A 57671-nucleotide genomic window follows, 5' to 3' on the forward strand; every position below is an offset into this window, starting at 1 on the left:
GTTTGGTCTCTTGTAAAGAAGCCTTTATCGATTCATTCAAGACCTCTGGATCATCCTTGCCCCAGCGATCCAGCATTTCCATGTGGCCCTGGATAATGGCCACTGGCGTCCGCAGTTCATGGGAGACATCTTCCACGAACTGTTGTTGCTGGTCCATGTAGCGTTGCGTCGTGTCTAACATGTCGTTAAACAGGCCGCCCAAGTCACTGAGTTCATCTTGATGATGCATTTCCGGCACCCGGCGATCCGTCTTGGGATCCTCACGCATGGCGTGAATCGTGTCCCGAATGGCCTCGACCGGCCGTAACAGGAAGGTCGCCAGGCTATAGCTCAGCACGGCGGCGGCCAAGACCGCCATCATGCCGAGGACCAGATCAATCTGTAATAACTTGACCTGGGTGGCACGATAGTCGCGGAGATTGTCCGTGACCTGCACGTAACCTAAAATCGTATCGCCCTGCTTGGCCCGAATTGGCGCGATGCCGACCAGGTTCTTGCGGCCGTTGATTTTTCTAGTCGAAATGCGCTGCTTCTTGGACTTCTGAAATGCCAAGGGACTCTGGCGTGTCGCAAACAACGGGTGCCCTTTTTGGTCATAGACCGTGACGGTTTGACTGTCGCGCGCCAGGCTAGTAAGTACCGCGTTGTTGTACGGGCCCGTGGGCTTTTTGGTCTCTGACAAGACCGTCCGTGGTCGCAGTAGTTGATTGACCTGAGCGCCCGTCAATGGTTGCTTTTGGGTATTGAGCTTTTCGACCACCACGTTCATCGTATCTGCGACGTGGGTCTTTTCTTGACGCATCAACACCGTCATGAAGCTGTTAAAGATCAGCAGGACGATGACCGCGAAAATGACCAACACGCCAAAAGCCGTTGACAAGGCCCATTCCCATTTTAACGAGAACCGAAACCCGGGCTTCTTAGCTTGATCATCATCTGCCACCGTGGCCGCTACTGGCGGCTCAGGGACCGCTGGTTTTTCAGGAACTTTAGGTTCTTCTGGCGATTTCACGAACGCATCACGTACCCTGTCCCCCGAACCGTCTGGATGTAACTCTTCTGGCCGGCGACATCAATTTTGTTCCGCAAGTAACGGACGTATACATCGACCACGTTGGTCTCAACCTCAGACTCGTAGCCCCAAACCTTGGTCAACAGGACGTCTCTGGCCAAGACCACGTTGATATTTTCCATCAACGCCAGGAGTAATTCGTATTCCCGCTTGGTCAGGTTGATCACCTCGTCGCCACGGCGGACGATGCGATTTTCCTTTTCAATCGTCAAGTCTTTAAACTTCACGGTCGTTTGCTTGGTGTTCTTCTGTTCGCCTTCCAGGTGAATCCGCCGCAGCAGGGCCCGGACCCGTGCCAACAATTCTTCAATCGCAAATGGCTTGACGATGTAATCGTCGGCCCCGTGGTCTAACCCGGAGACCCGATCAATCACGGAATCGCGCGCCGTCATCATGATGATCGGCGTACTCTTCACTTCACGCACCCGCCGGGCCACTTCGATTCCATTCAATTCAGGTAACATCAGATCCAATAAGATGACATCAAAATCTTGGGATAAGGCAGCTTCCAAGCCGGTCCGTCCGTTAAATTGGACGTTGGTCTCATAACCTTCATGCTTTAGTTCTAGTTCGACAAAGCGGGCAAGGTTTTTTTCATCTTCAATAATTAAAATTCGACTCATTACACTTTAACTCCTCTGGCTATTTCACGGCGGCACCACCAGTTAAAGCCTCACTGGCAGTGGCCGTCCGATATTCATTTCAACATTTAATTTTATCATATTTCCTCTTACTTGTATGCAAATCAGCGTGGCTTCTCACATTTAGTTTAATCTTAAGCACCTAAACCGGCAAAAAATCCTTCACTTGTAAAATTCAACCGGTTGCATTCGATAGTTAAGTTAGCTTTTGAAAACGGTTATGTCGTTTGCTTCACATTGTTAAATAGCTTATGATGACAATGAATAGGCGGCACAGTGCCACTTATCAGTCATCTTGATTAAATCTTAATAATTTTTGTGCAAAATTTCACTTGAAAGTGACAACTTTTGCAGTATACTGAGTCTTGTAGATAAAAAGAAAGAGGGATTGTTTTCATGAAAGCAGCAGTTATTCGCGATTCAGTTGATGGTTACGTAGATATTAAGGATGTTACCCTGCGTCCCATTACGCACGGTGAAGCCTTGGTAAAGATGGAATATTGTGGTCTCTGTCACACCGATTTACACGTCGCTGCCGGTGACTTCGGTAAGCAACCCGGCCGGATCATTGGTCATGAAGGTGTCGGTAAAGTTATCCAAGTTGCCGATGATGTTAAGAACCTGAAGATTGGCGACCGCGTTTCTATCGCTTGGTTCTTCAAGGGCTGTGGCCACTGTGAATACTGCTTGACTGGTCGGGAAACCCTTTGCCGCAACGTCAAGAACTCTGGCTTCACGGTTGATGGCGCGATGGCCGAAGAATGCATCGTGGACGCCAACTACGCCGTTAAGGTACCAGATGGCTTGGATCCAGTTGAAGCCACTTCCTTAACTTGTGCCGGTGTGACCATGTACAAGGCCCTGAAGGTCGGCGAAACCAAGCCTGGTCAATGGGTTGAAGTCGTTGGTGCCGGTGGTTTAGGTAACTTGGCTATCCAATACGCCCACAACGTCTTCGGTGCCCACGTGGTTGCCGTTGATGGGAACCCTGACAAGTTGGCCGCTGCTAAGGCTAACGGTGCTGAATTGCTGATCAACCGGCATGACGGTGACGTTGCTGAACAGATCCAAGAAAAAGTTGGCGGCGTGGACAATGCCCAAGTCACGGCTGTGAACAAGGATGCCTTCACGCAATCCGTCAACGCCTTGAAGCCAGATGGCAAATTGGTTGCCGTGGCCTTACCACAAGGTGACATGGAATTAAACATTGCTAAGACGGTCTTGGATGGTATCTCCGTTCGCGGATCCTTAGTTGGGACGCGGCAAGACTTAGCCGAAACCTTCCAATTTGGTGCTGAAGGCAAGGTTCACCCAATCGTGCAAACCCGTCGTCTTGACGAAGTTAATGATATCATTGATGAAATGAAGAACAACCAAATCGTTGGCCGGATGGTTGTTGACTTTACTAAATAAGCCACTGATTTGATCTAGGGGTTGTCGTTCGCTCAGGCGGACGGCAACCTCTTTTTTGTCTTGCTCAGATGGACTTGGGTTGTTCACTGCTACTCAGTCTGAGCTGCTCGGCTACTGTAGCAACACCACCTAAACCAGCCGTTTAACCCACTGACTGCGACTGACCTGACAGTTGCCATCCACTTAATTAGCGTTGACTGACCGACGAAACTCTTCTAGTTAGAGACCCCCCATCTGGCAATCGGAACTACCAGCTCTGAAGCCAACCTCTAGCGAAATTTTCTTCAGTAACGCTGACGCTATTGATTGTCTTCACAGTATCACAAGCCTAATCACCTTCAGCGCCTCCCAACCTCACCAAAGCCTAAAACGACCGGTACAACAGCCGCAACGCCGCCAGATCTGGTGCCGTCAGGTATTCTTGTTCCTGGTCCATGGCCGTCATCACCGATTTCGGATTGTCACTGTGCGCTAAGCCGACCGCATGGCCGATTTCGTGGACCGCAACTGACAGACGGATGCGTAATTCCGGATGCGCCAAATTCAAGCCCGCCTGCGCGTGATTGACCGTGGGCATTTGCCAGCCGGGGCGACGAATGATGTGGGGGCCACCCTTTCCCAGCTCAGCCACCGCCGAATGTTTCAGTGCCGAGTCTCGATAGGTAAAGAAGCGTACCGTGTTGTGGTGATCGGTCGCTGATCCCGGAAGCAGTCGCACGATACCTGTTTGATTAAAAATGGCCACGGCTTGTTCAAACACTTGGCGAAATTCCCGGGCTTCTGCATTTGCAAAATAATAGTGATACGTCGGTTGCAAGGGATGCGCCCGGGCCACGGCGTCAATGGGCGTTTGCGCGTGAGGACTGTCGATCCACATAGCCAAATGATTGACCCAGCGATCTTGGCGTAACGCCACCGTCGCCAACGATTGCCCCCACCCACCGACCACTAACCCAATGCCCAACACGACCAGCAGCCACCAGTGATGCCATCTTTTCACGTTAACCGTCCCCTTTCTGATTGCCAAGGAATAGTTTACCTGATAGCACCTAAGTAAGCGATTAATCTGCAAAAGATTGGTCAAAACTCACCGGCAATTCTCCGAAAATTGCCTCACGCGTATAGATTGCGCAAAGTTTTAATATCCGCAGCCGAAAGATGCGTCTTGCCCTGATCAATGGGGTACATGACCGAGTGGCGACTCTCACTGTGATCGAGGCCCAAGGCGTGTCCCACCTCATGAATCGCCACGGAAACTTGGCGACTCTGGGCATAGGTCAAATTAAGCCCGGCCTGAGCGTGATTGGCAGTATAGCCTTGAAATCCGGTGACCGTTTCAATCTCGGGTCCCCCTTTGCCCAGTTCTAAATACGCCGCCTGTTTCTTCGGCATGGTCATCCGATAGGCAAAAATCGTCAGGCCGTTTTGCCGTTCCGTGGCATCGCCCGCGACCAGATTGACGATCCCCGTCTCATTGTAGACGGCAATGGCCTGCTCAAACGTCGACTCCAGGTCATTGGGCACGCTGCCGGCAAAGTGATAGTAATAAGTTTTCTTTAGCGTTCGCGGCTTGACGATAGACTCAACGGGGGTCGCGGTATCTTTATCCTGACGCCCCATCAATGGCAATTGCGTCTCCCATTCATGCGTTGCTTGGGCGGCCATCGTCTGTGACATTGCAACTATTCTAGGTAGCGTCCCTTGCAGACTTGGTAGCAAAAACCAGCCACCAATGAGAACCACCAGTAAGAGACCCAATCGTTTACGCATGCTCTCGGCTCCTATTCCAAATGATTACTGTTAGTCTACCGGGAATTCACAAGCTTTACCACAAAATCCGCAAATTTGGGGGTAATCCCAAGACTTTCTTAATATTTGATCGTCGATAAATGAAATCTCTAATCTTAATTTCACCGTAAAAGCCTGATATAAAGGAATTTATAACACGTTCAGCGGAAACCTTATCATAATTAATTGGTCCAACCAATTTTTCAAGACTTGCAGGCCACTTTGTGAAATTTTCAAATCTGACCGCGCCTTTTTCGTAAAAAAAGACGTCCGATCCGCTTGAAATAGCCGACCAGACGTATCGTTTTTTTTGCTTAAATTTTACCCTTACCACTTACCCTGTTGCTGGACTAACGTCACTGGCACCCGGTCGTCGATCTCACCGTGCGCGGTACTCCCAGCCAGTTGCCGGGAGCCACTGACTGCAGCGACCAGCTCGAAGCCGTCCACTAGCAGTGCGATACTGAGAACCAGTACCAATACGTCACGCCTCAAAGATTTCATCTGCGTCCCTTCCCCTTTTGTTCACAGAAAAGTATACCGCAGTTGCACCGGCGACGATGCCCCTAGCCTCGGGTAAGTTAAGTCAGCAACGTGTTTAGTCCGCTGACGACCCTAAAACTTGCGTCAAGATGGTCTGCAAGACCCCATCTTGTTCGTTGTCCCACTGGGTCACGCCCGTTGCCACGGCTTGAATCTGCGGGTCAGCGTTTTGCATGGCCAGCCCCTGGGCCGCATACTGAAGCAAGGGCACGTCGTTAGCGCCGTCGCCAAAGGCCATAATGTTCGCCGCTGAGAGGCCCAAACGCTGCGCTAGCCACTGAATGGCGGGAAGCTTGCCTACGTTAGCGGCAACCACGTCGATTACGCCATAGCCGCTGTCATGCGCATGCAAGCGACCGTCAAAGTACGTGTTCAGCTGTTCGACCATTTGGGCCGCTTGATCCGGCAGTGTGGAAATACTGATCTTTTTAATCTTATCTGTCACAGTCCGTAAGCTCATGACCTGTTGCAAATTATCATAATAGGCACTGGCGGCATCCAACAGCTGCTGTGGCGCCCCACTCTCCGTGTATGACCCTTGCGCCCCGGTCAAAATCACATAGGCGTGCCGCAAAAAGTCCTGTTGCCGATCGACCGTGACGAACTGGGTCACAGCTGCCGGCGATAAGCTACCGTCAAAAATCAATTGGTCTTGTTGGTAAATAGACGCGCCATTTTCTGCGACCAAGACCAAATTGTCCGCCAACGCATCCGCAAACAACTCGCGCAAGTGGGCATATTCATTTCCAGAAGCCAACACCAACGTCACGCCCCGTGCTTGCAGCTGACGCAGCACTTGCTTGAACAACGGCCGATTATAACTCTGATCATTGTGAAGCAACGACCCATTCAAATCAGTCGCAATTAATTTAATCGTCACGAGATCACCTCTCCTATTCGTGTAGTCTTATTATACGTGAAATTTGTTAAAGTTCTGTGTTTTAAAATCGCTAACTGGCTAAAATGCCTCTGACCACTAAGCGATACTGCCACGGGAAGCTGGCGCAGTCTACAAGTAGCGTTTGCGCTTAGGCAAATGGCATTAACAACCATCAAATCAACCAGTGCTGCGGCCAACCACCACCGTAGTTGAGCGTTCGCCCGTGGGTATGGTCAGCCAGCCATCCAATCTAGCGAACGGCCGACGCCAGCAACCAGTGTCGTGGTCACCAACGGCCGCAAAAAAACTCCCAGAAGCCGCGGACTTCGTGGGAGTTTCATTTGACTAATTAAAATTAGTTGTTTGCGTTCTTAACCGCAACGACCTGACGGCCATCGTAGAAACCACAACTTGGGCAAACCATGTGGGCCTTACGCAACTCACCACAGTTAGGGCAAGGAGTTAAGTTCAGGGAAGCCAACTTGATGTGACCCCGACGCATACGCTTTTTCGTCTTAGACGTTTTCCGTGCTGGTACAGCCAAAGAAAACACCTCCTTTAAATAAATTATATCCACTAGTGAAAAAATTTTTAAGGCTTACAAAGGCGATTATTGATCATCCTGATCAGGGAAGAAATCCTTTAACTTTGCAAGACGTGGATCAACTGATTGATTTTCCTTCTCCACCTTTTCCAGGTCAGCCTCGGCAACGACTTCCCAGTCATTACCAGTCGGCATCTTTTCGCCCTGTTCTTCGGCTTTCGAAAGAATGTGCATCGGAATTTGTAAAATAATGTTGTCACCGACGGCCTTATCGAAATCGATTTGGTCATCTTTGACCACCATCACAACGTCGGTCTTCTCAAACCGTTGCGTCGCGGCGGCGTCAGCAACATAAAATTCCGTCATTTTGAAATCTACGGGTAAGTCTACCGGCGCTAATGACCGACTAGACGGGACCGTTAAGTCCGCTGTTACCTGTGCATCGACCACAACGTCACCGTCCACCACGGAAACCATTCCCTGGGCATGAACGGGGCTTAAATCCAAGACGTCATCGCCGTAGCGTTCCATTAAGTCAGCCTTCAAATCCAACGTTTCGTCGAACGAAAGTGGCTCATTTCGGTAATTCTTGCGGAGCTCGGTCAACGACCATTTCATCGCAATCCCTCCAATGCAACGTGATAAATTATACCTGTCAAAAAATGTGATGTCAAGGTAATTTCCTTGATAGTCATTCAGAATCGTCTTTTTTTACCGGAATTCGGCCGTAATCCTGGTCGATACCCGTCAAAAGTGTGCGAATGGCGCCGGCTCGGTCGTCCAATTCGCCGGGACCCTTTTGCCAATCCCGGTCGGCCCGACTGACCAGCGGCAGGGCCACCTGCTTTTTGATCTGATGCAAATACGCCTGTCCGGCCGCCGAATACCCCAACACACGCAGGTATTGCGGCCCCGCCAACATCTCTGCTGGTTTGGCCTGCAACAAGATGCCCGCAGCTTGGCGCTGAATCCGGGTGTACGTATACCGCTTGGTCTTAGCCGCATGCATGAATGTGGCAAACGTCGAACTGGCCAAGGCCGCGCGCTTGAGGCGATACTCCACGCCTTCCGTAATCTGATACAGTTGGCGTAAATCGGTGACATCGCTGCTGACCAGCTGATAACGCAACCACGGCCAAAAATCCGGCCAACTGGTCAGTGGCGTCTGCTGCAAGCGTGTCAGGGTACTGGTCGGCACCACTGGTTCGATGGCAGCCCAATCCCCCGCCAAGGCGGCCGAACGAATGGCCGTGGCACTGGCAAAGGCCGTGTCCGCCGTAATCGTCGCGTCATTGTGCTGACTGCCCCGCCGCGCCAAGGGCAACAGCGTCAGCGGTCGGCCCGCCCGTTGATTGGCCAAGGCATAAAAGAAGCCCAGGATATCGTTGGCGGCATTCAACGTGATGCCCGTTTGCTCGCGCAGATAACCCTGAAAGAGCGACGCGTACGTCTGGTCAAAGCGTTTGAAGGTCGCCGGATTCGTGGGTAAATGCGCCATTAAGCGCTGATAGTCCATGTCCGGGTGTTCGGTCCCAAACGCCAACCAATGGCACTGTAGGGCCGCTAAGAGCCGGACACCGCCCGCTGCAAACAAATGCGCCGGCTGCAAGGCACTCGCCGTGGGCAACTCGACGACCAGGTCGACCCCACCGGCTAAGGCAGCCGCAGTCCGTTGCCATTTATCCATCAGGGCTGGTTCGCCCCGCTGGACCCAGTTGCCACTCATGGCGGCGACGACCACATCGGCGCCCGTTCGTTGGCGCGCCTGATCAATCTGGTAGGCGTGCCCATTATGAAACGGATTATATTCCGCGATGATGCCGACTGCCTGTAACGTCATGTCTACGCCTCCCGTGTCACCTCAAAGAACCACCGAGTCGTGTCGGGTGCAACCTCATGTTCACCAAAGTCGGCGCTGACGCGTTTTACGGTCAACCCCGCGGCGGCCAAGGCCCGTTGGTAATCTGCCAACGGATAGGTCCGTTCATGATGCAACTCCGTCACCTTGCGATACTCGCCCGTTTCTTCATTCTTCGTGAAGAAGGTCAAGTCATGTTCAGCGGCATGGGCCTCGTCTTCGATCCCATAACTGGTCCAGACGAACGCCCGGGTCTCATCCACATAATTGTACATGTACCCGGGGTAAACGTCATCCGTTTGGTGCGGCGTGATGACGTCAAACAAGAACTGACCGCCCACCGCCAAGTGATCGTGCACCTGAGCAAAGGCCTGGGTCACCTGATCCAAGTCACTCAGGTAGCAAAATGAATCCGCAAAACACGTCACGGTTTGGTATTGCCCAATGGCACTGAGATCCAACATGTTGCCCGCCATCAACGGCATGGTCACATCGGCTTCTTCAGCGTGCTTGGCGGCTAACGCCAGCATCTCTTCACTTAGATCCAAGCCACTGACCTGATAGCCGTGCTGGGCCAACAAGACGCCTAAGCGGCCACTCCCACACGCCAGGTCCAGTAGCTCCCCACTGGTTGGGGCCACCCGGTTAGCGACAAAATCCAGCCATTGGTCATACATGGCTGGATCAAAAAGTTCGTCGTAAAGCTCTGCAAAGGATTGATAGATCATGCTTCAACCCATTGGCCCAGATCAATCTCTGGGGCGTCTGACCAGAGCTTTTCTAAGTTGTAATGGCTGCGTTGGTCCTTTTGGAAGACGTGAACGACCACGTCACCCAAGTCGATCAGGATCCATTCAGCGCTATTCTTACCTTCGACGTCGCGAATGGCCACGTCGTTAACGTTCATTTGGTCAACGATCTCATCAGCAATGGCTTGGACTTGCCGGTTCGAGTTGGCTTCCATGATCAAGAAGTAGTCGGCCATTAAGCTGACCTTGGTCATGTCTAAAGCCACCATGCCTTCTGCACGCTTGTTTTCTGCAGCCTTCACTGCGATTTCTAAAACTGCTTTGCTTTCCATAGTTTCCCCTCTCAAATAGTCGGATATTGTGGCACCCACGCGTTGTAGGTGTCGATCGACTTAGGATAGACTGGCTTGCCATTTTCGACCAAATACTGCAGCGTGTGCTTGGCTTGAAACGCCACGCTTTTCGCCAGGTCCGTTTTCGCCAATTGCCGCGCCTCATCGACTCCCGGGAAGTCCCGTTGCGGTTCGATGTAGTCGGCCATGTAAACGATTTGTTCCAAGGGCGACATGTAAACCGCCCCGGTCGTGTGGTGACGCACGGCATTCAAGATATCTTCATCGTAAATGCCCAGCTCATGCTTGATCAATTCAGCCCCCACGACCCCATGCCAAATAGCGTTGCCGTAGTCCAACAACACGGGATCCAAGTGGTACTGCTTGATGGCCGCGATGAAGTCCTCGTCCGGCCGTTGCTTGGCGTAATCGTGAACCAAACCGGCAATGCTGGCCTTTTCCAGGTCGACAGCATTACGCTTGGCCAATGCGATGGCCGTTTGTTCCACGCGTTGCACGTGCTTAAACCGTTTGGGCTTCAACTGTTGACTAATTTTGGCCAACAGTTCCGCGCGCGTCCCAGCAAAAATATTTTCAGTGTAGGTTAGTTCAGTCACGATATAATAGATGCTCCTTAATGTAGAGATCGACCATGGTCGGGACCAGGTAACGCACGGATTGCCCCCGGCGCACCTGTTCTCTGATCATCGTTGAACTGATCCCGATTTGCGGGACGTCGACCCACAAGACGGGGTACGGCGACTCGCGATTAAATCCCTGACGACAAACGCCGACGAACTGGACCAATTTGACCAGCTCATCGATGCGGTACCACTTCGGCAAGTAAGCGACCATGTCGCCACCAATAATGAAGTAGTACTGGTTTTCCGGATGGGCCTGCGTCAGCTGTAACATGGTGTCATAGCTGTAGCTGCGACCGCCCCGTTGCACTTCCGTGAGTTCCAAGTCGAACCGCGGATTGTCCTTGATGGCCGCCTTGACCATCGCCACGCGGTCCTTGGCGGGAATCGTCAACTTGCGATCCACGTGCGGCGGCTCGGCATCCGGCATGAATAAGACCTTATCCAACCCCAACTGGGTCGCCACTTGATCCGCAATGACCAAATGTCCCAAATGCGGTGGATTAAACGTCCCACCCAGGATACCAATTCGCCGTTTCTTAGCGGTCGCCGCTAATTGGGTCGCCACTTGTGTACTCGTTCGTTCTAGGATCTTCACCACGACTGCCAGACCTCCCTACATGTTTTCCACGATTGGTGAAATCTTTTGGTTTTCTGCCTCGGTAGCGACCCGGTATAAGACCAAGACGCGCCCGATAGTTTGAACCACCTGAATGTCGGTGTTGTCTTCGATAAAGGCCTTGGTTTCGTCAACGGAAACGTCGGCGCTTTGTTGCAGATTGATTTTGATCAATTCCCGATTTTCTAAAGCACCGGTCAGTTGATCCAACCAGGTCTGGGTCAGCCCATTTTTACCCACGGAAAAGAGTGGGCGCATGGCATGGGCGTGGGCCCGTAAATAACGTTTTTGTTTTCCTCGTAGCAAGTTGTTGTCCTCCAATTTTTAAATCATTGCTCGGCGAATCAAGACACCGACACCCGCGGGCGCCCAGCCAGTCACATTGACCCCGGCTGGCACGGTGATCCACCCCAGGCCTTCAAAGACCAGGTCACTCTTGACCGTCGTCTTAAATTCGTGAGCCACGAGCGGCGGGAAGTCATCCTTCGTGTCGGCATGCGGTGGTGTCAACAGCTGGCCCAATTGCCGCGCGTAAAAGTCGTCAGCGTTTTCCAGCTTGGTGCGGTGAATGTAGAGATTGTTTTCAAAGTAAGCCGTGAACCCGTTCTTCGGTCCCTTGGTGTAGTCAAACCGCGCAATCCCGCCCAAAAACAAGGTTTGTTGATCATTGAGTTGGTAATTCTTGGGTTTGATTGGCTTTTGCGGCGTCACAATCTTGAGGTCCTTGCCGTCCAGGTAGTGCGCCATTTGTTGGTTTTGAATGATCCCGGGCGTATCGACCAACACGTGGTCATCGTCCAGTGGCAGTTCAATCTTATCCAACGTGGTCCCAGGGAACCGTGACGTGGTAATCAGGTCTTGCACCCCGGTATTTTGTCGAATCACCTGGTTGATCAGCGTGGACTTCCCCACGTTGGTGACCCCGACCACGTACACGTCCCGGTCGCCCCGGTACTTATCGATCAATTGTAACAGGCCATCCACAGATTGGTTGGTCTTGGCGCTCAGCAGCGTCACGTCGATTGGCCGTAGCCCCTCTTCGTTGGCGCGTTGGCGCAGCCAGTCCCGTAACTTACTGCGCTTCAGTGAGCGCGGCAAGAGGTCTTCTTTGTTGCCGACCAGCAGGACTGGATTATCGCCGACAAAGCGGTGCAGTCCCGGGATCACACTACCGTTAAAGTCGAAGATGTCCACCACGTACACGATCAAGGCGTTGGCGTCTTGAATCTGCGTCAACAGGCGTAAGAAGTCATCATCGGTCAAGCCGACGGGCACGATTTCGTTGTAGTGCCGCAGCCGGAAACACCGTTGGCAATAGACTTCTTCTTTTTCGATACCCTTGTCGAGCGCGGATTGCGGGGTGTACCCCGGTGCCGTCTTATCCGTGGTTTGCACGACCGCTCCACAGCCAATGCAGTGAAGTGGCTCGCCATCAATGACGACCGGTTCAATGTGTTTTTCGTTCATTAAGATCCTCCTGCCAAGTTAATTCGGGATAGTTGTGCCGCAAGCGCCACATGACTACCTTTTCCAATAACCGATTGCCCTTCGTGATCCAGGCATCTGAGCTTAAAATGGGTTTGACTAAGACGCTTCTGACACCGCTATGATGCGCAGCCCAGACGTCCGTCAACAGTTGATCACCCACCATGACAACCTCGTCGCGGCGTAAATGCCAACGACGCAAGGCCCGATTCAATCCCCAAGCCAATGGTTTGAGCGCCCGGTGAATGTAGGGTAGGTTAAATGGTGCCACAGCGCGGTCAACCCGAGCGCGACTGTTGTTAGACACCACAATCACCTGAATCCCTGCCAGCTCCAACAAATTGAGCCAATGATGCAATTCTGGCGTGCCGTCTGGGTTATTCCACGCAATCAGCGTATTATCCAGATCGGTCATGACCGCCTTGATGCCGTTGGCCCGCAAATCTGTTGGCGTCAAATCGTATATGTTCGTAACCATCCACGTGGGTTTGAATCCAGAAACCATGCGGGTGACTGCCCCCCTTCGTTCGTTTGCCAGTATTGGCATGTCTAGCTTTTTATTATACGCAATTTTGGCCGATTTTACCACCATCAGCCGTCGAGAATCCCCAACTGTTTTCTGGTGGCGTTACCATTGTCTGTGCTGTCTGCCTTGCCGGTTGTCAACTTGCCTACGTCAGCCAAAAATTAGTTGATAAATCAGCTGCTACACAGGGTTAGACCAACTATTACTGGCAAGCACTCCAGTAGCCGGGAGCCCGTCAAATAGAGGTTCAACCGCCGAAAAGCGTGTTCCCAGTTCCCTATTGGTGCACGGGAGGCGACCGGCTTCTACAATAAAGCGGCCATCAACCAATACCAACGCCATGAGCCGCATAGTGACGATGGTTCTAAACATTTTTTAGGTTCAATCCTTAGTTTCTAAATAAAAAAGACCCCGCCGCAGCGAAGTCCCTTTCAAATTGACTGAATTAAGCAGCCAAAGCTTCCTTAGCTTGGTCAGCCAAGGCCTTGAATGCAGCAGCGTCGTTCACTGCTAAATCAGCTAACATCTTCCGGTTAACGTCGATGTTGGCTAACTTCAAACCGTGCATCAACTTGCTGTAGCTCAGACCGTTCATCCGGGCTGCGGCGTTGATCCGGGCAATCCAAAGCTTCCGGAAGTTACGCTTAGTGGCTTTCCGGTCACGGAAGGCGTATTGACGGCCCTTCATGACTTGGTCCTTAGCAACCTTAAATAAACGGTGCTTTGAACCACGGTAACCCTTAGCTAACTTTAAAACCTTCTTGCGACGTGCGCGTGTAACAGTACCGCCTTTAACTCGTGGCATAATCTTTTCCTCCTAAATCAATTCAAACATTATGTCGACATTTCGTCGACCCGAAAAATTTCCGACTAGCTTACTTTTGTAATAAAGAATGGTAAGTCTTAATAGTCGTTTCGTTCATCATCCGGGTACCACGAAGGTTCCGGCGTTGCTTCTTGGTCTTACCGTGGAAACGGTGAGACGTGTATGCGTTGGCACTCTTGATACCGCCCTTGGCAGTCACTTTGAAACGCTTAGCTGCGGCGCGGTTAGTCTTCATCTTTGGCATAATACGAAATTTCCTCCTTAAATCGGCAGCTAAAGCTACCCAATCAATTCTTACTTAGTCTCAGCGATAGGCGCCAGCATTAAGAACATGCTCCGTCCATCCATCTTAGGCCGTTGTTCAACCGTAGCGACTTCAGAAGTTTCCTGAGCCATCCGGTTGAGCACCTCGCGACCAATGTCTTTATGCGTAATTGCCCGACCCTTAAACCGGATTGAGACCCGGACTTTTTCACCCTTGGCCAAGAACTTCTTAGCGTTCTTCAGCTTGGTGTTAAAGTCGTTGGTATCAATGGTAGGACTGAGCCGTACTTCTTTGACACTGACCACTTTTTGCTTCTTCCGTGCTTCACGTTGCTTCTTTTGCAACTCAAAACGGTATTTCCCGTAGTCCATGATGCGGGCTACTGGTGGTTTAGCTTTCGGTGCAACCAGAACTAAATCGAGGTTAGCGTCTTCAGCGATCTGTAAAGCTTCACGCTTGGACTTAATACCCAATTGTTCACCGTCGCCGGCAATCAATCGAACTTCGCGTGCGCGAATCCCCTCGTTGACAATCGTGTCGTTTGCTATGGTAATCCACCTCCAAAATAATCTCGAGAACTGCAGAAATCTCACTCAATAAAAAAATGCGGGAACCTTTGATCAAAAATCAAACAGCTCCCGCATGAAATCCAATCCAAAGATCGAACTAACGTGCCTATCTAGCCCGGCAGCGTTAGCCACGGGGCGAGAAGCGGAAGCCTCTGCTTAATTTCTCAACTTAACCATCATACCAGCTAGTCCAGCACATGTCAACAGTATTTCGTCATTAAAATGTTTGGCTACCAGCAAGCTGACTGGTTCGTCGCAACACGGACAGACGAGAAACCGTCTCAGCACAGGTACCACCGGGTCAAGACAACAAAAGGGCCGAGGCAAGACCCCGACCACCTTTGCATCAACACTCTTCTATTCTCTGGTTACTCGCCAGAAGCCTGATTTAGTCTTCACGACTGTATGAGGCGATGTCGGCTAAGATTTCCTTAACAAAGGCATCACTGCTCATGGATTGGCTATCGTCTTCCCCGTACTTGCGGACGGAGACCGTGCCGTTAGCCATTTCGTCTTCACCCACGACCAACGTGTATGGAATCTTGTGGGTTTGGGCATCCCGAATCAGGTAACCCATCTTTTCACCACGCTTGTCGACGTTGACCCGTACGTCAGCGGCCTTTAATTCAGCGGCTAACTTGTCAGCGTAGGCACCGTGCTTTTCTTCAGAAACCGGAATGATGGTAACTTGCTTAGGTGCCAACCAAGTTGGGAAGGCGCCCTTGTAGATTTCAGTCAGGTAAGCGGTGAATCGTTCCATCGTGGAAACCAACCCACGGTGAATCATGACTGGACGGTGTTCTTCACCATCGGCACCGATGTAGTGCAAGTCAAACCGTTCTGGCAACATGAAGTCCAATTGAATGGTGGATAACGTTTCTTCGTTCCCCAGGGCCGTCTTGGTTTGGACGTCCAACTTAGGACCGTAGAAAGCGGCTTCCCCTTCGGCTTCGACGTAAGGCAAGCCCAGGTCATCCATGGCACCCTTCAACATCGTTTGGGCGTTGTTCCACATTTCATCATCGTCAAAGTACTTTTCCGTGTTCTTAGGATCACGGTAGCTCAGACGGAACGTGTAGTCCTTGATATCAAAGTCACGGTAAACCTTGACCATCAAGTCCAAGATGCTCTTGAATTCGTCTTGGATTTGTTCTGGAGCCACGAAGGTGTGACCATCGTTCAGCGTCATTTCCCGAACCCGTTGCAGACCGCTCAGGGCACCGGACTTTTCGTAACGGTGCATCATCCCTAATTCGGCAATTCGCAATGGCAATTCGCGGTAAGAACGGATGTGGTGGTTGTAGATTTGAATGTGGCTTGGGCAGTTCATTGGCCGCAATTCAAGTTGTTCGCCATCCCCCATGTCCATTGGTGGGAACATGTCTTCACGGTAGTGGGCCCAGTGACCGGATTGCTTGTACAGGTCCAGGTTGGCCAGCACTGGCGTGTAAACGTGTTGGTAGCCGTTGGCAACTTCTTTATCGATGATGTAACGTTCGATGGTCCGCCGAATCGTGGCCCCGTTTGGCATCCAGTAAGGCAAGCCGGCGCCGACCTTAGGATCCACGAAGAACAGGTCTAATTGGTTCCCGATAACCCGGTGGTCACGTTCACGAGCTTCTTGGCGCTTAGCCAAATCAGCGTCCAGGTCAGCTTGCTTGTAAAAGGCCGTCCCGTAAATCCGTTGGAGCATTGGGTTAGAGGACTTACCTTGCCAGTAAGCACCGGCAACAGACAGCAACTTAAACTTCTTCACGTCACCGGTGTTGGCCAATTGGGCACCGTCACTTAAGACTTGGTAATCGCCAATCTTCAAGAAGGAAACCGCATCCCCGTCAACCGCGTTGATCAGCTCCGTGCTGTAAGGATCATCCTTGACCAAGGCCAAAGCGTCGGCCTTCGGTAAGCTGGTCCGTTCGATAGCTAATTTATCACTCACTAATTTTTCAACGATCACGCTCAAGGCGTCTAATTCATCAACGCTGACTTGTTGGTCGTCCTTGTCGGTATCCACGAAGAACCCGTCTTCATCGGCACTGACTTCACCCAAGCGGATAGCTGGAAATTGCTTCTTCAAGGCGATCCGCAGTAAAGCAGCGGTCGTGTTCCGCAGAACGCTCAAGCCTTCAGCGCTATCCTTGGTGACGATTTCGATGGCCCCATCGCCGGCTAATGGCGTTAAGTAGTCGACCAATTTGCCGTCTAACTTAGCGGCCACAGCCTTCTTAGCCAAGCTGATTGAAATCGACTTGGCCACGTCAGCGGGCGTCGTACCTGCTGGAAAGTCCTTGGACTTACCATCAGGGAATTGAATTGAAATATCTGCCATAATGATGATCTCCCTTATAGAAATTTGGGTAAACGACGCAAAAAGTCCCCAGCACCTAAGAAGGTACTGGGGACGTCAATAACGTGGTTCCACCCGATATTTTTCACGAGACTGGTCCCGTGAACTCTAGTCGTTGATAACGGGACGGACCGGCCGAAAATTTCCTCTCGACAGCTGATAGAAAGTGGTAATGTTTGCGGTCGCTAAGTCGGCTTCCAAGCTAGGCCAACTCTTCCTGTGAACGATCCCGTAAACACCATGTCTTTCGTCATAGCTCTTTTGGTTTCACAGACTATTAAACACTTGCCGGCAGCGATTGTCAAGGATTTCTCTTAAGATTTAGTGGCTGCTCAGCGGGATTTTTAGTCAAGTTTTGCCAGGTTTTCAAACCAACCGGAAGACCGCCCCTCAGGCTGAAGCCGTTCCCCAGAGCAGGCGGAACTCTGGCTGACGCAGGCGCCTGGTCTCACCAATCTTAGTCGTCGGGACACCGTCATTACGGCAATCAGCACGCTAATTTTAGGTTCAACCTTCAGATGATGCTCGCCCCGCGACGCATCAAGGCCGGATAATGTGCCTACTGCGGACGCCGGTTCACCCCAACCATCGTGATTTCCCGGGCCAAGAAGCGAATGCGTTGCATCAGCCGCTGGGCCTTCAACGGTTCGTCATCCCCCCGCGTGGAGATTCGCAGGTGTTCTTTTTCCAGCTGTTCCATGGAGAAGTTGGAGCTAAAGAACGTTGGCAGTTCTTCTTGCATCCGGTATTCCAGGATTACGCCTAACACGTCGTCACGCACCCACGCGGACATGGCATCGGCCCCGATATCATCGATCATGAGGACCGGCGACTTCTTCAAGGCGGCCAGCTTTCCCGCCACTCCATTTTGCGCGATGGCGTTTTTCATTTCCACGGCAAAGCTGGGAAAGTGAACTAACGTGGTGGAGAACCCATCAGCGGCTAATTGGTTGGCGACGGCGGCCAGCAGGTAGGTCTTACCGACACCAAAGCTCCCCGCCAAATACAGGGCCTGGTGACGCCGTTTAGGACTGGCTTCGTAAGCATCGACGAAATCTAGCGCGGCCATTAAGGCTTCGGCGCGGTCCGGATCTTGGTCAAAATTTTTCAAATCAGCCTCGCGAATGCTCTTGGGCATGGCGATAGACTTCACCCGTTGACGCAATTGTTGCTGGGCCTGTTTTTCCTGCGTTTCCTTGGTCGGCACGTAGGCCACGTCAATCAGGTGGTTGGAAACGATCAGCTGGGGTTCATAGCCCGTTGCAAAGGTCGTCCCCCCGTTGGCCAATTTTTCGCGTTCACTGACGAATTCGTACAGCTTGGCGGCCGAGCGCGTCAAGACGTCGTCGGCCAACTCATCACGGTGCGCCTGATAAAAGGCCGTTACTGCGGGATCATCGTAGACCTTAGCCATCAACTGCCGGTAATTATCGTTCAAATGCCGCTGATTCATTAACTGTTGCATGGTTTTACTCAAGTCTTCCATCGGTTATGCCTCCTTCCCATCGTTACTGTGTGCTTGGAGCTTGGCGATCCGCGCCTGCAACTGCTTTTGTTGCTGCTCGGATAGCTTGGCTTGTGTCGCGGACGGCTTGGCAGCGGGCTTTTTGGCCCAATCCGGCAGCGTCTCCTTGACGGTCGATTGCCGGCGACGAGATTGCCGCGGCTGTTGGGCCGCCTGTTGCCGTTCACGAATCTTCTTGATGGCCAACTGCGGCGTCGTTACTTTGCTCTTGCTCCAGTCGTTTGCAATCGTATCCATCAAGTTTTTGTTCAACGTCGGCCGTTCTTCATCAACCAACACATGATAGATCATGAGATTCAAGACGGCATCGGGAAACAACTGACGACTGACCAGGTCGCGGACGATTCGCTGTTCGCCATCCGTCACGAACCCGCCGTTCTTTTGTTTGATGCCTTGCAAAAATAAGGCGGGCACGGACTTGCTGGCCACGGTAATCAACGTTTGCTCGGCCGAACTCAGCCGCTCACCAGTGGGCTGGGTCGTCGTTGGGGATGTGGCCGCTGGCTGACCCCGGTGTTGCCGCGAGAAGTCTTGGGCAATCACGCGTTTGAACTGCTCAGGGTCAAATTGATTGGTCGCCAGATCCGTGGCATCCCCCACGTATCTGGCCATGGTCACCTCATCCAGGTTATAGGTGGCGTGCTCCGTCAAAAGCAATTGCCGGTAGCTACGCAACGCCTTGGTGTCGATGAAGGAATGTTCCAAGATTTCCCCCAGCAATTTGAAGTCAAAATCCTCGTGGGACGTCGGCGTCAATGCCGGCGCGGCGTCGTCATTGGGGAGGTCTTCGCGTGTGGCCGTAATGGCGGCCGGTAAGCGGTTGAGTTCCTGACCATCCACGTGAAAGACGTCGAGAAAGTTCTTGGTAATGTCTTGTTCATCTGACGCAGTTTCCGGTTTCACGGTATTGACGGCCACCAGCGTCCGGTAGGCCTCTTCGCCGATTACACCGAGCAGCTGCACGCTCAGTAAATCATCGCGGAAAAAATCCGCCGGAGCTAAGGGCGCCTGTAATTCGTAAACAAAACTGGTCAGCTCCCCTGACGTTTTGACCTTGGTCGTCAGCAAGCCGGTCGCTTCCAGCCGCAAGCGCGCCTCGTAGAAATGTGCCAGGTCCATCCCCAGCAACCCCAACAAGGTGGCATGGCGCTGGTACTCCCCGCGTTTGGGAAGCCAAAAAAGGGCCGAGTACAGCCCCGCGGCACTCGGTCCCACAATCGGCTGGTAAAGCTGGGTCAACGTTTGCCAACTCTGATCGGTCAAGCGATCCGCTAACCGCACCAAAAAGCCCGTTCGTGGTTTTAATTGGTGCCAGGAATTTTCCATGCTTTACTTCGCCTCACTTTGTCCCTGGTCTGATTCATGCTTTTTTTCTTTTTGTTTGTCTTTGGCCAGCATATCCTTCAACTCGTTGAAGAAGACACCGGTATCCTTGAATTGCCGATAAACGCTGGCAAAGCGAATGTAGGCGATTTCGTCGACGTCGACCAGACGATTCATGACGTATTCCCCAATCAACTGACTGGAGATCTCATTGACGCCTAACGCGCGAATCTTGTTTTCCACTTCGTCGACGATATTGGTCATGACATCCATGCCCACTGGGCGTTTTTCAGCGGAACGAATGATGCCTCGCAGGATCTTCTCCCGATTGAACTCTTCTCGCGTCCCATTTTTCTTGATCACTAGCAGCGGCGTAACTTCAACCCGCTCAAACGTCGTGAACCGAAAACCGCAGTTCTCGCACTCACGACGGCGGCGAATCACGCGCCCGTCGTCGGTGGGTCGACTATCAACGACCCGCGATCCATTATGATGACAGTGTGGACACTGCATTATTGTTCACCTCGTTTTAAATGGTTACTGTTGCCAAACTTATTGGCGTCAAGCCATTTTACCACTTGTTGGCGTGTTTGGGCAATCGTTCCCCCGTTATCAATAACCACGGTGGCCTGCGCGATTTTCTTAGCAAGCGGCCACTGCCGATCCATTCGCGCCTGTGCATCCGCCGCCGAAAGCCCGTCGCGCGCCATTAACCGCTGCTTTTGCGTTGGCACATCGGTCGCTACGACCATGACGTGATCGACCAGATGAATCAGGTAACCCACCTCAAAAAAAGTTGGCGCGTCGATCATGACGACCGGCACTTGTTGGGCCTTGGCTGCCGCTAATTCTCGGCGGATCTGCGCTTGAATCAACGGTGTCGTAATGGCTTCCAGCTTCTTCAATTCGGCCGGTTGGGTGAAGACCCACTGGCCCAATTTTTTCCGGTCCAAGCCCGCCTCCGTCACGAAGTCCGTCCCAAAGGTCTGTGCAATCTGCTGCAGGCCCGGCGTTTTGGGCGCAACGACTTGCCGGGCAATGATGTCGGCATCAATCACGGGAATGCCTGCCGCGCGCAGCCACGCGCTCACGGTCGATTTTCCCGTCGCAATGCCCCCGGTCAATCCCCATACCTCAGTCATCTGTCAACGCCTCCAATGCGTCTAGCGGCACCGGCTGACACCGCGGGCAATAGTGCGTCCCTCGCTGGGCCACCTTGATTTTCACGATTTCGGTCCCACAACGCTCACAGGGTTCCCCCTCGCGGCCATAGACGTGCAGGTGGTTTTGAAATTGCCCTGCTTCGCCAAAGGCCGTGGAAAACGAGTGCACGGTGGTCCCGTGACCCTGAATGGCCAGGCCGATTTCCGTAATAATACTTTGCCGTAGCGTCTCTAACTGGTCATCAGACAGCTCGTCGGCCGGCGTTAAGGGATTGATCTTCGACAGCCACAGCACCTCATCGGCATAAATGTTGCCCAACCCCGCGATTTTCGACTGATCGAGCAAGAAGGGCTTGACCACCTTGCGTGACTTGTGAAAGATCTGTTGCATATACGCCAGCGTCAGCGTGGCTTCGGTGGGTTCCGGTCCCAATTTGCCCAATGATGGCAAGGCCGTGCCTTCCGTGCCCGTTGGCACCAGACGCATGCGGCCGAACTTACGGGTGTCCGTGTAGCGCAGGTCGCGCCCATCGGTCAGATGAAAGACCACATGGGTGTGCTTGGTAATAGGACTGCCGGTCGGTTGCACGTCGTATTTGCCTTCCATCCGCAAATGCGAGACCATCGTCAGCTCGCCACTAAAGCGAAATAACAGGTACTTGCCCCGCCGGTCGATACGCTCGATCTGCCGGCCAATCAACTCCGCGGTAAATACCTCGGCTTCCGGCGTGACCATTTTTCCATAATAGACGTCAACGTGGTCGATCGTGGCGCCTTGAACCAGGCGGGTCAATCCCCGTCGAACCGTTTCAACTTCAGGTAATTCTGGCATCGCTTATCGTCTCCCTTACCGCTATTTCGCGTCGTACCAGGTCGGACCGTAGTGGCTTTCCACCTTCAGCGGAATCTCCAGCTTAACGGCTGAATCCATCACGCTAGGCACCAACTTGGCCAACGTGTCAATCTCTTCGGCAGGGGCCTCAAAGATCAGTTCATCGTGGACCTGCATCAACATCGTGGCCTGCAGATCCTTGATGGCATCTTCCATCTGGATCATGGCAATCTTAATAATGTCGGCGGCACTCCCTTGAATTGGCGTGTTCATGGCCGTCCGTTCAGCAAATGACCGCTGATTGAAGTTGCGCGAGTTGATGTCTGGCAAATACCGCCGCCGATGGGCAATCGTCTCCACGTACCCCTGTTCCTTGGCCTGTTGAACCATCCGATCCATGTAGGCCTTGACGCCAGGATATTCCTCAAAATAAGTGTCGATGAAAGCCTTGGCTTGTTTACGGGTAATACCAATGTTTTGGGACAGGCCAAAGTCACTGATGCCGTAGACGATGCCAAAGTTGACCGCCTTGGCTTGGCGCCGAATGTTCGGGGTCACCTCTTCGTCGGGCCCCATCTTAAAGATTCGCCGGGCCGTGGCCGCGTGAATGTCTTCACCCTCGCGGAAGGCCTCTTGCATGTTGGCGTCATGACTCATGTGCGCGAGGACCCGCAATTCAATTTGCGAATAGTCAGACGAGAAGATCTGCCACCCCGGATGACGCGGCACGAAGGCCTTCCGAATGGCTCTGCCCTCTTCGTTACGCACCGGAATATTTTGCAGGTTCGGGTCGACCGACGACAACCGGCCCGTTTGCGTCAACGTCTGCAGGTAACGCGTGTGCACCTTGTGATCGTCGGGATGAATCACCTTCAACAGGCCCTCAACGTAGGTCGACTGAATCTTGGCAATCTTGCGATATTTCAAAATGTTTTCGGCAATCGGCGCCTCGGCCGCCAGCTTTTCCAGCACGCCGACCGCCGTGGAATACCCGGTCTTGGTCTTCTTGATGACCGGCAAGCCCATCTTTTCAAACAAGATGTGCCCCAATTGCTTGGGCGAACCAATGTTAAATTCCTCGCCGGCTTCGTTGTAAATGGTCTGCTCGATCTCGGCCAGCTGTTCGGTGAACTTACTGCCCATGGCCTCGAGTTCACTGGCTTCTACCGTGATCCCAGCGATCTCCATCCGGGCCAACACGAACGCCATTGGCAATTCGATGTCACGGTACAATTGCGTTTGTTCATTATCGGCCAGTTCCTTGACTAATTGCGGCCGCAGCTGTTCAATGGCCCGCGCCTTGCGTGCCAGATGCGAGAAGAAGTCCACGTCGTCGGCTGGAATGGCTTCCTTGGCGCCCTTGCCGTAAACGTCTTCGTCAGTGGCGACCTGGTGATAGCCGTGTTCCATGGCCACCCGTCCCAGGTCATTGCTGTTGTCATAGGTGTTCAACAAATAGGACACGATCAACAGGTCACAGTCAACCCCCGCTAACGTGATGCCTAAGCGATTCAAGGCCACGTAAGTCCGTTTGGCGTCAAAGACCTGTTTGGCCACGTCAGCGGACTCTAACAACCCTTTTAACGGGGCCTGCTGTAAGAGGCTGGCGTCGCGGCTGACCCACCAATGATCCTCGTGACCGATTACGAAGCCATCGAAGTCGGCCAGATGGTAGTTGTCCCCCAACATTTCCAAGTAGAATTCACAGCCATCCGCAAAGGCCGGCAGCGTCTGAAGATTGTCGGCCTTCAAGACCGTAAAGTCCACGTCTTTTAGACCGGGGGTGGCAGTTGGTGCCTCACCATCAATGCGCATTTTGCTCAAGAATTGGTTGAAGTTCATGCGTTGGTAGAATTCGACTAATTTTTCCTGGTCGTCTCCCTGATACGTCAGGTCGCTTACCTGCTTGGTCACTGGCGCATCCCGAAGAATCGTCGCCAATTTTTTCGACAGGAGCGCCTCGTCGTGGTCCGCGACCAAATGTTCCTTGAGCTTCTTCGCGGTGATCTCGTCGATGTGGTCGTACAGGTTTTCAATACTGCCGTACTTGCCAATCAAATCCACGGCGCGCTTGGGACCCACGCCAGTTACGCCAGGGTAATTATCCGAATTATCCCCCTGCAACCCCTTGATATCAATGATCTGACTCGGCGTCACGCCCATCTTTTCCTTCACGTAGGCCGGCGTGTAGTGCTCAATATCCGTAACCCCGCGTTTAGAAATGGACACCGTGGTGTGGTCATCGGCCAGTTGCGTCAGGTCCCGGTCCCCGGTCACGATGGTCGTGGTAAAGCCGTTTTCCTCAGCCTGTTTGGCCAAGGTCCCGATGATGTCATCTGCCTCATAGTTGGGCAGTTCATAGGTCTGAATGCCCCGTGCCGCTAAGAGTTCCTTGACATACGGGAATTGCTCGGACAGTTCCGGCGCCGTCTTGGCCCGGCCGCCCTTGTAGTCGTCATACATTTTCGTCCGAAATGTCGTCTTGCCCGCATCAAAGGCCACCAAGGCGTGGGTGGGCTTGACCTTGTCCAACATGATCTCTAGCATCGTGTTGAAGCCGTAAATGGCGTTCGTGTGCAGCCCCTCGCTGTTGGTGAACTTACCCAACGCCGTGTACAACGCGAAGAAGGCCTTAAACGTGACACTGTTTCCGTCAATCAATAATAATCGTTTTTCCGCCATGTTACGCTCCTTTCGAGCCGCGGTCAGCCGGGCTCGAGTATTCTAAGTCTATTTTACCAAAAAACCAGGTAAACCCGAAAAGAAATCTCTGAAAAGCATGGAAGCACTTGCTGCTCGGTCCCATAGTCCGTGCTGGCTGCCTACCGTTCGCCAACCTGTCAGCGTCAGTCAGAGATGGGCACCCTTTAGCAACTGGAAGTGTCAGGCTTCATAGTCAACCACCAAGCCACTTCTCGAGCTGGCCGCATTTACCAATCACTGCTTATCGCAGGAGCCCGATCTCAGTGATTTTTTTAGGCATTAAGACGCTGTCGTTTTAGCTATGTCTCGACTTCCGGTGACACAAAAAGCCTGGGCGCTTTCGTCCCAGGCTTTCCTGCGCAACCTTTAGTCGTTGTTGCCACCAAAGATTCCGAAAATTTGTAAGAGTTGCAAGAATAAGTTAACGAAGTCCAAGTACAGTTGTAAGGCCCCGTTGACGGCCAACCCAGTCGTGGAGACTTGGTCACCGTATTGCAGATACATCTTCTGCATCCGTTGCGTATCCCAGGCTGTCAGTGCTGAGAAGATAATGACTGCGGCGAAGGATAAGATCAAGGACGCCAATGGCATCCGCAAGAACATGTTCACGATCATCGCCACGATTAACCCGATCAAGGCCCCCGTAGCTTGGGTCCCAATCTTAGTCAGGTCCTTCTTGGTGAAAGCTCCGATACCGGCCATCGTCACGAAGACTGCTGCACTGGAAACAAAGGCCGCGGCCATCGTGTTGATGCTAAAGACCATAGCGTAAGTCGAAATGACCCCACCGGTGATCACCGCGTAAACAAACAACCCGACTAAAGCGACGGTTGGTCGTTTCATCGATTGTCCACTAATGACGAACGGTAAAATAAACCAGACGATAATAGGTAACCAAAGACCGGCACCGTGTAAGCCCTGGGCTTGACTTGCCATTGGGATCATCAAGTACGCCGTCACTGCAGAGACCAACACGGCCGCAGCCATCCAGCCAAACATTTTAGTCATAAAGCTGTTGAGGCCGACCTCAGTGTTTACTGTCGTCCGGGGTTGCTGATCATAGTTGTTCATTGAAACGCTCCTTCTTTTTCAAATCAATTCCTGCCTTAGCCATCACAATTGATGAACCAGCCACAGGGTTATTAGAGTATATTTTACCAAATCTAATAGTAAACACAAGTAATGTGTTCAGAACTGGAAAAGAATTGTCGCGTAATGGCCACGTTACTTAGCCGCAGATTGACCGGCACCCCCTTCGTTATCGGCCTCGCCACTTGCCCACACCTTATTGGCGTAAACGGCGTTAAATAATAGGGCAATCTGCAAGGCCACCTGGGAAAGGTTGGCGCCCAGCGTCCCGACGTTAGTGGCTCCCGTGAGAATCTGGAAGGTCAGGATACTCCAGTACAAGACGTTGACCACGTTGACCACGATCCACAGGGACCAATTTTCCTTGAACTTCATGATATAGAGCAGTTGGGCAATCAAGCTCACCACGAAGTTGACCGAATCAAAGTATGGCAATTGACCGTGCAACAGGGACAAGACCAACCAGCCAAGGGCCCAAGCGACAAAGGCCGCCGCAAAGATCCAGTTTCTGGTCGTTTTCTTAAAGGACCGGGTCGCTTCGTCATGTCCCCACATGTACCAGCCGATGGGTTGGGAAATAACATAAATAATATCCATTGCAAAAGACCCGTAGGCATGGCTGATCCAGGCCACATACGTCATGGCGACACATTGAATGAACCCAAAAATAAACGAGATCTTACGTCCCTTCATCCCGTAGACCAGGCACAAGACCCCGCCGACACCGGACACCATCCCAATCACACTGTCGGGCACGATCACATAGACCACGACCTGCAGCAAAATCAAGATCGACACGTAAATAACCTCAAACTTCTTCCAATTGGTGAATAACTGGTTATACCACCAATTGTGTTGTGTTCCAACTTCCACTAGCACTCGCTCCCCTGAAAAAAATTAAGGACGATACGCGTCCTTAATTTACTAGAATACAGATTCTCCAGAAAAGTGCAACTCATATCTAACGAATGGGTTAAGTGCGTTAAATGCCCGTTGTAACAGTGATTCAGCCGGATAGTCATTTCGACAAAAATCCGTTTACCCGATTAGTGGTCCAGACCAATCAATTGATCAAAAAGGGCACCGATCAGCGACGATTCGCCCACCGGTGCCCATAAATTTAGTTATTTTTCAGTGATAAATGACTTAATAATTCTTCGTAAGCCCGTTCGTACTTTTGCACGTCGCCGGCACCCATGAAGACCACGACCGCGTCATGGAAATCCAATAATGGGGACATATTATCAACCGTCAAAATGTCGCCACCCTTAGCGATTTTTGCGGCTAAGTCCTTACTGGAGACTGCCCCGGCAGTTTCCCGTGCGGAGCTGAAGATGTTGGTCAAGAAGACCCGGTCGGCCAGGTTCAAACTCTTGGCGAAGTCGTCCATCAACGCAATCGTCCGGCTAAACGTATGTGGCTGGAAGACCGCAATGATTTCCTTGTCCGGGTACTTTTGCCGAGCAGCGTCCAAGGTGGCCTTGATTTCGGATGGATGGTGGGCGTAGTCGTCAATGATGGTCATGTCGGCCAGCTTACGTTCCGTAAACCGCCGCTTAACGCCCTTGAAGTTGGCCAGTTCACGCTTGATTTCGTCCATGCTGACCTTTTCAAAGTAGGAAACGGCAATGACAGCCAGGCTGTTCAAGACGTTGTGTTCACCATACAGGTGGATTTCAAAGTTGCCTAAGAATTCATCACCATGGTAAACATCAAAGTTGGAGCCGGTCGTCGAGCGTTTGATATTTTTAGCTTGGAAATCGTCGCGGTCCTTGGTGCCGTAGTAGTAAACCGGCACGTCGGTCTTGAGCTTACGCAACTCAGGGTCATCCCCCCAAGCAAAGATACCCTTCTTGACCTGGTTGGCCCAGGTTTCAAAGGCGCTGTAAACATCATCGATGCCCGTGTAGTAGTCAGGGTGATCGAAGTCGATGTTGGTCATGATGGCGTAGTCTGGCTTAGTGGCCAGGAAGTGGCGCCGGTACTCATCGGCTTCGTAGACGAAGAAGCGGGCATTAGGCGTCCCCTTCCCCGTTCCATCACCAATCAGATAAGACGTTGGTGCTACCCCACTCAACACGTGGGATAACAGGCCGGTCGTACTGGTCTTCCCGTGCGCACCAGCCACCCCAATACTCGTGTAGCCTTCAATCAGGTGACCTAAGAATTCATGGTAACGGTAAACGGGCAGACCCATTTCCCGGGCCTTCTTGATTTCTGGGTGTTCATCCGTAAAGGAGTTCCCCGCAATGACCGTCAAGCCCTCGTGAATATTGGCTTCATCAAAGGCCATGACGTCGATCCCGGCTTTTTCCAGTCCCCGTTGTGTGAACGTGTACTGGGTGATATCTGAACCTTGAACCTTAAAACCCTTATCGTGCAAAATCAGGGCCAGGGCACTCATCCCTGATCCTTTAATTCCAACAAAGTGGTAAACCGTTGCGTTATCCATTAAATGATCCTCTTTTCTACTCTTTCGGTCAGGCCACTACTCCCCCAAACCGTCTGAGTGACTCTTTTCTTATTCTAGCATATCCCCCACCCGCTTAAAAGAAATCACGGGGAGAAAGGCAGTGAGGCCTCCTCAACCTAGGATGAAAATGGTGCACCCTGGTCATGAGGCTCTGGCAAGTCCTTACCCAAGTCATCGGGCGTCAAGTAGACCTCCCGGGGTTTGGACCCGTGCTGCGGTGACACATAATGGTGCTGTTCTAAGTCGTCGATCAGGTTGGCAGCGCGGTTGTAGCCAATCGAGAAGACCCGTTGGAGCTTGGACGTCGAAACCGTCTTTTCCTGGGAAATGTATGCCAGGACCTTCGGCAACAGCTCGTCTTGATTCTCCTCGGCTGTTTCCCGTTGTAAGAGTCCCTTGGGTGAAAAGGCATACTGCGGCTTGCCTTGTGTCCGCACGAAGTCGGTGACGCCATCGACTTCAGATTCGACGAAGGCCCCTTGCAGCCGCATTGGTTGACTGGCCCCGTTGCCCAGGTACAGCATGTCCCCACGACCCAACAGGTTTTCGGCCCCAGCCGTGTCCAAAATGGTCCGCGAATCGATCTGGCTGGAGACCATGAAGGCGATTCGCGTCGGGATGTTGTTCTTAATGGTCCCGGTCACGATGTCGACACTTGGCCGTTGTGTGGCCACTAACAAATGGATCCCAGCGGCCCGTGCCTTTTGCGTGATGCGGACGATGTAATCTTGTACCTCGCTGGCAGCCATCATCATCAGATCGGCTAATTCGTCAATGATGATTACGATGTATGGCATCTTCAGCCCGGGTTCGTCATTGGCGTCGGCCCGGTCGTTAAATTGTTCAATGTTGCGGACACCCGCCGCGGCGAGCTTTTCGTAACGCTCGTCCATTTCCGTGACAACCCACTTGAGGGCTGCCGCGGCGGCCTTTGGATCAGAGATCACGGGCGACAACAGGTGAGGCAACCCATCGTAAGGCGCCATTTCCACGGCCTTCGGGTCAATCAGCAGGAGCTTGACCTGTTGCGGCGTGGCCTTGTACAAGATCGACAATAGCAGTGAGTTAATGAACACACTCTTCCCGGAACCCGTAGCCCCGGCGATTAAACCGTGCGGCATCTTGCGCAAGTCCGTGACCTGAGGTTGGCCAAAGAGGTCGACCCCTAAGGCCACCGTCAACGGTGATTCGCTCTTCTTGAAGGCCGCCGAGTTCAGGATTTCCGAGAGCATGACGGGGCGTGATTTCAGGTTGGGAATTTCAATACCGACCGTCGTCTTCCCGGGAATCGGTGCCTCGATCCGAATGTCCTTGGCTGCCAGGGCAAGCTTCAAGTCATCGTTTAGATTCGTAATCTTATTGACCTTGACCCCCAGCGCCAAACTGATTTGGAACTGCGTCACGGTCGGCCCCACCGTCCAGTCCGTGACGTGGGCATCGACGTGAAAGGCACTCAACGTAGCATCGAGCACCTCGGCTTGGTGTTCGATCCACTCGTCCAAGGCCGCTTCATCCGGCACGACCGGTTTCGGCAACAACGCCAGATCTGGGAAATGATAACCGCGCGCCGGCGTCGTGTCGGCCGGTTCCGCGGGCGCCGTCGGTCGGTCAAACAAGGCCAGGTTGCGTTGGTCGTTCCCCTCTTCTTGCATGATGTCGCCTAAGGAATGTCCCAGGCCGCGACTCGGCTTGGCCTTAGGCTTCGGTGTTGGCTTGGCAGCCGCCGATTGTGGTGCGGCAGTCGACGAAGCAGCCGGCCCAGTGGTATTTGTGGCTGCCGTTGCCCGATCCAGTAATTGGTTGACCTCGGCTGGGCGTCGACTGGCTGCAGCTGAAGACGGCGCGCTCACTGAAGGGGTAACCGCAGATGTTGACTCGGCAGTTGCCGGTGATTCAGGTGCCGTGACTTCTGCAGGTTCTGTTGCTTTTTCCGTGGGTTCATTGGTTTCGGTTGTCCCATTGGTTTCAGCTGATTCTTTGGTAGCGGTTGATTCAGCCTCGTCAGGTGTATCGCTCGTTTCCGCAACTTCGGCTGTCTCAGTAGGTTCACCGGTTGCGGTCGTCGGTTTGCGTGTGTCAGCAGGCGTTTCACTAGCCACCGGTTGGGTCGGTTGAATGACCACCGTTTCACCGGGTTGCGCCGACTTGGCGGCTGGCGTAGCGGACGTTTCACTGGCAGCCGAGCGTGCCGGTACTGGATTATCGACTGGCAAATAAGCTCCGCTATCCGTCGGTGTTTGCGCCTGCGGTTCTGGATAAAAGACCTCCGTTGGGCCCACGACCGCTTGCTTGCTTGGGGCAGCGGCTGGCGTTTCATCCCCAGCGGGTGCTGACGCTACAGTAGTCGCCGCAGTGGTAGTGGTTACAGACGACGCGGTACCTTCATTAGCCGGAGCCGCCGAAGTGGCGATTGCGGCCGCTGAATCGGCGGTGTCGTCCGCTACAGATGCTGCGGAGGCCGGTTGTTCAGGTGTTGGTTCTGCTTCTTGCGGTTCTGCTTCTTGCGGTTCTGCTTCTTGCGGTTCTGTGTCCGTTGCCGCAGGCGTTGCCACTGCGTCCGTGGTAGTCGCCGGAGCCGCCGATTCGTCGGGCAAAAAGACTTCCGTTGGCGCCGGTTCAGGCTGGTCTTTTAGGGAGTCCTGTGCGGCTAAAGCGGCTTCATCCGCCGCCGTTCCCAATAACAGGAAGCTGTCATTTGACTTCCGTAACTTAACGACCAGTCTTTGATAGCGCTGCCGAATCACGGACGGTTGCCACACCCGTTGCCGTTGCTTGGGTACCGGGGTGACCGCAAACGGCCGGTAATTGGCACTGGCTGCGGCTGCGGCCTGTTCCGGCGTTTTCGCCGCCGTGGCGGGCGTTGATGCCGCAGACTGACGCCGTTGGGTGTGGTGCAAGACCTCTCGGGCTGCGCTTTGAGCCGCCGATTCGCGCTTTTCTTCCCGCTCCTGGCGAATCCGCAGGCGATCGTTACGTTCTTTACGGAGCTTGACCTGTCGTTGTGACCGGTCATCCGTGGTATCTTCCATTTGATCAGGGGTCGGTTTTACCGGAAATTTGCGATAAAATGCCGGTCCATCATAGTGCTCCATGTGTTTCTTCCTCCTTGACGAGCGCACCCGTCGACTTTCACGACTCTTGGGAGGAGACGCCGCCAACTTGACGGCCACTTAACTCATTCCCTGAATCTCTCTTTTTATTATTTTTTAATTCCAGACGCTACTTGCCATCCGTTCTGGTGACAATCTATTGCCAAATTGGCAGTCTCCCCTATTGTACACAAAAAAGCAGGCAACCGACAAGGGTTCACCTGCTTTGTAATAATCTTCTTAATTTTTGAAAATACTTTGACCGCGTTCGAAGTCAAACGGTTCACCGACCGTGTAGTCGTCCGGCAAGATCAAGGCGCCTGGTTTCTGCGGGGCATTGGCAAGCTTGAGCTCACGACCAGAACAGATCATCCCGTTGCTGGCAACGCCGCGGAGTTCACCGGGCCAGATGATCAGACCGTTGGGCATCATGGCCCCAACTTTGGCCACGACCACCTTGATGTCCGCCTGCATGTTCGGTGACCCACTCACGATTTGCAGAGACTCGTCGTTATCCACGACGGTCTCCGTCACCAGCAAGTGATCGGAGTCAGGGTGCGGCTTGGCCGATTTCACGTAGCCCACCACGAAGCGCGAACTGGTCTCTGCGACCAATTCACCAGCAAAGCCAGCGTCCTCCAAGGCGGTATTCAATGCCGCCACATCATCAGCCGACAAATCGACCTGGCCGTTGCCACTGATCTCTGGCAAGATGTCAGAGACTTTCAAGAAGTTGTAGCCTAAGGTCTTTTCCGTCGCTGCATCATAGATCCGCGCGATATTGTCCCGTACCGTGTGGGCTTGGGTCGCCGAATCCTGCGCAACAACAACAATCAAAGTATCCCCTAATTCTTTAGGGTTGTAACTAGCAATTAACATGTCTGAATCCTTTCCAACGGGTTTAGTTGGCGTTGGTCGTCAAAGAATTGATGAATTCTTCTACCTCTGCTTTAGTCTTACGATCCTTGTTCACTAACCGACCAATTTCTTGGCCATCGGCATAAGCAATGAAACTAGGAATGCCGAAAACGTTCAGCTCTACCGCCAGGTCGATGTTTTCATCCCGGTCGACGGCAATAAAGGTGTAGTCAGGATATTCTGCTTCGATCTCTGGCATTGCGGGCTTGATAAAGGCGCAATCTGGGCACCAGGTCGCTGAGAAGAATAACATGGTTTTGCCTTCTTTAACAACGTCCTTTAAATCCGCAGCAGACATCTTGGGTAATTGTTCCATGAATGAGCACTCCTTTTTCAGTTAGTTTTAAAAGTTAACATCAACCATTATAGCATGACTGGCTAAATATACACGGTTTTTGTTTGTAAACCGGCCACAGTGAGTTTACCGGCCCGTTGGTGCGGGCAAAGCGCGCCAATTTACCCACTAATCAAGAAATTTGCGAAAAATCTGCCTTTTTACGGGAACTTCCGCGCAATCATTGCTATACTAGGGGCAAGAAGTGATGGGAAGCATGCCCACAGAAATTAGGAGGCGGTAGCATGGCTGCTAAGAACGGACAATTGTATCAACTAAGTCTCACCGGGGTACTCGGGGGCTTAATGGGCGTTTTCATCACGCGCTTTTTCGGCGCTAACCGGCTCAACCCAGACGATATTTTGGAACAGGTCAAACGCCAATTCCGGCAAGAATCTCCTATCGAGGGTGCCTGGATTGAAAAGCACGCGGTCCCGTTTCAAAAGTTTGCGGTCAAGTCACGCGTCTACTACGGCGGCATTACCCGCTATGAAGACGACCAGCTGGTGCAATACCAGTTCGTGGCCGATGCCGAAACCGGCAGTGTCTTAGATATTCACCGACTTTAACCTTAATCAGAATAACTTGTTGCGTTAGTCCCTCAGGGCTGGCGCTTTTTTTCTGGCCGAAGAGATGCGTAAATCGGTTTATCGTTCGTGTTTATCGTTTTACGTTATCATAAAAATAAAAATATCGCCGATGTCCCTACCAAATTATTAACATTCATGCTATACTTTTTAAAATTTGATATTGATTAAGGGGTGCTCGTTTTGCAAAATGTCTATTTTAATCACGATGGTAACGTCGACGACTTGGTCTCACTGTTATTACTGCTCCAAACGCCCGATATCCATTTGACCGGAGTCGGTGTGGTGGGTGCGGATTCATACGCCGAGCCTGCCGCGGCGGCCTCACGCAAGATCATCGACCTGTTTGGCGACCCACAGCAACCGCTCAGTGTGGCTGTATCTGATTCCCGGCCCGTGCATCAATTCCCGCAAAACTGGCGGCTGTCGGCCTATTCGTTTGACAACTTCCCAGTGCTAAACGAACGTGGCCACGTCACGACCCCGCAAGCTAGCGCCCCGGCCCACCTGGACCTGATTGACAAGCTGCAAGCCACCCCCGGCAAAACGACCCTGGTGATGACCGGCCCGCTGACAGACCTCGCCCGGGCACTGGCCATCGACCCCACCATCACTGATAAGATCGACAAGCTCTACTGGATGGGCGGCACCATGAACAACCAAGGTAACGTCGGCGAACCCGACCAAGACGGCACCATGGAATGGAACGCCTTTTGGGACCCCGAAGCCGTCAAGACCGTCTGGGACAGTCCCCTAGACATCGTCATGATTGGCCTAGAAAGTACCGACCAAATTCCACTGACCGCCGAGCGCCGCCAGCATTGGGCCAGCCTTCGCAAATACCCCGCCATGGAACTGATTGGCTACGGCTATTCGTTGGTCATGGCCTTCGAAGCCGATTCCACCTACTACCTCTGGGACGTCTTGACCACCCTGACCAGTCGCTACCCGGAAATCGTCACTAGCAAGGTCGTTCACGGCGACGTTCTGACCACTGGCCACGGCGCCGGGCGAACATTTCTGACACCGAACGGTCGCCCCATCACTCTAGTGACGCAGGTCGACCAGGCCCAATTCGACGCCCATTTTGATGCGTTGGCCAAGTCGGCGACCCGTAATTTTTGACCTTCAGTTACCAACTGAAGGTTGAAAGGCGAAAATCAACTGAAGCTATTGTTACCATGCGACTTATGACGCCAAAAAATAGTCGTTTACAGCCTCACAATGCAAACTGGCCGCCTTACCGTTCGCCAAATATGGGTTGGAACGCTGGGGCGGACGGGTCGAGCCGAAAGTCGCGTCTCAAAGACGCCAGTTCCCTAAGCGGCAAGAGCCACGCCGCTTAGGGAACTCCCACGGCTGAACCCATATTTGGCGAACTCTCGGCTACTGTGGCGCACGTTAGTAACAGTTGTCTTAACCCCAGATAGTAGTTACATTGACGACTAGTCTTTCATTAACACAGTACCGTCAACCTTGCCGGAGGCAGCCAGGGATGGCCCCATCCGGGTCGGCGGTGTTGGCTGAGGTTTTTTCTCAGCCTACAGCGCGGGACGACTCGAGAGACTGGCGGACTTTGCCAGGCTTTCAAGCGAACCGGAAGACCACTACTCAGTCTGGAGGTGTTCCCCAGAGCAGGCGGAACCCTGACTGACGTAGGCACCCGGTTTCACCAATTTCAGGTGTCAGAACACCGTCATTACGGTAATTAGCGTGTTAATTTCACTTTCAACCTTCAATTACCAACCAAACCTACAACAAAAGGGACTATGACATTTCGCCACAGCCCCTTTTGTGTCGGTGCAATTATTCTGCGATTTTTTTCAAACTCTGCGCCTGGTTGTGAATATCCGTCCGGACGATCAACACGTCACAGATGGCATTGGCCACGACGTAACTCGCCGTCGACCCCATCAACATGCGCTCCACCACGTTGACCCCGGTGGCGCCTAGCATGATCAGATCGGCCTGATATTCCTCGGGCAATGTTTTTGCCAAGTCAACCTTCGCGTGACCGTAGAAGACAGCGGTAACCACCTGTTCGACGCCCGCATCTTGGGCCCGCCGCCGGTATTTATCGACCGTCGCTTCCAATTTTTGCCGCGATTCGTCCATCACCCGTTGGTCAACGTAGCCGAAGCCCACCTGGGTATCGCTGCCCAGACCGACGTAATCGCCGCCACTCATGACGGTAACGATGATCAGCTCAGCCTGGTTACGCACGGCCACCGCAATGGCTTTGTCCAATGCCCGGCGTGCCTGCCGCGACCCATCGACGCCGACTAAAATATGCTTATATTCTGCGGCCATCATTCTCACTCCTTCGCCGATCAGCCTACTTGGTCAATTCATAAATGGCCTGACCGTAAATCGCCATGGCCTTCAACAAGTCGGCTGCCGGTTGAAATTCATCGGCCTGGTGCATGGTGTCGGCCGTGCCGGGGAACAAGGCCCCAAAGGCGACCCCACGCTTCATCAACCGACCGTAAGTTCCACCACCCACAACTTCGGGTTGGGCGGTCATGTCGCCAGTCTGTTGCCGGTAAACGTCCATCAACGTGGCTACGATTGGGTCGCTTGGGTCAACGTAATGGGGCACCATTTCGCGACCCTGCTTGATGGTCGCCGCCATGTTAGCTGTCGCCTTGGTCAGTCCGGCTTCAATGTCGGCCGCTCCTGTCCCAGTTGGGTACCGGAAGTTGGTGTTGATCAACGCCCCTTGGTCGGCCTTAAACGTTTGCACACCCACGTTCATAGTCAAATCACCCATCACTTTATCCGTGAAGGCAATACCTAACTTGTGCGCGCGTGAATCATCGTGCAATTCGTTGGCTAGCAGGCTCAAGAAATCGGCCGCATCGCCTCCGAAATTATAGTCGTTCAAGAAACTGGCCAGATAAGTCCCCGCGTTGATGCCGTTTTTGGGTTCCATCCCGTGAGCCGCTTTACCGATCACTTCGAAGTGCAAGCCTTGCGCGTCAACCGTCGTTTCCCCGGTAACGGGCACTTGGTCTAAGAATTGTTTGAACGCCGCAACCAATTGGTCATTGTCGGCACCTGTCACCGTAGCTTCGGCGTCACGCGGTACCATGTTTTCTCGCAGACCGGATTCAAAGTCGACTAAGGTCAATTCCCCGCCGTTGGTCCCGGCAAAATTGGTCGTGAAGGTCACGTTACCTTTTTCACCGTTGATCAGGGGGAACTCAGCATCCGGTGAGAAGCCCAGCGTTGGTGCTGGTTCCAAGTCGAGGTAATGGTTCATCCCCGTCCAGTCGCTTTCTTCGTCGGTCCCAATAATGAAGCGGATCTTGATCTTAGGGTCGATGCCTTGGTCTTTCAACATCTTTAACCCATAGTAAGCTGCCAAGGCAGGCCCCTTATCATCTGAGGTCCCCCGGCCGTACAAGTTACCGTCTTTTTCCGTCAGGGTAAAGGGATCCGTGTGCCACCCCTTGCCTGCTGGCATCACGTCGGCGTGCCCCAGGATTGCCAGCGTGTCTTCACCCGAACCGTATTCGACGTAGCCGGCTAAATTATCCAGATTCTTGGTTTTAAAACCGTCGCGTTCCGCCAAGCCTAAAAATGCGATCAAAGCCTTAGCTGGACCTGGTCCCAAGGGATACTCATCGGTGGCCTGTGAATCATCACGAGAACTGTCGATACCGACCAAGGTGGTCAGATCAGCGATATAGTCCTCCCGGTAGTGTTCAGATAGCTTTTGCCAATCAATTGCCATGATTGGACCTCCTTCATTTATTCGGACCTCACGTCCGGTCTATGGTCACGCGTTTGTCATCGCCCGCGGTTCTCCGCGTCAAAAGCGTTTTCAAACTAACCTTAGCATAATTCTAGCATATCGCCCGCCAAATGTAAGCCGATTTCACTGGCAAAATCACAATTCACCTGAGACGGCCGGGTTTTCCAGTGGCGTGCTATACTGAAAGAGAAAATGAGGAGGCTTTTTTCATGGAAACCTTAACGGATAAAATTCTCACGAGCACCATCCGCCAGCGGCCGGCCGATAGCTACAAGGGCACTTATGGTCGCGTCACACTGATTGGCGGCAACCGCAACTTCGGTGGCGCCATTCTGATGGCCAGTGCCGCTGCCGTGTACGCCGGTGCCGGGCTGGTCACCACCATCACCGACGCCAGCAATCAGGGAAGCCTGCACGCCCGCCTACCCGAAGCCATGTTTGCCGATATCGCCGACGTAAGTCAGACCCAGGCGTTGGTCCAAGGCACCGATGTCGTGGTCATTGGTCCCGGCTTGGGGACGGACGAGGCCGCCCTACAAGTTCTGACAAACGTCTTGCGGACGGTCACGCCCAACCAAACACTGGTGATCGACGGCTCCGCCATCACGTTGGTGGCAAAATACCAGTTAGCCTTACCCCAGGCTCACTTAATCTTTACGCCACATCAGATGGAATGGCAACGACTCAGTGGCATCGTAATTGCCGAGCAAACGCCGACGGCCAATCGCCAGGCCGTGGACCGATTGCACGCCACCGTGGTGGTCAAATCCCACCGTACCGAGATCTACACAGCTACGCAGACCTACGTCAATCCATTAGGGACGCCCGCCCAAGCCACCGGTGGCATGGGCGACACGCTGGCGGGAATGATTGGCGGGTTCACCGCACAATTCACCCCGCAAGAGCAAGCCGTGTGCGCCGCCGTCTACACCCACAGCGCCATTGCCGAAGAATTGGCCCAGACCCAGTACGTGGTCTTGCCTAGCCAAATCGCCGCTGACCTGCCACGGTTCATGAAGGCACATGAGGGCACACAAGCTTAAACCAATGGTTACCACCTAACCCATGACGTCAAAAATAGTCATTCTCAGCCTCACAATAAGAACTGGCCGCCTACCGTTCGCCAAATATGGGTTGGAACGCTGGGGCGGACGGGTCGAGCCAAAAGGCGGTCTCGACGCCTCGCTTTGAGCCGAAGAACACGTCTCAAAGACGCCAGTTGTCTAAGCGGCATGAACCGTGCCACTAAGACAACTCCCACGGCTGAACCCATATTTGGCGAACTCTCGGCTACGGTAGTGCGTGCCAGCAACAGTTGCCTTAACCCCAGGTAGTAGCTAAACTGACGGAGGTAGCCAGGGTGGAACCAGCGGAATGACTTGAGAGACTGGTGAGCTTTGCCGGGCTCTCAAGCGAACCGGAAAACCGCTTCTCAGGCGGGAGATGTTCTCCAGAACAGACGGAACCCTTGGCTAACGCAGGCACCTGTTTTACCAATTTTAGGTGTCAGAACACCGCTGTTACGGCAATCAACGCGTTAATTTTAGATTCAGCCCTCAGATAGTAACCAAAAAATCCCTTGATGAACCGCCAACACAGCGGCTCATCAAGGGATTTGTCAGTTACTCTGTTTTCAAGTCGAGTGGTCCGTTCAACGCATCAATTTCGTTGGCGAATAGCCCCCTGTAGGTGCCTACCGCTAGATCGACTGGCAAGGCCACGGGGCCGAACTGGGTACGCACCACTGGCTCATTAGCATGGGCCAGGTTGCTTAACGCACTGACACCAGCCGCCACATCGGTGGTCGTTAATGCCACCGTCACAGTCTGGTGGACCGTATCCACTTGGCTGGTCACATCTTGAAAGGCCACGTTTGCCGACAGGTCTGGCACCGTCGTTCCCGCCAGGACGATCTGCAGGGTGCTCCGCCAATTTTGCCGGGCGACGTCCGCTAAGAATCGTTCGTCGTCGCTGGCCAGGACCAGGCCGACCGCTTCTTTCGGCAGATTGGCCAATGCCTTGAGCGACCGCTGCTGATCCAAGGAATTCAAGAGGCTCCCCAAACTCCGCTGACTGGTCGGCTCCAGGTTCAACACGAAGCCGACGGGTTTATTAAAGAGCAAATATTGGGGTTGGCGACCCGTGACGGTCAAGCCGTCCACCCGCACCTGTTGGTCACTGGTGACGTCGGTCCGCGGCGAATCCACGACTTGGTCATCGACTGTGACCCGTCCTTGGCGTAACAACCGGAAAATCTGTCCAGGTGTCCCCTGCCGATGGGCCGTTAAATAACGTTCGATGTTCATCACAAGTTCCTCCTAACGAATGTGCAACCGGCGCCGAATCCCGGCGACCCGTGGCCCTAAGATGGCATCGGCTAAGCGCGTCCGCAACACGACGTAGACGTAAAAATATCCAGCCACGATGACCGCAACCATCACGATCAAGAAGTTGACCACCCGGCCTTGACTACCGCTGAAGGCACCAATCCAGGCCACCAAGCGAGCCAGCGCGTAGGTCCCCAATGAGACCAATAGGATGCCGTTGGTCTTCTTGGCGATGTGGGCAAAGTTGATACCAAATTGTTGATCCAGCGAATGGATGATCAAATAACAGGTCACGGTAAACCCGATGCCCGTGGCAATCAGCGGTCCAAAGGCCCCGAGGAAGTAAACCAGTGGCCATTGCACCACAAACTTCACTACGGTCCCGACCAAGAAGTAGCGGACCGCCCGCTTATTTTGCGAAATCCCTTGCATCAACGCCGAGACCACTGTGTACAGGCCCAGTAAGATCGACAGGTACGACGAAAAGGCCAGAATCGAGGCGGCCAAGGCGGCGTGTGACCGGCCGTAAAAGACCAGGTTCAGTGGACTGGCAATGGCGGCCATCCCCAAGGCACTGGGAATCATGACGAATTCAAACATCAAGAACGCGTTGGATAATTGTGCTGAGATCTCTTGTTTATTGCCCCGCGTGTAGGACTCGGACAGTAACGGCACCACCGTGACGGCCAACGCCGACGACAGGGAAATCGTAATCATAATTAATTTGTTCGCATTGACCCCGAATAACGCGAATAAGTCGTTCAGGTGCGCATCGGTATAGGTCCCTGCCAAATGCATGATGGGTGCAAAGGTGTACTGGTCGATCAGTTGGAAGATCGTAATGCCGGCCCCCAACACGATAAACGGCACGGCCTGGGCGATGATTTCCTTATACAGCTGGTTGGCTGGCACCACCAGTTCGTTGTTACTGTTGGCGACTAAGCCGCGGAAATAGTGCCGACGCCGCCAGTAGTAGACGCCTAAAATCAGTAACCCGGCCAACGCCCCAATGGCTGCGGCGAAGGTCGATTGCGACACCGCGGTGACCCAGTTGCCCTTTAAGACCCGCATGATCACGAAGGCCGTCAGCAACATGTAGAGGACCCGGACCAATTGTTCCACAAACTGGGAGATCGCGGACGGCGCCATTTGCTGGAAGCCTTGGAAATACCCCCGCGTGAGACTCATCGTGGGGATGATCAAGATGGCCCAGGCCAAAGAATGCAGCACCGGAATCAGATGTTGGTCGCCCCCGGTAAAGAGCGGCGCGCCAAAGAACATCAGTAACGCGATTGAAACCCCTGTGACCAGGGCAATTTCTAGCCCCCGTTTGTACAAGCGCACGCTAATACCGTATTCATTCAGGGCGTTGTAGTGCGCCACCTGTTTGGCAATCGCGGAAGGTACCCCCGCAATCGCCGCAATCAGGAAGAAACTGTAGATGTTATAGCCCTTCCCATACAACGCGTTACCTTGCAGGTAGAAGGCGCCGAACCAAATGTTCCAGGGAATAATGTACACTGCACCGAGGATCCGAGAGAAAATACTCCCGGCCGTCATCCACGCCGACCCGGCAACCATTTGGTCCTGCGCGCTACCTTGATTACCAGTTTGATCTGACCTTGTCGCCATTTGACACCCTACTTTCACTTTCTAAATTCAACGAATCCGTGCTTGTTCATGACAAGCTAATCAAACAAACATTATAACATAGGATTTCCGTTCTATTTCTCAGGTTTCGGTAAAGATTTACCCTTTTTAAGCAAAATGTCAGCGTCCAGCTTAACGGAACTTGTGAAACAGTGGTATGCTGGAGGTAGTCGAGAAGCAACAAATATTCAAGGAGGAATGCCAATATGACGCAAGCAACAGCTGGTTCCACCGTAGCACCTAAAATGCAGATGTCACCAGAACGGGCAAAGCAAGTCGTGACGATGACCAAGAGTATCCGAGCACATTTTCCAGAGTTAGCCGCGATTCCGAATGCCCAACTCATTTATTCAACGTGGCGGAGTTTTAAGCGAATCGATCAGACCAACGATAGTGATTATCAGACGATGGCTGGCGTCTTCTTCCACGAATTCGACCGCCATCTGTTGCACTACCAACTTTCGAAAACGGGTCAAGAAGCCGTTATTCGACAGCGCTTCTTTGCCATTTTAACTGAAATTTTGTAAGTCCCACTTGTCTTTAGCAGCGGTTACCCCAGCGGAACCGCTGCTTTTTTGCGTCTCATAGCACTCACCACAACGGCTGAGTCCTCAGTCCTCTGGCGCCCCGCCTTTCACTCACGCTGCGCCAAAAGCCATGACACCAATTCACCGGTCGTCAGTCGCTAACCACTCCACCCAATCTGTCACGTTTCCCTGACCTACCGGCAATGATTGCAACTGGTTTGGCGCTAACTTTAGCTCGCTTATCACCCGATAAATTAGGCTTGTCAGCGTTTTTCACCAACAGTTTGCGTTATACTTGAGGTATCAACCAATTGGGGTGATGGGCGGTTTACAGCTTGCGTATTTTGCGCTGGCCGTCCCAAACTGAGATAAGCGAGGCGATTCGTTTGCGTTATTTGGCATTGTTGGGGAGTCATGAGCGCCACGGCATCACGGCCGGCTATCTGGATGCCGTGATTGCGGCGTTGCCAGACACCGCCGAGGTCGATACGGTCTTTTTGCGGGACTACGATATTTATCCCGATACCAAGGAGCAGCCCTGCCCGGCGTTAGATGAAATCGAGGCCAAGATGGCCGCCAGTGACTTTTGGATCATCTGCGTGCCGACTTACTGGGGCGGCATGGCCGGTGTCATGAAACAATTCTTCGACTGCATGCGTTTCCGGTTAGTCCGGATGAATTCAGTGGCCGACACGCTACCTGGTAAATACAAGGACAAGCACTACCTGAGCATGACCACTTGTTTCATCAGCTCGACCGAAAACTTCTTCACTGGCATCACCGACCAGACCTTCGTCACCATCGACCGGATCCTCACTGGGGCCGGTCTGATCAAGGTCGGCGAATTTGTCGGCACGGGCACCTGGGGCGGCGACCACGCACCGCGGCCAGAAAAGCTGGCCGAATGTCAGCGCTGGGGGCATAAGATTGCCGACCGGCCACGAAAGGATGATAATACCTTGAAACGTTACATATTGCTCTTCTTCATGATTGCAGTCATGGCCCTGATCACCATGGGCCTGCAAGCCTGGTGGTTCGGCGTCTTTGCGGCTGGTAAATTCTGGTTGACGTACGCCACGTTTGTGGTAATTTTCTACGTCTTGTTGGCCAGCATCCTGCACTTCTTCACGTTCGTCCGACACCGGCGCCGGTAAAAAGAGTGGGCCAACAGGCGGTTAACTGTTGGCCCACGTTTCGGCCATGAGGCCACTTTGAGACGCGACCTTTGGCGCAAAGCGAGGTGTCGAGACCTTCTTTCAACCTTCAGCAGTCTAACAGAAATCGTCATAAAATCGTGCCGACTACCCTCACGTAGCCAGCACGATTTTTTTGAACCGTCAACGTGAGTCACCCCGCCAGATAATCCCATTATGCCGCCAACCATCAACGCATCCAATCAAAAAGTGCCAGCCCCTTCCCGTTAGGAAAGTGACTGACACTTTTAACTTAAACCAGCTTAGTTGGCAACAATGTTGACCAATTTGCCAGGAACGACGATCACCTTACGAATCGTCTTACCATCCGTATGGGTCTTGACCGTCTCATCGGCCAATGCTTGCGCCTCGATGTCATCCTTAGCGGCGTCCTTGGCGACCTTTAAGTGCGCCCGAACCTTGCCGTTGACTTGAACGACCATTTCGACCACGTCTTCGACCAATTGCTTGGCGTCATACGTTGGCCACTTGGCGTAGGCAATCGTGTCGTCGTGACCCATCAAGGACCAGAGTTCTTCCGCGATGTGCGGCACGATTGGCGAAATCAGCTTGACGAAGCCTTCCATGTAGATCAGTGGCAGGCTGTCGACCTTGTAAGCTTCGTTGACGAAGACCATCAGTTGAGAAATGGCCACGTTGAACCGCATGGCTTCTAAGTCCTCGCTGACCGTCTTGACCGTCTGGTTGTAGATCTTATCCAACTGACCATCGTTGATCATCGTGACCCGGTCACGCAGGTGGTTGTTGTCATCGATCATCAGGCGCCAAACGCGGTCGAGCCAACGTTTGGACCCATTGATGCCTTCCGTGCTCCACGGCTTGGAAGCTTCCAGCGGCCCCATGAACATTTCGTATAAGCGCAGGGTATCGGCCCCGAATTTTTCGACGATTTCATCGGGGTTGATGACGTTGCCCTTAGACTTCGACATCTTTTCGTGATTGGTGCCCAAGATCATCCCTTGGTTGACCAACTTCTGGAATGGTTCCTTGGTTGGGACGACACCTAAGTCGTACAGGAACTTGTGCCAGAACCGCGCGTACAACAAGTGCAAGACGGCGTGTTCCGCCCCACCAATGTACAGGTCGACTGGCATCCAGTACTTCAGCTTCTCGGGATCAGCAATGGCCTGGTCGTTGTGCGGATCAACGTAACGCAAGAAGTACCAGGAACTCCCTGCCCATTGCGGCATGGTGTTGGTTTCCCGTTTCCCCTTGCGGCCGTTTTCATCCACAACATTGACCCAGTCATCCAGGTTGGCCAGTGGGCTTTCCCCGGTTCCGGAAGGTTCGAGTTGCTTGGCTGCGGGCAGCTTCAATGGCAATTCATCTTCGGGAACCAGCGTCGTTTCGCCATCTTCCCAATGGATAACCGGAATGGGTTCACCCCAGTAGCGTTGCCGAGAGAAGATCCAGTCCCGCAAGCGGAAGTTGACCTTCTTGTGGCCGGCGTGGTGGGCTTCCAACCAATCAATGGCCGCTGAAATGGCATCCTTTTTGTTCATACCATTCAAAAAGTCGGAATTGATGTGTTCGCCGTCGCCGGTGTAAGCCGCTTTTTGCACGTCCGTGTCGTCGTCACCCGCGATGACTTGAACGATAGGCAGGTTAAATTTCTGAGCAAATTCGTTGTCCCGGTCATCGTGGGCAGGCACGGCCATGATGGCCCCGGTCCCATAAGATGACAGCACGTAGTCACCAATCCAGATAGGCAGCTTCTTGCCGCTCAGTGGGTTGATGCCGTATGCGCCGGTGAAGACCCCGGTCTTGTCCTTGTTCAAATCAGTCCGTTCCAAATCAGACTTGCTGTCGATGGCCTTTTGGTAAGCCTTGACTTCGTCGACATGGTCGGGCGTCGTGATTTGATCGACCAGTGGGTGTTCAGGGGCCAAAACCATATAGGTCGCCCCAAACAACGTGTCTGGCCGCGTCGTGTAGACTTCGACCTTGGTGTCTGCTTGGCCGTCAACTGGGAAGAAGACACTGGCCCCTTCAGAACGACCGATCCAGTTGCGTTGCATTTCCTTGATGCTATCGGGCCAGTCTAAATCGTCCAGGTCATCGAGCAGCCGGTCGGCGTACGCCGTGATCTTTAGGACCCATTGGCGCATTGGTACGCGGTAGACGGGGTAGCCGCCCCGTTCCGTCTTGCCATCAACGACTTCTTCATTGGCCACGACGGTCCCGCCCATGAAGTCAGGCGCCCAGTTGACCATGATCTTGTCTTCGTAAGCCAGGCCCTTCTTGTACATTTGTTCAAAGATCCATTGGGTCCACTTGTAGAAGGATTCGTCGGTCGTGTTGATCTCGCGACTCCAATCATAAGAAAAGCCCAGTGAGCGGATCTGGCGCTTGAAGTTCTTGATGTTGTGCGCGGTGAAGTCCTTGGGATTGTGCCCCGTCTTCAAGGCGTACTGTTCAGCAGGCAGACCAAAGGCGTCCCAGCCCATGGGATGTAAGACGTTAAAGCCTTGCATCCGCTTCAGGCGGGCCATAATATCCGTGGCCGTGTAGCCTTCCGGATGTCCCACGTGTAAGCCTTGACCGGATGGGTATGGGAACATATCCATCACGTAATACTTCGGTTTTGCCTGGTTGTCAGCGGTCTTAAATGTCTCGTTGACCCGCCAGTAGTGTTGCCACTTGCGTTCAATAATTTGGTGTTCGTATGCCAAATTCTTCGCTCCCTTTCTCATTGTGTCCACAAAAAAAGCCCCCAGAAGCCCAAAAATCAGCTTCTGTAGGGCGTGTCAGCGCGGTACCACCTACATTTCCCCGGTCTTGTACCGAGGCTCATTCCGGCTGATAACGTCGCCAAACGCCCACTTTGCAGCGGAGAAGACTCGGAGACAAGTTCGTTTGACCAGGCAACGGATTCACAGCGACCATCCGCTTGCTGAATGCCTTGTCAAACTACTACTTCTCGTCAATGTCTTGGTTTAATCAGATTGCTTTCATCTTAGCAAACCCCCTAGTGAAAAGCAAGGGGCGGACCCCGATTTCTGGAAAAAAGCGTGGGCCCACAGGCGGTTAACTGTTGGCGCACGTTTCGGCCATGTGGTGGAAACTGGTCACCGATAGCCCTGCATTTCCTAAGTAAGCCTAACATCTCTCCCCACTTTCCGTTATGGTATCCCCCTGTGCTATACTGAAATTAATAAAATCATGATATAGGAGGTCACCATTTGATGACCATTTCACGAACACGGTGGCGTTTTACCTGGGCCGCGGGAATTTTCTTTCTAATTGACTTGCTGGGAGTCAGTTTTCAGCAAGGCTGGGTCCATGCGTTGGACCGTCTCGTTATTGGCTGGGTGCGTCAACCGCTACCGACTGGCGTCACACAAGCAATTATTGGGATTACCCATTCCGGCGACCCCAAGCCAGTGACTTGGGTGACGCTGTTGTTGGTAGCCATCCTGGTCATTGCGCGACGCTACCGCGGGGCCTTGTTTTTGGCATTTAACGTGCTGGTCTGGGCCGGCATTGGTAACAGTCTGATCAAGCACCTGGTCCGACGCCCCCGACCGACCGTTGACCGCCTAGTTGCGGCCAGTTCCTACAGCTTTCCTAGCGGCCACTCCATCACGGCCATGTTGCTGTGGGGCTCACTGATCGTGCTGTTGGGCTGGTCGCTACGACAACGGCCATGGCGGCGCCGGTTGGTGGTCGTGGTCCTCAGCCTGTGGATCGTTTGCATCGGCCTGTCCCGCATTTACGTGGGCGTGCACTACCCCACCGACGTGCTGGGCGGCTGGTCACTGGGATTTTGTCTGTTAACTTTGAGTCAATGGTTCCTCACTCGTTATGGAGATGTATTATAAATGAATTTACCCAATGCCTTAACCTATAGTCATACGCTTTTAGCCGAAATCGTCGGCCCAGGCGCCACCGTCGTGGATGCGACCGTGGGCCAAGGCCATGACACGCTGTTTCTCGCCAACCTGGTCGGCAAGACCGGCCGGGTCATCGGCTTTGACATCCAGCAGGCCGCGTTGGCCGAAACTAAACAGCAGCTCCAACTGACCGGCCTCGGCCAACCAGTCGAGTTACACGCCACCGGCCATGAACACGTGGCCGAGTATCTCGCGGCCGACGAACCGGTGACTGCGGCCATCTTCAACCTCGGCTACCTCCCTGGCGGTGACAAATCCGTCATCACCCGCCCAGAAACCACCCTAGCCGCCGTAAAGGCCCTATTGCCGCATTTACCCCGCGGCGGGCGTATCATCCTGGTCGTCTACGCCGGTCACCCCGGTGGCGCCACCGAACGCAACGCCGTGGTCGACTTTTGCCAGCAATTGCCGCAAAAAACTTATCAGGTTCTGCGCTACGGCTTTATCAATCAAATTCACACGCCACCGTTCTTGCTGGCGATTGAGCGCAGATAAAAAGAGTGGCCCTACAGGCGGTTAACTGGTTAGGATTCGTAACATCGCCAATCAACTTAGGCTACTCAATCTGGAAGGGCCAGGGGCACTAGAAAGCAGGCGGGGCGACCCGCCTACTTATTGTGTCTTCGTATTACTATGGTATTGCATAAAATAACAAGTGGAGGGATTTAAATGAGTAAAAAAACGATTAACGTGGCTACAATTGCCATTTTCATGCTTGCATTTTTAATCTTAATTGTAAAAGATGTTATGAAGTGACAAAAGTGGGAAAACGTACAGATCTAAATGGCCCTGATATTATGGCTTCCCAAGAAGCGGCATGGCGTTGGGGAAAGGCAAAAGACTATGTCAGGCAAATGCTACGTAGCAATCCCCGCAAATTTCCAGAGGGGAACGTTCCCACGGCAAATTGTGGTAACTAGGAAAGGTATGGAAGCCGTGACAGGCCACAAGAAAGTGCGAGAATAACAGTAAGCCACCTTGCCGATTAATGGGTGGTTTTTTATGTGCTTCGGATTGCGTTATAATAGCATAACAGGAATTATATTAGGGGGTAATTGGATTGTTCAAAATCAATGGAAAAGGCACTGCATTACTAATGTTGCTAGGCGCTGCGGCGGGGAGCATGGCTATAACTAACGCGTCGGCTAAAAGTAAATTGGATAAGGAAATTAGTAAGATAGATATTAGTAATTTGTCAAATCTGAGTTCTGAATATACGTATGGTGCTAACGCCAATAACAATAGTGTGAATCACTATAATCTTTTTCAAACGTATAAAATTAAGTCTAAGCTAGTATTAACAAACGAGTTTAGGCATAAAAAGGTTATTTTGCCCAAGGGTTCTGTGGTAACAGGTAATAGTGATGGTCAGGGAAACTTAGTTAACGTGGATAATACAACGTTAAGTATCAAGAATCAGAAAAAAGTTTTCAAAAAGTTGGGTAATTGGCATTATAGTAAGACTTTTTTGAAAGAAAATGGGGCTGCTAAGTATCCATATGTACGCACAACGGCGTTTTCCAAAAACTCAGTAGCTGCCTTTCCAATGCTATATGCAAGAAAAGAAACATCTAATTCTGATAATGAGACGACATTTCCTTTCATTTCGGTAACAGCGGATAGCCAACTTGCATATCATTCAAAAGGCCAAGTGTTCAGGGCTACGCGCTATGCAAAAATCAAAAAAGTTAAGCGTACTCACGCAAAAATCACATACTATTTGTCAAAGAGACTGGCTGGGGTGACTACAAAGAAAGTTAGAGTTGGAAACGCATATCGTTATAGGGTTAGTCTAAGGATTGGGCATGTGTTCCAGCCTAGTTTTGCTAGTGACACAGGATCATATCATGTAACGATCAACAATGGAAAGCAAAAGTTTTATTTCGTAATTTTCTCACCTAGCCCGGCTGAGTCGTATCTTGATAATTTAAACGGTAAATATGTAACTCCGCATGAGCAGAAAATATCTTCTGACTATATCCAAAGTTTGTACTAAAAAAAACGACATCAAGTCCCGGAAAATCCGTTTCCGCGAGACGCGATGCCGTTTTCATTTCTAAAAGAATTCTAAAGATACGCCCATCCCCGGTTACCAATTTCCGCGCCCGTTCGTTAGTAACCATAGACGCTACTTTTTTTGCAGCGACTTGCGTTTGGGACTGACCCAAGTGCCGGAACCGAAGCCCAGGATGGTCTTTAGCGCCGGAATAAAGGTCATCACCACCGTGACCGGATTGACCATCCAGTAAAACAGCATGTATAGCGGCGCAAACAGCATGTATTTCAGCTTGATGCCGTGATGGTCCAGTAGCAAGGCCGTCAACAGCTGCATGAAGCCCGCGAACAGCTCAAACGTCACGAAGATAAAGGAAATGACGAGGCCGTGTACGACACGCTCGAAGTCGCCGGTCACCAGAAAGTAGCCCATGGTCGCCAGAAATGCGATCGACGTCAACGTGAAGAAAAACGACCAGATGATCGACAGAGTCGAATCGGCGAACATGGAGATTTGGTAGCGGTGTTCAATCGGGTGTAACAAGAACTTTTTAATGTTGGTCAACCAGACCTCGGTACCCCCTTGGGCCCAGCGCTTCCGTTGCTTGTACAGGTCGCGGATCGTTTCGGGGACGTTCATGTGAAAAATCACGTTGGGCGCAAACCGCGGCACGGCCCCAATCATCTGGTGGTCCCAGGCGATACTGATGTCCTCGGTGGCCCGGTTTTGCCGGAAGCCGCCGACGTCGATCAGAAAATCCTTCTTATACAGCGTGTTGGCCCCACTGTACGCGTACATGGAATCATTGATGGCCGTTTGGCTGCGCTTGATGACACCCACAATGCTGGTAAACTCGACTGTTTGCGACTTGCCCAACAGGCTTGAGCGGTTCTGCACGTCCATGTTGGCGGTCACGGCCGAGGTATTCATGTCACGGTCGCGCATGAAGAAATTCATATACTTCATCAAGGCGTCCGGCTCGGGAATCGTGTCGGCATCGTTGCTGAGAATGTACTCTCCCTTGGCAAAGTACATGCCAATATTAAACGCGTGGGCCTTCCCTTTGTTCTTCAGGATCTCGACCGTACGCAACCGCGGGTATTTTTCCTGCAGGCGGGCAATGATGGCACCGGTGTCGTCGGTGGAGCCGTCATTCATCACCAGCACCTCATAATTGCTGTAATTCAACTGGTCAAACAGGTAGGTGATGGTCTCTTCGATCATGACCTCCTCGTTGTGCGCGGGAATCATGATGGTGATCATCGGCTGCTGGTCGACCGGAATCTCATGCCAGTCGGTATCGCGCTTGTTGGTCTTCAAGAACCGGTAGGACAACGCCCCCGCGAACCAGAAAAACGACCCGATGACCGGATACAAGCATAAAATCAACAAAAAGATGTTCAAGAGCGTCTGGCCCAGCGTGGCCTTTAAAATGCTGTCAATAAAAACGTTAAGCATGCGCGCCTCCTACTCATCCAAATCGTTCAAATCATGCTTGCGGTATAAGTTTTGAATCTGATCCGTGTCCAAGTTTTGTTCCGGCTGGACCTGATACGTCCGAACGTTGTGGCGGAAGTCCTCATCCCCAAACCGGTCGTCCATGAACTTTTCCAGCTCAGTCTCCCGTTTCTTTTGGTTGATCGGATTAAACGTCGGCCACTGTTCCACCACCCGGTCACGCTTGCGGTTCTGGATGATGGTCATCCCCACCGCAAATAACGACACCATCACCAGCGAGAACAGCAGGATGATGCCAATGAATTTGATTTCGAAGATGCCCTCGGAATACGACCACAAATGCGGCACCCGCGGGTCATAAACTGCCCAAAAGGCCGTGACCGTGATGACCACGGGCACCACCACGCAGATCCAGCCGAAAATGGCCACCAGGGTCTGCCAAATTTTCAATCCCCAGTGACCTTTTTCAAAGTACACGTCTGTATATAATTGTTGCTTCGGTTGTTTGGCTTGTTTTGCCACTATTGTCTAGCCTCCTGCGGGTTCATCGGCCGCCCGAACCGGTAGCCTTGCCGGACCCGAATCTTTAATTGCTCGGCCAATTGCTCATCGGCCTCATCTTCGACCCCCATCAAAATCAGTTGGATGTCGTTGTCCTGGGACAACCGGTTCCAAAATTGCAGGTTCAAATCCAGCCACACGGATGGATCCTCCTTGCGAAAGCTGCGCATGGAACATTTCAACGAATCCACTTCTGGCAACAGCCACTCCACGCTCTTCAGGTTGGCCAGAGTCGACCCCACGTTATCGATATCAAAGCGCATGCCGTACGACCGGGCCTCACGCACCCGGCGACGGAGTAACCGCTTGTTGATGTGGTCCTGGTGATTGGCCGTATACTCCACGGCCAGCGACATCGGGGTAATCTTGGAAATGGCCCAACGCACGAAATATCGGAAATCCGGGCTAATGATCTGGTCGTATTCCAGGTTGATGGACAACGTGATGGGCTCGGTCGGCAACGACTTGAACGTGTCCTCCAGTAAAAAAATCACCCGCTGTAAGGGCAAGGAGTCCAACTGTCGTGGTAACGACCAGGAGCCATCGGCGTTGTGCTGGCGTAACAGGCACTCGTACCCCGTGGTGTGGCCCCGAAAGTCGACCTGCTTTTGGATAAAGTAGCGGAGTTCAATTTCATGATTTTCCAAATAGTTATTGGAACTTTTGCGCGAATACCAAAAGTAAATGGCAATAGTGGCAACCAAGACGACCACGGCCACGCCGGTGATTCCTAGCAACACCGTTTCCAGCTGCGCTAACGTCATTTTTCTGCCCACTCCATTTCATAAACTTAACACCCCTAATTTTAATATTTGACGGGGGAAATTCAAGCGATTCACCTAGTGGGTGTCACAATTGATTGAAATTGGGTGGGCCCCTTCGTAGAGATATCGCACCCGGCTACCGTCAAAATAACGATTGACGCATCCAGAGACTGGCGGCGGATTCGCTCCTGTCGCGATAAAGTGGGATTGGCCATATATTGTCCACTAAGCCATTCAGGGTTTAAAATATTCTTTTGTTTATTAAAAAACGCCAAGAATTTCGTTGATAGTTTGTGTGGTTTTTAAGCGATGATGGTTATGGCATCGGATGGAAGAAATGGCCCACCCTCAAAAAATGAGGACGGGCCATTTCTTTATTCTATAATTCAATACAGTCAATTATTTGGCGCTTACCTTTAGCATGACTCAGTATTACGACAACGGTACGCGCGAAGGACAACAAAAGATTGTGCATTTGATGGATCGGTTAGCATGAGAATACAGAAAATGTATATTTGAATTTTGAATATTTAAACATTTTCTGAAAGAAAAAAATCCCCAAACCCCTTGTGCAAGAAGAGGTTCGGAGAAAAATGCACAATATTTATATGAATATCGTAAAGTTGTGCTTTTATTGGGCATTTTACAGGAAAACATAGGAATTGATAGGAAAAGTTAAAAACGCAAATACTGTTATATCAACGTTTCAGGCTCCTACTAGTTCCGATTAATCACTTAAAAAATGAAACCGTGTCAGCTCAAGAGCAGAGTGTTCCATAATCAACTGCCCGTGTTCCGCTAACACATCTGGGGCCACCTTGGTCCGATCGGCGTATTCGTACGCTACGGCCAATTCGTCCTTGATGGACTCGAAGGATGACTCGTTGGTGAAGAAAATCAATTCCAGATAGTAATCGTGATTGTAAAGATACAGGTTGGACGCCGCGTTTTCCAAACGCAAGACGCGTGCCACACTGATCATGTCTTCAAATGAATGTAACTTAACCACGCGAGTCGTCGTTGGCTGGCCCTTGTCGTTCAAGTAGTCTTCAATATCGTTGGAATCGCTGGTGGTCGTCGCTGACTGCAGGTGTTTCATATAATCCCGTGGGTCATCCGTTTCCATCAAGCGCTCCTTAATCTGATCCGACACTTGATCGGGGTGAGCACTATCGACACTAGCATCGCCCTGGTTGTTGTCAGTCGAGGCATCATCCTCGTCTGTATTCTTACTGATAAACAACTCCAGACCGTTACGGTTCGGCAAAACTTGGAAGGTTACCGCGTCGTTGTCTTGGAATTGGTGATCAACGTCGACTTCCTCCAAGATACTGTAGAAGAAGCCTTCGATTTGTTTGTGGTTACCGAGCAGGTCTAAGACCGTAATGCCGCGTTCACTTAAGTCGTCATTACCAATAACCACCCGAATCGTGTTTTCATTGATTCGTTCCATTTCCATGAATAACACCCCTTTCTCGTGGGTTTTGGGTATTGTCCTTGATACTCATTTTAGTCTATTTTACCGGCTTGTAAAGTCATCATACCAAAAAACCGGACTGCAAGTAACATTTTCTCACAAATCCGGTCAGATGCAACTAATTAAGCTTAATTTGCGCCATTTACCAATCGCTGAGCGCGTTGAAGTTCTAATGCGCGGACTTGCCGGGGTAAGAAGCGCCGAATCTCCTCTTCATTGAAACCCACTTGCAGACGTTTGTCGTCGACCATAATCGGCCGCCGCAAGATGCCCGGATGGGTTTGAATCAAGGTAAACAGGTCACGGAGCGGTAAGTCATCTAAGTCAACGGTCAGTTCCTGATAAACACGGGAACGCTTTGACACGATTTCCTCCGTGCCATCTTCGGTCAAACGCAAGATGGATTTGATCTCGTCGATCGTCAAGGGTTCGGAGAAGATATTCTGTTCACGGTACGCAATACCATGTTCTTCGAACCACAGACGGGCTTTGCGACAAGAGGTACAACTAGGCGAGGTGTAGAGCGTAACTGTCATATTCTTTTCCTCCTTCACGGTCAATAGATTTGTTTGATTAGCTCTATTATACCGATTTTATGAGAAAAAGAAAGACCTTTCTTAAAAATATTTAATTTACAATTTTACCCCATCTGCCTATTATTGTATTAACTTGTTACCTAACACCACCATTTTGACAATTAATCAGTTTTAAGCAATTAACATTTCTCGAATAGAAAGCATTAGATTTCGTAAATGGACCCCGCTGAAACGACACTGACCTTCGTGGCTGAACCGGCCGCTTTCTGTGCTTCATTGCCCAGTTGTTGCAAGTCACCCGTTTGTGGCAAATGCGTCAGCAAAAGGCGTTTGACCCCGGCTTGCTTCGCCAATTGACCGGCCTGCGTGGAGGTCAAATGCCAAGCGGGCCCCTGGTGATCGGCGTAGAAATTAGTGTCGGCCAGCAGCACATCGACGCCGGTCGCCCATTCGGCCAGCCCCGCAAAGGCCGCCGTGTCCGCCGTAAAGGCCAGCGTGGCCCCCGTGGCCGTTTCCGTGATGCGGGGCGCATAAGCGGGAACCGGATGATGGGTCGGCAAGAAGTCAAGGGTGAACGGTCCCAGATTCAAGGTCTGGGCCGAATTGTACGCCTGACCGACCGTGGCGTTGGGCCAAGTCAAGGCGCCAAAATTCAAGGGATCGGCAGTGTGTCCATAAATCGGCAAGACCGGTTCGGCCCGTTTGCCCGTCTTCAACTGCCACAAATACTGTAAGACCCCGACGTCGGCGGTATGGTCGTGGTGATAATGCGTCAGCAACACCGCATTCAATTGTAAGGGGTCTAAGACCTTCTCTAAGGCCAACAACGCCCCACTCCCACAATCGACCAGCAACTGGTAATCACCGCTAGTCAGCAGGTAACTACTGGTTCCTACGCCATTGTGGGGGTAACCCCCGTAGCAGCCTAACACAGTTAATTTCACAAGAATCATCCTTTCCTAAACGGTTTATCTTCAGTTTAGCGCGGCGGTTCAAAAGTGTAAACGTTTCGCTTTTTTTCAGAAGAACCTTATAATAAAGGTAACAAACTAGTCAGGAGGGATGAGCATGCTTCATGAATTAGCAACAACTTTTGGCAGTAAGGACCTGTTAGACAAGATTATGGCGGACAATCCGGATCGCAAGATGGTCTTGTTAGCCGGTTCCGATGCCGATGAAGGTCTCCAATTGGTGGACGCCTCCGGGAAACCGTCCGTTTTCAACGGTGGTTTAAACTATCGTGTCCAGCTCCACCAAGGGTCATCTGAATGGCAAGGTTTCTTCAGTTTCAAATACTTCACGTTCGACCAGGACACGGCCAAGGTCTTTGACGCCAAGGCCAATCGCCTGGCCAGCAACGGCCTCCCCAGTGGGATGACCGCGATGTACGTCTTGACCAAGGAGAAGAACGCCAATGAATACGTTCTCCTGACCATCTGGGCAGATAGCGATGCCTACGCGCTATGGCGCCACTCACCGGCTTTTGCGCCGTTTGATCCGTACGCCGTCAGTGCCAACCATTTCCACAGCGCTTCGTATCACCAAGTGACTGCGGACGAAAAATAAAAACGCTTCACACCAGCTGGGACGTGGTCGTTCCGGCTTTTTTGTATCCGCTTGCCTGGCCCACCTGGGTTTTCTCGATCACCCATTCGCGGTACAATGGGCGTATTCTGTTTAGAAAGGTCGTGGTGATTTGTTCACGACACCATCCAACGCCGCAACGGCGAAACTTTCTCCGCTGTTGCCGCTAACGCCGGCCCAGGCCCAGCTGGTCGACCGCATTTTTACCTTTACCACGACACACCTCAACCAACCTGGTCCCGCTATGTTTGCCATCTACGGCGATGCGGGAACCGGCAAGAGTGTCGTTTTGGCCCACCTCTTCAACCGCATCCAAGAAGCCGCCAGAACCCAAGCGACGAGCCCCTTGGCTGGTACGGAGAACTACTTTTTAGTCAACCATCCGGAGATTCTCAAGGTCTATCGCGAGATTGCGGGGCACCAACCTCACCTCTTTAAAAAAGACATCCAGCGACCGACTTCGTTGATCAACCAAATCAGTCAGGGCAAGCGTCAGGCCGACGTGCTGGTCATCGACGAGGCACACCTCTTGCTCTCGCAGCCGGACCACTACAACAATTTCTATGGTCACAATCAGTTAGCATCCTTGATGGCCACGGCCAAGGTCATCATCGTGGTCTTTGACGAGACTCAGGTCCTGCGCCTCAAAAGCTACTGGACGGAACAACGGCTGGAAGCGTTGATGGCCCCGGTCCCTCACGAGGTCTATCGCCTGACCCACCAATTTCGGATGCAGGCCAGCGACGACCTGGTGCGTTGGATCAATGACTTTACCCACCAACGACTCCGCCCGCTGCCCTCATCCGGCGGAACTAACTACGATCTGCGCGTCTTTGCGGACGCCGAAAAAATGCGCCAGGCCATCGTCGCCCGCAACCAGGAAGTCGGCCTGTCCCGCATCGTCTCGACCTCCGGCTACCCGTCCACACTTGACAGGGGCAAACACTACATCACGGAGGGCGCCTTTCACCTCCCCTGGGACCAGTACAACTACACCGCAACGCCCTGGGCGGAACTGCCACAAACCATCAACGAGGTCGGCTCGATCTACACCTGTCAGGGGTTCGATTTGAACTACGTCGGCATTATCTTAGGGCCACCGATTGGCCTAGATGAGCACGAGCATCTGGTCATCCACCTTGACCGCTACACGGACGTCGAGGCGTTCAAGCGCCGCGATGACCTGACGGATCCCCAAGAGCTCACCGCCATTAAGCAACGCCTAATCTTAAATTCCATCAACGTTTTAATGAAACGTGGGGTCAAGGGCCTCTACATTTACGCCCACGATCCCCGTCTCAATCACTATCTCCAACAGGGCCGTCACCTGGCCTGAAACAAAGAGGACCATTACTAGCCAACACGTGCTTAGTAATGGTCCTCTTTTTAAACTGATGCGTTCGTTTATGACGCAATTAATGGTGGTCAACGTTAGCCAACAATCTCTTGATACACCTGCTCATCCGTATCTCCCTCAGTATTAATCACTAACACGCGAGACGCAGGGCCTAATTTCAGTTGTTGCCGCAAAGTCTGGTCCCGTAAAGCGGCATTAACAAAGGCAAATGCAGCAACCCCCGATTCACCCGCAACAATTCGCGGATCATCTTCCTGAGGTCTCGCTAGTACGCGCATGCCGATGCGGGCCGTCTCGTCAGAAAGGGTCCCGTAGTAGCTCGCCGTGTCACGAATGACTGGAAATGAAATCAGGCTGGGTGTCTGGCAATTTAAGCCCGCCATGATCGTTTGCGGGGACCCGGGAACGGTCTGTCTGTCACCATCGGCCCGTTGCGCGGACAAGTAATAACACGCGACCGTTGCCGGCTCAACGATGGTCACTAGCGGTCGTTGGGCCGGTGGTAGAAAGCTAAACAACGCGTCGATGATGCCCGCCGAGAGCTGACCAACCCCTGCTTGTAAAAACAGATGTGTTGGATACTCGTCTGCTGACAACTGCTTAAGGATCTCATCAACGATAATGCTGTAACCACTAGAGATTTCCTGTGGAATTTTCGTATAGCCCGGCCAGGCCATATCCTGAATCAAAATGCCATTGGGATCTTGATCAGCCAGCTTCGTGACCAATTCCACGGTATCATCATAATTTTTCGTCGTAATTTCTACCGCCGTCTGATTAAACGCAGCAATATGCTGGGCCCTGGTCCGCGTAGAGCCTGCCGGCATTTTAACAACTGCATGCGTGCCCAATTGTTCGGCAGCCCAGGCAACACCGCGACCATGATTGCCATCCGTTGCCGTGTAGAACGTGATGTCATCGGCGATCCGTTTCACTGTCGGTGTTTGAAGTTGCGAATACCGCAACTGCGCAATCGGCAATCCGGCCTTTTGGGCAATACAACAAGCCATGGCATAAAGACCACCAGTAGCCTTAAATGATTTTAATCGGTCACTAAAACGTTGCGATTCATCCTTAACCAATAAGCTACCGATATGCTGATTTCGGGCATAATTTGCCAATCGGGTTAACGGTGTTGGCCGATAAAAGGGCACCGATTGGTAAAATTGTGCGACCTGTTTAACCACCCCTGAATCATTAAAGGCGCGCTCCCCAGGACAAAAGGGGCTATCCATTAACTGTATATCAGCCATCACGTCGTATCTCCTTTTTTCCATAGATCTTTTCTCAACAGATACCAAAAAAGCCTCCCCCACAGGAAGACTCTCATGGACGGTCCGTACGAGACTCGAACTCGTGATCTCCTGCGTGACAGGCAGGCGTCCTAAACCAACTAGACCAACGGACCAAATATTGCGGGAGTAGGGTTTGAACCT

General features: G+C 52.3%; 55 protein-coding genes, 2 tRNA genes and 1 other annotated feature (2 of these 58 cut by a window edge). Of the genes, 11 read left to right on the forward strand and 46 right to left on the reverse strand.

All coding sequences use genetic code 11. The annotated features are described in order from the left end of the window. Together EGT51_RS06665 and EGT51_RS06670 are read right to left on the reverse strand one after the other, a co-directional pair. Positions 1 to 943 carry the 5' portion of a HAMP domain-containing sensor histidine kinase gene (locus tag EGT51_RS06665; protein WP_135367972.1) on the reverse strand. The gene continues 659 nt to the left of window position 1, outside the view, so 943 of the gene's 1602 nt are visible here — the first part of the coding sequence; the start codon lies at positions 941 to 943; its stop codon lies beyond the left edge, outside the window. Positions 944 to 1008: 65 nt separating this feature from the next. Continuing rightward, complete coding sequence (locus tag EGT51_RS06670) at positions 1009 to 1695, reverse strand: response regulator transcription factor (RefSeq protein WP_020090053.1); 687 nt, start codon at positions 1693 to 1695, stop codon at positions 1009 to 1011. 414 nt (positions 1696 to 2109) lie between these two features. Here EGT51_RS06670 and adhP point away from each other — a divergent pair, with 414 nt between their 5' ends. Continuing rightward, the gene (gene adhP / locus EGT51_RS06675; protein WP_135367973.1) at positions 2110 to 3126 is read left to right on the forward strand and encodes an alcohol dehydrogenase AdhP; all 1017 of its coding nucleotides are present in this window, start codon (positions 2110 to 2112) and stop codon (positions 3124 to 3126) included. 364 nt (positions 3127 to 3490) lie between these two features. On the opposite strand, the gene EGT51_RS06680 is transcribed toward adhP, so the two are convergent. The 30 genes from EGT51_RS06680 to EGT51_RS06820 form a co-directional block, all read right to left on the reverse strand. Continuing rightward, positions 3491 to 4126 carry a matrixin family metalloprotease gene (locus EGT51_RS06680; protein ID WP_135367974.1) on the reverse strand — a complete coding sequence of 212 codons (636 nt, stop codon included), beginning with the start codon at positions 4124 to 4126 and terminating at the stop codon, positions 3491 to 3493. Between the two features lie 113 nt (positions 4127 to 4239). Next, positions 4240 to 4896 (reverse strand): matrixin family metalloprotease, encoded by a 657-nt coding sequence (locus EGT51_RS06685; protein ID WP_135367975.1) that lies wholly within the window; start codon positions 4894 to 4896, stop codon positions 4240 to 4242. Positions 4897 to 5241: 345 nt separating this feature from the next. Then, complete coding sequence (locus tag EGT51_RS12950) at positions 5242 to 5418, reverse strand: hypothetical protein (RefSeq protein ID WP_167850160.1); 177 nt, start codon at positions 5416 to 5418, stop codon at positions 5242 to 5244. A 94-nt stretch (positions 5419 to 5512) separates the two neighbouring features. Next, complete coding sequence (locus tag EGT51_RS06690) at positions 5513 to 6337, reverse strand: HAD family hydrolase (RefSeq protein WP_135367976.1); 825 nt, start codon at positions 6335 to 6337, stop codon at positions 5513 to 5515. A gap of 355 nt (positions 6338 to 6692) precedes the next feature. Then, positions 6693 to 6881: a 50S ribosomal protein L32 gene (rpmF, locus tag EGT51_RS06695; protein ID WP_125575232.1), complete on the reverse strand. Its 189-nt coding sequence runs from the start codon at positions 6879 to 6881 to the stop codon at positions 6693 to 6695. A 66-nt stretch (positions 6882 to 6947) separates the two neighbouring features. Continuing rightward, positions 6948 to 7499 carry a DUF177 domain-containing protein gene (locus EGT51_RS06700; RefSeq protein WP_135367977.1) on the reverse strand — a complete coding sequence of 184 codons (552 nt, stop codon included), beginning with the start codon at positions 7497 to 7499 and terminating at the stop codon, positions 6948 to 6950. Between the two features lie 73 nt (positions 7500 to 7572). Beyond that, a complete protein-coding gene (locus tag EGT51_RS06705; RefSeq protein WP_135367978.1) occupies positions 7573 to 8721 on the reverse strand; it encodes a nucleotidyltransferase in 1149 nt (382 codons plus the stop codon). Between the two features lie 2 nt (positions 8722 to 8723). After that, positions 8724 to 9467 carry a class I SAM-dependent DNA methyltransferase gene (locus EGT51_RS06710; RefSeq protein ID WP_135367979.1) on the reverse strand — a complete coding sequence of 248 codons (744 nt, stop codon included), beginning with the start codon at positions 9465 to 9467 and terminating at the stop codon, positions 8724 to 8726. Then, the gene (gene rsfS / locus EGT51_RS06715; protein ID WP_135367980.1) at positions 9464 to 9820 is read right to left on the reverse strand and encodes a ribosome silencing factor; all 357 of its coding nucleotides are present in this window, start codon (positions 9818 to 9820) and stop codon (positions 9464 to 9466) included. The genes EGT51_RS06710 and rsfS overlap by 4 nt, the downstream gene beginning before the upstream one ends. 11 nt (positions 9821 to 9831) lie before the next feature. Then, positions 9832 to 10440: a bis(5'-nucleosyl)-tetraphosphatase (symmetrical) YqeK gene (gene yqeK, locus EGT51_RS06720; RefSeq protein ID WP_167850166.1), complete on the reverse strand. Its 609-nt coding sequence runs from the start codon at positions 10438 to 10440 to the stop codon at positions 9832 to 9834. Next, positions 10430 to 11062: a nicotinate-nucleotide adenylyltransferase gene (locus EGT51_RS06725; RefSeq protein ID WP_135367982.1), complete on the reverse strand. Its 633-nt coding sequence runs from the start codon at positions 11060 to 11062 to the stop codon at positions 10430 to 10432. The genes yqeK and EGT51_RS06725 overlap by 11 nt, the downstream gene beginning before the upstream one ends. Positions 11063 to 11077: 15 nt before the next feature. Continuing rightward, positions 11078 to 11386, reverse strand: a complete 309-nt coding sequence (locus EGT51_RS06730) for a YhbY family RNA-binding protein (RefSeq protein WP_135367983.1) — start codon at positions 11384 to 11386, stop codon at positions 11078 to 11080. Between the two features lie 18 nt (positions 11387 to 11404). Further along, complete coding sequence (gene yqeH, locus EGT51_RS06735; protein WP_135367984.1) at positions 11405 to 12547, reverse strand: ribosome biogenesis GTPase YqeH; 1143 nt, start codon at positions 12545 to 12547, stop codon at positions 11405 to 11407. After that, a complete protein-coding gene (locus EGT51_RS06740; RefSeq protein WP_125575241.1) occupies positions 12528 to 13070 on the reverse strand; it encodes a YqeG family HAD IIIA-type phosphatase in 543 nt (180 codons plus the stop codon). The genes yqeH and EGT51_RS06740 overlap by 20 nt, the downstream gene beginning before the upstream one ends. Before the next feature lie 466 nt (positions 13071 to 13536). Further along, complete coding sequence (gene rplT, locus EGT51_RS06745; RefSeq protein WP_125575242.1) at positions 13537 to 13896, reverse strand: 50S ribosomal protein L20; 360 nt, start codon at positions 13894 to 13896, stop codon at positions 13537 to 13539. A 70-nt stretch (positions 13897 to 13966) separates the two neighbouring features. Next, entirely contained in the window at positions 13967 to 14161 is a 195-nt protein-coding gene (gene rpmI / locus EGT51_RS06750; protein WP_135367985.1) for a 50S ribosomal protein L35, read from the reverse strand. A 50-nt stretch (positions 14162 to 14211) separates the two neighbouring features. Then, entirely contained in the window at positions 14212 to 14736 is a 525-nt protein-coding gene (gene infC / locus EGT51_RS06755) for a translation initiation factor IF-3 (protein ID WP_125575282.1), read from the reverse strand. A 403-nt stretch (positions 14737 to 15139) separates the two neighbouring features. Continuing rightward, positions 15140 to 17080: a threonine--tRNA ligase gene (gene thrS / locus EGT51_RS06760; RefSeq protein WP_135367986.1), complete on the reverse strand. Its 1941-nt coding sequence runs from the start codon at positions 17078 to 17080 to the stop codon at positions 15140 to 15142. A 577-nt stretch (positions 17081 to 17657) separates the two neighbouring features. Next, positions 17658 to 18584: a primosomal protein DnaI gene (gene dnaI / locus EGT51_RS06765; protein ID WP_135367987.1), complete on the reverse strand. Its 927-nt coding sequence runs from the start codon at positions 18582 to 18584 to the stop codon at positions 17658 to 17660. Positions 18585 to 18587: 3 nt separating this feature from the next. Further along, positions 18588 to 19949 (reverse strand): replication initiation and membrane attachment family protein, encoded by a 1362-nt coding sequence (locus EGT51_RS06770; protein ID WP_135367988.1) that lies wholly within the window; start codon positions 19947 to 19949, stop codon positions 18588 to 18590. Positions 19950 to 19952: 3 nt separating this feature from the next. After that, positions 19953 to 20459 carry a transcriptional regulator NrdR gene (nrdR, locus tag EGT51_RS06775; protein ID WP_135367989.1) on the reverse strand — a complete coding sequence of 169 codons (507 nt, stop codon included), beginning with the start codon at positions 20457 to 20459 and terminating at the stop codon, positions 19953 to 19955. Continuing rightward, positions 20459 to 21088, reverse strand: coding sequence for a dephospho-CoA kinase (coaE, locus tag EGT51_RS06780; RefSeq protein ID WP_135367990.1), 630 nt, complete (start codon positions 21086 to 21088; stop codon positions 20459 to 20461). The genes nrdR and coaE overlap by 1 nt, the downstream gene beginning before the upstream one ends. Continuing rightward, positions 21081 to 21941: a DNA-formamidopyrimidine glycosylase gene (gene mutM / locus EGT51_RS06785; protein WP_135367991.1), complete on the reverse strand. Its 861-nt coding sequence runs from the start codon at positions 21939 to 21941 to the stop codon at positions 21081 to 21083. Before mutM ends, coaE begins: the two co-directional genes overlap by 8 nt. 21 nt (positions 21942 to 21962) lie before the next feature. Next, positions 21963 to 24623: a DNA polymerase I gene (gene polA, locus EGT51_RS06790; protein WP_135367992.1), complete on the reverse strand. Its 2661-nt coding sequence runs from the start codon at positions 24621 to 24623 to the stop codon at positions 21963 to 21965. Between the two features lie 387 nt (positions 24624 to 25010). Beyond that, positions 25011 to 25715: a Bax inhibitor-1/YccA family protein gene (locus EGT51_RS06795; RefSeq protein ID WP_135367993.1), complete on the reverse strand. Its 705-nt coding sequence runs from the start codon at positions 25713 to 25715 to the stop codon at positions 25011 to 25013. Positions 25716 to 25868: 153 nt separating this feature from the next. Beyond that, positions 25869 to 26606, reverse strand: coding sequence for a nicotinamide riboside transporter PnuC (gene pnuC / locus EGT51_RS06800; protein WP_135367994.1), 738 nt, complete (start codon positions 26604 to 26606; stop codon positions 25869 to 25871). Between the two features lie 247 nt (positions 26607 to 26853). Continuing rightward, entirely contained in the window at positions 26854 to 28185 is a 1332-nt protein-coding gene (murC, locus tag EGT51_RS06805; protein ID WP_135367995.1) for a UDP-N-acetylmuramate--L-alanine ligase, read from the reverse strand. A 137-nt stretch (positions 28186 to 28322) separates the two neighbouring features. Further along, on the reverse strand, positions 28323 to 31298 hold the full coding sequence (locus EGT51_RS06810) for a DNA translocase FtsK (RefSeq protein ID WP_135367996.1): 2976 nt from the start codon (positions 31296 to 31298) through the stop codon (positions 28323 to 28325). 237 nt (positions 31299 to 31535) lie between these two features. Further along, complete coding sequence (gene ytpR / locus EGT51_RS06815; protein ID WP_135367997.1) at positions 31536 to 32174, reverse strand: YtpR family tRNA-binding protein; 639 nt, start codon at positions 32172 to 32174, stop codon at positions 31536 to 31538. A gap of 22 nt (positions 32175 to 32196) precedes the next feature. Continuing rightward, entirely contained in the window at positions 32197 to 32529 is a 333-nt protein-coding gene (locus EGT51_RS06820; RefSeq protein WP_135367998.1) for a thioredoxin family protein, read from the reverse strand. 263 nt (positions 32530 to 32792) lie between these two features. Here EGT51_RS06820 and EGT51_RS06825 point away from each other — a divergent pair, with 263 nt between their 5' ends. Next, positions 32793 to 33116, forward strand: coding sequence for a PepSY domain-containing protein (locus tag EGT51_RS06825; protein WP_135367999.1), 324 nt, complete (start codon positions 32793 to 32795; stop codon positions 33114 to 33116). A 201-nt stretch (positions 33117 to 33317) separates the two neighbouring features. After that, the gene (locus tag EGT51_RS06830) at positions 33318 to 34259 is read left to right on the forward strand and encodes a nucleoside hydrolase (protein ID WP_135368000.1); all 942 of its coding nucleotides are present in this window, start codon (positions 33318 to 33320) and stop codon (positions 34257 to 34259) included. A 681-nt stretch (positions 34260 to 34940) separates the two neighbouring features. On the opposite strand, the gene EGT51_RS06835 is transcribed toward EGT51_RS06830, so the two are convergent. Beyond that, the gene (locus tag EGT51_RS06835; RefSeq protein ID WP_135368001.1) at positions 34941 to 35444 is read right to left on the reverse strand and encodes a universal stress protein; all 504 of its coding nucleotides are present in this window, start codon (positions 35442 to 35444) and stop codon (positions 34941 to 34943) included. A gap of 25 nt (positions 35445 to 35469) precedes the next feature. Next, positions 35470 to 36870 (reverse strand): dipeptidase PepV, encoded by a 1401-nt coding sequence (gene pepV, locus EGT51_RS06840; protein ID WP_135368002.1) that lies wholly within the window; start codon positions 36868 to 36870, stop codon positions 35470 to 35472. 230 nt (positions 36871 to 37100) lie between these two features. On the opposite strand from pepV, the gene EGT51_RS06845 reads away from it, so the two are divergent. Beyond that, on the forward strand, positions 37101 to 37934 hold the full coding sequence (locus tag EGT51_RS06845) for an NAD(P)H-hydrate dehydratase (RefSeq protein ID WP_135368003.1): 834 nt from the start codon (positions 37101 to 37103) through the stop codon (positions 37932 to 37934). A 579-nt stretch (positions 37935 to 38513) separates the two neighbouring features. On the opposite strand, the gene EGT51_RS06850 is transcribed toward EGT51_RS06845, so the two are convergent. After that, entirely contained in the window at positions 38514 to 39197 is a 684-nt protein-coding gene (locus tag EGT51_RS06850; RefSeq protein ID WP_135368004.1) for a pseudouridine synthase domain-containing protein, read from the reverse strand. Positions 39198 to 39209: 12 nt separating this feature from the next. Continuing rightward, complete coding sequence (locus EGT51_RS06855) at positions 39210 to 40850, reverse strand: putative polysaccharide biosynthesis protein (protein ID WP_135368005.1); 1641 nt, start codon at positions 40848 to 40850, stop codon at positions 39210 to 39212. A gap of 224 nt (positions 40851 to 41074) precedes the next feature. On the opposite strand from EGT51_RS06855, the gene EGT51_RS06860 reads away from it, so the two are divergent. Both EGT51_RS06860 and EGT51_RS06865 read left to right on the forward strand, forming a co-directional pair. Continuing rightward, positions 41075 to 41395 carry a hypothetical protein gene (locus tag EGT51_RS06860; protein ID WP_135368006.1) on the forward strand — a complete coding sequence of 107 codons (321 nt, stop codon included), beginning with the start codon at positions 41075 to 41077 and terminating at the stop codon, positions 41393 to 41395. Between the two features lie 386 nt (positions 41396 to 41781). Next, positions 41782 to 42549 carry a flavodoxin family protein gene (locus EGT51_RS06865; RefSeq protein ID WP_135368007.1) on the forward strand — a complete coding sequence of 256 codons (768 nt, stop codon included), beginning with the start codon at positions 41782 to 41784 and terminating at the stop codon, positions 42547 to 42549. A 302-nt stretch (positions 42550 to 42851) separates the two neighbouring features. Here EGT51_RS06865 and leuS read toward each other — a convergent pair whose 3' ends face one another. After that, positions 42852 to 45281 (reverse strand): leucine--tRNA ligase, encoded by a 2430-nt coding sequence (gene leuS, locus EGT51_RS06870; RefSeq protein WP_135368008.1) that lies wholly within the window; start codon positions 45279 to 45281, stop codon positions 42852 to 42854. 63 nt (positions 45282 to 45344) lie between these two features. After that, positions 45345 to 45545, reverse strand: a binding site (T-box leader). 249 nt (positions 45546 to 45794) lie between these two features. Here leuS and EGT51_RS06875 point away from each other — a divergent pair. The 3 genes from EGT51_RS06875 to EGT51_RS06885 all read left to right on the forward strand — a co-directional run bounded on the left by EGT51_RS06875 (position 45795) and on the right by EGT51_RS06885 (position 48498). Next, on the forward strand, positions 45795 to 46430 hold the full coding sequence (locus EGT51_RS06875; RefSeq protein WP_225428695.1) for a phosphatase PAP2 family protein: 636 nt from the start codon (positions 45795 to 45797) through the stop codon (positions 46428 to 46430). Beyond that, positions 46431 to 46997, forward strand: coding sequence for a class I SAM-dependent methyltransferase (locus EGT51_RS06880; RefSeq protein WP_135368010.1), 567 nt, complete (start codon positions 46431 to 46433; stop codon positions 46995 to 46997). A 565-nt stretch (positions 46998 to 47562) separates the two neighbouring features. Further along, complete coding sequence (locus EGT51_RS06885) at positions 47563 to 48498, forward strand: hypothetical protein (protein WP_135368011.1); 936 nt, start codon at positions 47563 to 47565, stop codon at positions 48496 to 48498. 132 nt (positions 48499 to 48630) lie between these two features. Here EGT51_RS06885 and EGT51_RS06890 read toward each other — a convergent pair whose 3' ends face one another. From EGT51_RS06890 to EGT51_RS06915, 6 genes are all read right to left on the reverse strand, one after another. After that, positions 48631 to 49956, reverse strand: coding sequence for a glycosyltransferase family 2 protein (locus EGT51_RS06890; protein ID WP_135368012.1), 1326 nt, complete (start codon positions 49954 to 49956; stop codon positions 48631 to 48633). 9 nt (positions 49957 to 49965) lie between these two features. Next, complete coding sequence (locus EGT51_RS06895; protein ID WP_167850161.1) at positions 49966 to 50478, reverse strand: hypothetical protein; 513 nt, start codon at positions 50476 to 50478, stop codon at positions 49966 to 49968. Next, complete coding sequence (locus EGT51_RS06900; protein WP_135368014.1) at positions 50478 to 51281, reverse strand: EAL domain-containing protein; 804 nt, start codon at positions 51279 to 51281, stop codon at positions 50478 to 50480. Before EGT51_RS06900 ends, EGT51_RS06895 begins: the two co-directional genes overlap by 1 nt. A 727-nt stretch (positions 51282 to 52008) precedes the next feature. After that, positions 52009 to 52740: an adaptor protein MecA gene (locus EGT51_RS06905; RefSeq protein WP_135368015.1), complete on the reverse strand. Its 732-nt coding sequence runs from the start codon at positions 52738 to 52740 to the stop codon at positions 52009 to 52011. 146 nt (positions 52741 to 52886) lie between these two features. After that, positions 52887 to 53294 (reverse strand): transcriptional regulator SpxA, encoded by a 408-nt coding sequence (gene spxA / locus EGT51_RS06910; RefSeq protein ID WP_135368016.1) that lies wholly within the window; start codon positions 53292 to 53294, stop codon positions 52887 to 52889. 203 nt (positions 53295 to 53497) lie between these two features. After that, complete coding sequence (locus tag EGT51_RS06915; RefSeq protein ID WP_135368017.1) at positions 53498 to 54238, reverse strand: MBL fold metallo-hydrolase; 741 nt, start codon at positions 54236 to 54238, stop codon at positions 53498 to 53500. Positions 54239 to 54362: 124 nt separating this feature from the next. Here EGT51_RS06915 and EGT51_RS06920 point away from each other — a divergent pair, with 124 nt between their 5' ends. Together EGT51_RS06920 and EGT51_RS06925 are read left to right on the forward strand one after the other, a co-directional pair. Further along, positions 54363 to 54860 carry an antibiotic biosynthesis monooxygenase gene (locus EGT51_RS06920; RefSeq protein ID WP_135368018.1) on the forward strand — a complete coding sequence of 166 codons (498 nt, stop codon included), beginning with the start codon at positions 54363 to 54365 and terminating at the stop codon, positions 54858 to 54860. Between the two features lie 130 nt (positions 54861 to 54990). Continuing rightward, positions 54991 to 56214, forward strand: a complete 1224-nt coding sequence (locus EGT51_RS06925) for a DUF2075 domain-containing protein (protein WP_135368019.1) — start codon at positions 54991 to 54993, stop codon at positions 56212 to 56214. 95 nt (positions 56215 to 56309) lie between these two features. Here the strand turns inward: EGT51_RS06925 and EGT51_RS06930 are convergent, their stop codons facing one another. The 3 genes from EGT51_RS06930 to EGT51_RS06940 all read right to left on the reverse strand — a co-directional run. Further along, complete coding sequence (locus EGT51_RS06930) at positions 56310 to 57512, reverse strand: diaminopropionate ammonia-lyase (RefSeq protein ID WP_318531300.1); 1203 nt, start codon at positions 57510 to 57512, stop codon at positions 56310 to 56312. Positions 57513 to 57568: 56 nt separating this feature from the next. Then, positions 57569 to 57643 (reverse strand) — tRNA-Asp (locus EGT51_RS06935). A 5-nt stretch (positions 57644 to 57648) separates the two neighbouring features. After that, positions 57649 to 57671: transfer RNA gene (locus tag EGT51_RS06940), tRNA-Met, on the reverse strand (it continues 51 nt past the right edge of the window).

Origin of the sequence: Levilactobacillus suantsaiihabitans, from assembly GCF_004745505.1 — a bacterium.
Taxonomy (GTDB): domain Bacteria; phylum Bacillota; class Bacilli; order Lactobacillales; family Lactobacillaceae; genus Levilactobacillus; species Levilactobacillus suantsaiihabitans.

Excerpts from the sequence above, each read along its gene's own strand:
- EGT51_RS06905 (WP_135368015.1), bottom strand. The coding sequence starts at position 52,740 with ATGGAAATGGAACGAATCAATGAAAACACGATTCGGGTGGTTATTGGT.
- EGT51_RS06855 (WP_135368005.1), bottom strand. The coding sequence starts at position 40,850 with ATGGCGACAAGGTCAGATCAAACTGGTAATCAAGGTAGCGCGCAGGAC.
- EGT51_RS06685 (WP_135367975.1), bottom strand. The coding sequence starts at position 4,896 with ATGCGTAAACGATTGGGTCTCTTACTGGTGGTTCTCATTGGTGGCTGG.
- EGT51_RS06825 (WP_135367999.1), top strand. The coding sequence starts at position 32,793 with ATGGCTGCTAAGAACGGACAATTGTATCAACTAAGTCTCACCGGGGTA.
- mutM (WP_135367991.1), bottom strand. The coding sequence starts at position 21,941 with ATGCCAGAATTACCTGAAGTTGAAACGGTTCGACGGGGATTGACCCGC.
- EGT51_RS06920 (WP_135368018.1), top strand. The coding sequence starts at position 54,363 with ATGCTTCATGAATTAGCAACAACTTTTGGCAGTAAGGACCTGTTAGAC.
- spxA (WP_135368016.1), bottom strand. The coding sequence starts at position 53,294 with ATGACAGTTACGCTCTACACCTCGCCTAGTTGTACCTCTTGTCGCAAA.
- EGT51_RS06795 (WP_135367993.1), bottom strand. The coding sequence starts at position 25,715 with ATGAACAACTATGATCAGCAACCCCGGACGACAGTAAACACTGAGGTC.
- ytpR (WP_135367997.1), bottom strand. The coding sequence starts at position 32,174 with ATGTTAATTGCTAGTTACAACCCTAAAGAATTAGGGGATACTTTGATT.
- murC (WP_135367995.1), bottom strand. The coding sequence starts at position 28,185 with ATGGATAACGCAACGGTTTACCACTTTGTTGGAATTAAAGGATCAGGG.
- rsfS (WP_135367980.1), bottom strand. The coding sequence starts at position 9,820 with ATGGAAAGCAAAGCAGTTTTAGAAATCGCAGTGAAGGCTGCAGAAAAC.
- thrS (WP_135367986.1), bottom strand. The coding sequence starts at position 17,080 with ATGGCAGATATTTCAATTCAATTCCCTGATGGTAAGTCCAAGGACTTT.
- EGT51_RS06850 (WP_135368004.1), bottom strand. The coding sequence starts at position 39,197 with ATGAACATCGAACGTTATTTAACGGCCCATCGGCAGGGGACACCTGGA.
- EGT51_RS06810 (WP_135367996.1), bottom strand. The coding sequence starts at position 31,298 with ATGGAGCACTATGATGGACCGGCATTTTATCGCAAATTTCCGGTAAAA.
- EGT51_RS06900 (WP_135368014.1), bottom strand. The coding sequence starts at position 51,281 with ATGACGTTAGCGCAGCTGGAAACGGTGTTGCTAGGAATCACCGGCGTG.
- EGT51_RS06705 (WP_135367978.1), bottom strand. The coding sequence starts at position 8,721 with ATGACGTTACAGGCAGTCGGCATCATCGCGGAATATAATCCGTTTCAT.
- EGT51_RS06835 (WP_135368001.1), bottom strand. The coding sequence starts at position 35,444 with ATGGCCGCAGAATATAAGCATATTTTAGTCGGCGTCGATGGGTCGCGG.
- yqeH (WP_135367984.1), bottom strand. The coding sequence starts at position 12,547 with ATGAACGAAAAACACATTGAACCGGTCGTCATTGATGGCGAGCCACTT.
- EGT51_RS06670 (WP_020090053.1), bottom strand. The coding sequence starts at position 1,695 with ATGAGTCGAATTTTAATTATTGAAGATGAAAAAAACCTTGCCCGCTTT.
- pepV (WP_135368002.1), bottom strand. The coding sequence starts at position 36,870 with ATGGCAATTGATTGGCAAAAGCTATCTGAACACTACCGGGAGGACTAT.
- EGT51_RS06860 (WP_135368006.1), top strand. The coding sequence starts at position 41,075 with ATGACGCAAGCAACAGCTGGTTCCACCGTAGCACCTAAAATGCAGATG.
- EGT51_RS06890 (WP_135368012.1), bottom strand. The coding sequence starts at position 49,956 with ATGCTTAACGTTTTTATTGACAGCATTTTAAAGGCCACGCTGGGCCAG.
- coaE (WP_135367990.1), bottom strand. The coding sequence starts at position 21,088 with ATGACTGAGGTATGGGGATTGACCGGGGGCATTGCGACGGGAAAATCG.
- EGT51_RS06845 (WP_135368003.1), top strand. The coding sequence starts at position 37,101 with ATGGAAACCTTAACGGATAAAATTCTCACGAGCACCATCCGCCAGCGG.
- adhP (WP_135367973.1), top strand. The coding sequence starts at position 2,110 with ATGAAAGCAGCAGTTATTCGCGATTCAGTTGATGGTTACGTAGATATT.
- nrdR (WP_135367989.1), bottom strand. The coding sequence starts at position 20,459 with ATGCAGTGTCCACACTGTCATCATAATGGATCGCGGGTCGTTGATAGT.
- EGT51_RS12950 (WP_167850160.1), bottom strand. The coding sequence starts at position 5,418 with ATGAAATCTTTGAGGCGTGACGTATTGGTACTGGTTCTCAGTATCGCA.
- rplT (WP_125575242.1), bottom strand. The coding sequence starts at position 13,896 with ATGCCACGAGTTAAAGGCGGTACTGTTACACGCGCACGTCGCAAGAAG.
- EGT51_RS06930 (WP_318531300.1), bottom strand. The coding sequence starts at position 57,512 with ATGGAAAAAAGGAGATACGACGTGATGGCTGATATACAGTTAATGGAT.
- EGT51_RS06880 (WP_135368010.1), top strand. The coding sequence starts at position 46,431 with ATGAATTTACCCAATGCCTTAACCTATAGTCATACGCTTTTAGCCGAA.
- EGT51_RS06820 (WP_135367998.1), bottom strand. The coding sequence starts at position 32,529 with ATGGAACAATTACCCAAGATGTCTGCTGCGGATTTAAAGGACGTTGTT.
- EGT51_RS06770 (WP_135367988.1), bottom strand. The coding sequence starts at position 19,949 with ATGGAAAATTCCTGGCACCAATTAAAACCACGAACGGGCTTTTTGGTG.
- EGT51_RS06740 (WP_125575241.1), bottom strand. The coding sequence starts at position 13,070 with ATGGTTTCTGGATTCAAACCCACGTGGATGGTTACGAACATATACGAT.
- EGT51_RS06710 (WP_135367979.1), bottom strand. The coding sequence starts at position 9,467 with ATGATCTATCAATCCTTTGCAGAGCTTTACGACGAACTTTTTGATCCA.
- polA (WP_135367992.1), bottom strand. The coding sequence starts at position 24,623 with ATGGCGGAAAAACGATTATTATTGATTGACGGAAACAGTGTCACGTTT.
- dnaI (WP_135367987.1), bottom strand. The coding sequence starts at position 18,584 with ATGGAAGACTTGAGTAAAACCATGCAACAGTTAATGAATCAGCGGCAT.
- EGT51_RS06700 (WP_135367977.1), bottom strand. The coding sequence starts at position 7,499 with ATGAAATGGTCGTTGACCGAGCTCCGCAAGAATTACCGAAATGAGCCA.
- EGT51_RS06875 (WP_225428695.1), top strand. The coding sequence starts at position 45,795 with ATGACCATTTCACGAACACGGTGGCGTTTTACCTGGGCCGCGGGAATT.
- rpmI (WP_135367985.1), bottom strand. The coding sequence starts at position 14,161 with ATGCCAAAGATGAAGACTAACCGCGCCGCAGCTAAGCGTTTCAAAGTG.